The organism is Armatimonadia bacterium (genome assembly GCA_039679385.1).
GTDB lineage: Bacteria > Armatimonadota > Zipacnadia > Zipacnadales > JABUFB01 > JAJFTQ01.
In genome coordinates, this window is record JBDKVB010000067.1 from 57672 (window position 1) to 115342 (window position 57671).

The window sequence follows — 57671 nt, forward strand, 5'->3', positions numbered from 1 at the left end:
ATAGACGCGGGCCTCGCGGCTGAAGGGCTGACTGGGCTCGAGCTGCCCGGGTACCTGGCAGATGCCCCAGATGCTCCAGGTGAGCTCGCGCTGGCTGATGTTGCGGAAGGTCTCGTGGATCTGCAGACTTGTGCTGCCAGCGGAGAGGGCCAGTTCGCGAGTGAGCTGCAGGCCGGTGACCGGGTCCTCAGGGCTCGTCATGGTGATGCGGACGGTCGGGCCTGAGGACGTCAGGATCTTGCCGGACCAGCGAGCCGCCTCAAGCTGGCTGCCCAGGGGATCGGGAGGTCCGCCCCATTTGGACTGGGGTGCCGGCCAAGTCTTGTAGCCGCCGAAGTTGTGCCACTTGCGCTCCGCGGCCGTCTTGGGTGGTTCGTAGAGCTTGCCATACTCCGCGGGGTTGGTCCAGATGAAGGGATGCGACCCGAGGCGGTACTCCATCACACGACCGCCGATGTCGGGAACGGCAACGACGGTGACGAGGCCGTTGGTGAGCTGATAGGCCTTCCAGCCCTGGTAGTCGGTCTCGGTGGCCTTGGCCTCAGGAGCCGCAACCGCCTGTGAGGCATCGCCATAGCCGCCGCCGATGGTCGGGCGGGAGTCTGCATCAGGACGCATCTGCTGAACACCTGCCCCGCAACCCAGGAGCGAGAGAAGGGTGAAGGATAGACAGACCAGGCTCAAGCCGTAGCGGAAAGCCATTGCAAGGCGCCTCCGGGTACATCATGGTCATTCCTTGAGATTCTACGACCGGGGGAGTTGCCCGTCAAGCACGGTGCCTGCGTCACCTGCAACCGACCTGTGGGGTACTCGCCAATCGGCGGGATTGTGCTATAATCCGCGCAATGACACCGGGAGCGCAGGATGTGCAACCCTGTGGTGCGCTGGGAGTGCTTGGGGGAACCTTCGACCCCATTCATCTCGGGCACCTGATTCTGGGCGAGCAAGTACGCGAGCAACTCGGGCTCGATCGCGTGCTGTTCGTGCCGAGTGCACGGCCTCCCCATAAGCTGCGGGACCGCCTAGCGGACGCAGAGCATCGTCTGGCAATGGTGGAGTTAGCCGTTGCCTCGAATCCGCGCTTTGAGGTGTCGCGCAGGGAACTAGATCGGATCGGACCCTCTTATACTATAACGACGATCAAGGAACTGCGTTCCCAGGGTCATGAACAGGTCTACTTCGTGCTGGGAGCCGATGCCGTCCTGGACCTGATGTCCTGGCGCGAGCCCGATGAGTTGCTGCGGGTGTGTCAGGTCGTTGCGGCGGCACGCCCGGGGTTCGATCTGGGACGGATCCCGCGGGCCCTCGGGGCTGAGCGTGCAAGTCGAGTGCGGGTGCTGGACATCCCGCAGATTGACATATCCTCCACGGACCTTCGCCAGCGGGTGGCGGCCGGTCGCAGCCTTCGGTATCTTGTGCCGGACGCCGTTGGAGACTACATCGCCGAAAAGGGACTGTACCGCGCCGGCGCCGACCAGGACAACTGACAGGCCGGCGCGGCTTGGACAGTTGACGGGAAGGCCCGCCCAAACCATGCGACGAGGAACGGGGCTTGTTGACGTCACGTTGTGTCTGTTCGCAGCGGTTCTGGCGGTTGCCGGGACGCTGGGCGTTCGTGACGCCCTGGGAAAGGCGCCCGTGGCAGAGCCGGGGCAGATGCCCTATCTGCTGACCCCACCGAGTATCGCGCCGGGCATTGGCGGTCCGATCAGCGTCCTGCTCATCGGGGCCGATGACCGCAAGGACCGGGGCCGATCCGACACGCTCATTGTGGCCTACGTGAACCCGAAGGTCGGGCGTGCAGCGCTGCTTTCCATCCCCCGTGATACGCGTGTGGAGATCCCGGGGCATACCCGGACCAAGATCAACCACGCCTATCGTTTTGGCGGCGTGCCGCTGGTGCGACAGACGGTGGAGGGACTGCTTGGAGAGTCGCTGCCGCGGTACGCAAAGCTCGACTTCGAGACCTTCAAGCGGGTGGTGGATGTCCTCGGTGGGGTGACCCTCAAGGTCGAGGACGTGGAGGGTCACGGCCGGGGCATGAACTACGACGACAACTGGGACGGCCTGCACATCCACCTGAAGCCAGGGACCCAGAAGCTCAACGGCGAAAAGGCGATGGGGTTCGTCCGCTACCGGCGTGACGGGGACCTTCAGCGTGGAGCACGACAGCGGCAGTTCCTGCGGGCCATGGTCGAGCAGCACGTCAGGGCCAGCAACATGTTCCGTCTGATACGGGCCGCACGTGTGATCACCAGCCGCATGGACACGAACCTGCCGACTGCGGAGGCCGTGCGGCTGGCGGTGACCCTGCGACGCATCTCGCCGGACCGGATCATGACGGCGGCGCTGCCGGTGAAGCCGGCTCCCTCTCACGGCGTGTACTACAGCGAGGTCGAGGAGAGCCAGGCGCAGGCACTGCGGGAGCAGATGAGGCAGTTTGTGGCCGGCCAGACACAGGTTGCCGCCGGTGGAGATGAGCTATCGGCACCCGTGAACCGCGCCAGGGCTGAGCGACCAGAGGCGGAACTCAAGGCCTGTCGCGTGGCGATCTTGAACGGCACTGGAACGCCGGGAATCGGGAAGTCGGCGGGCGAGCAACTGCGGCGTGGGGGCGCTGTGGTCACTTCCACCGGCAACGCTCAGAAGTTCGACTATCTGCGGACCGAGATCCGCTACCATGTAGGGACCCGCCAGGCAGCCGAGGAGGTCAAAGGGCTGCTCGGCACGCCCTTTGCAGCCGTTGAAGAGGACGACAAGTTCGACGCACCCGGAGCGGCGAACATCATGGTGACGCTGGGTAAGGACTTCCGTCCCCATTAGCCGCGACGGCATCTGACTGGACCAAGAGCCGCGAAGAGGCATCACAGGCCCCAAGGAGGGACAATCTGAACCCGGATCCCCTGGAAAAAGCAATGCTGATCGCTCAGGGCATGGAGAAGCGCCGAGCACTCGAGGTGATGGTGCTCGACATGCGCGAACTGATGGCGATCACTGACTATTTCATTCTCTGCCACGGGCGCTCGCATACCCATGTGGAGGCCATCGGCTCGTCCGTGGAGGAGTACATGGAGGAGCACGGCCTTCGCCCCGACCACCGAGAGGGAGGTCGTGGGGCTCGCTGGCTCATTCTGGATTACGGCAGCGCGGTGGCTCACGTGTTCACCGAGGAAGCGCGAGACTTCTACGACCTGGAGCGGCTGTGGGAAGACGCCCCGGTAGTGGAGCATGTCTCGCTTGACAGTGCCGCTGAGATGCCGTCGGAGGAGAGCTGAACTACCGGCCAGATCGCGGGCTGCTCAAGACGGACTGTCGGTAGAAGGGGACCGACGCCGAGGGAACCCTTGACAGGCAGGCGTCGCGACAGGATACTTGGTTGCTCGGCCGTTCACAGGAGCCGCGGGTTTGGCACCGTGCCGGTAAGGGCGCGGTCAGACGAGGGAAGCCATGGATGACGCCGACTGCCTGGACGGAGAGCTTCAGCCCGACGAGATGGGGCGACTGTTCGAGACGGTGCGCCGGGAGCTTTTCCTGGGGCGAACCAGTCTGGCAGCCCAGGCTGCCCAGGAACTGTTAGGCTCTCACCCGGACTCAACCACTGCTCATGAGCTCATGGGCGACGTGCTTGCGGCGCAGGGGAAGCGCTCGCAGGCCAAGGAAGAGTACCGCAAGGCCCTGGACCTGGAGCCCGCGAACGCAGATGCGGAGCGCAAATGGGCGCAGGTGATGCTGATCCTCGGCGAGGCCAACCGGACCCGCGCGCTACTGGAGAGCGGCCGGTATGAGGAGATTCGCGGGGCGGTTCACAAGGATCCGGGCGGCGCGGCGATCCGCTCGATGTTCTTCCCCGGCCTCGGGCAACTGTACAACGGCGAGTATGAGAAGGGGATCGTGACCGTTCTGGTCGGGCTCCCCTTGTTTGGCTTGGCCCTGTGGGGGATCGTCGCCTGCCTTGCCTCGGTGTTCCCCAGCAGCCCTGAGCCCATGACGGGCTTTGACCTTGCGCTGGCCCTCACGGGCATCTTTGGCTACGGCGTCTTGCTGGTCTGGAGCGCCTGGGATGCATGGCAAGGCGGCGGCACGAAGAAGCAGGAGGGACCCCAGGAACCTCCGCGGCCTTAGTCAGGGCACATCTGCCGGGACTATGGAACGCCGGGCCCTCATATCACTCCGGGCGCCAGTGTGGCACGCCTGTCTGTCAGGAAAGACCGTGGGAGTACGAATGCCAGGATACGGCAAGACAGCGCCGCGGCCGGCTTCAGAGTCGGGAACCGCGACGAGCTATGGACTTTCCGAGGTGGAGAGGACAACCTGCGCGGGTTCTGCGCGGGTTGAGGACTGCGCCAACAACCCCTTCGCGAGTTGCTGGGCGCGGTACTATGACCGTCTCCTGACGGCCCCGCTGATCGGCGCGATCCGTCACAGTGAGGAGCGGACGCTTGCCGACCTCATGGCGCAGACGGTTCAGCCCACCGATCACGTGTTGGAGATCGGTCCGGGAACGGGGCACTACACGGTGTCGCTGTGTCAGCAGGCCGCACAGGTAACGGCGGTGGAGCAGTCGGCGGAGATGCTCAGTCTGCTGGACAAGAGGCTGGAGGGTGTGGGGGCGACCAACTGCACGATGATTCGCGACGATTTCCTGCGCGTCGGTTTCGACGAGACCTTCGACGTTGTGGTGCTGATGGGGGTGCTCGACTACGTGACAGAGCCTGCGGAGTTCCTGTCTGAAGCGGCCGCACTGGCCCGTCGTGCGCTGATCTTCACGACCCCGTTCTGTGGGTTCCTCGCCAAGGTACACCGCACGTGCAACCGCCTGCGTGGAGTCGCCATCTCGACGTACACCCCCGGGCGCATCCGTTCGTACCTTCCCGACTTCGACGTGGACATCCAGGAGACAGGCCGCTGCAGTCGTTTGTGGCGGGGCATGACCCTGGCTTGCCAGGCAGTGCGTAGCTGATGGAGCATTTCTACACGACCTTGCTGGTGTGGGCCCAAGCCCATGGGATGAAGGCCGTCTTCGTGTTCATGGCGGTCGAGAACCTCGGCGTGCCCTGGCCGACGGAGGTCGGGTTCGTCGCCGCCCAGGGGCTTATCCGCGCGAAGGCTGTAAGCTACTGGTGGGCGTACGCGGTCATCACCCTGGGCCACCTCTTCGGCGCGGGCGTGTCCTACTACATAGGCCGCGCAGGCGACAGCGCCTTCGCACGGCACTTCACCCACAGCCCTCGCCTGATGCGCGCCCGCGACAAGCTCCAACACTGGTATGAACGCTACGGGCCCTTCACCCTCCTGTTCGGGCGTCTCGTGGGCCAGGTGCGGCCCTGGGCCTCCATCGTCGCGGGAATGGCTCGTGTGCCCCAGCCGACCTTCTGGCTCTGGACCATCATTGGCTCGCTCGTCTACAGCGCCCTTGCCATGTGGATGACCGCCTGGGGCTGGGGACTGTGGGAAAAGTACCCGCAGCTACGGACACCCGGCGTCGCTGGTGTGCTGCTGGTCTTCTACGGTGTGGCGCTGTACGCCGTCACGGTGAAGCTTGTGCAGCGCGCCAAGCGCAAGAAGGCAGCAGCCAAGGCCCTACAGGAGAGCGCCACGGAGGACGAACCCGCGGAGTCAGCCAAGAGCGAGATGGAGTAACCTGCCGCGGCAGTCACTGGCCTGGCTTTCCGTACCAGACCTGCATCATAGGCAAGACGTGCTGATCTGGAGGCAATCGTGAATATCCTGTTCATCGCCATCGACACGCTGAGGGCGGACCGGCTTGGCTGCTATGGTCACAGCCGCCCCACAAGCCCGCACCTGGATCGCTTTGCCCAGCAGGGCGTGGTGTTCGAGGAGTTCATCGCCCCGCACATCCCCACCCATCCGGGCTACACCACGATGTTCACCGGCGTGGATGTGTTCAGTCACCAGGTGGTCACCCAGGGCAGCAAGGTGGAGCTGCCGGAGAGCATCAAGACGCTCCCCCAGATCCTGCAGGAGCGAGGGTACTTCACCGCCTCAGCCTGCAATCTGGGCCGCTGGTTCCACCGGGGCTACGAGGTGAAGGAGAGCTACCGCTGGAGCGCCGATCCAACCCAGTCCTGGCGCAAGGCGGAGGCCGTCAACGAGGCGGCCTTCCGGGTTCTGGATGCCTGCGAGGGTCAGGACAAGCCCTGGTTCGCCTTCCTGCACTACTGGGACCCGCATACCCCGTACCTGCCGCCCGCTCCCTTTGACCGCATGTTCTACCACGACGACCCAACCGATGAGCGTCACACCAGCGCCCTGGAGATGATGACGAACTACCCGGCCTTCCAGTACTACTTCGACACCTGGATGCCCGGCACTCGTGACGTGGAGTTCCCGAAGGCGCAGTACGATGCCGCCATCGCCTACTGCGACGCCTGTCTGGCGAAGCTCTTCGATCGGCTGGAGAGCATGCCCGGGATCGAGGACACACTGATCCTGCTCACCGCCGACCATGGCGAGGAACTCGACGAGCACGAGATGTGGTTCGACCACCACGGCCTGTACGACACCAACCTGCATATTCCGCTGCTGATGGCCTACCCGAACCGGTTCCCGTCCGGGCTGCGTCTCGGCGGTCTTGCCCGCCATCTTGACCTGCCCGTGACGATCCTTGATCTTGCCGGCGAGAGCGATGCGGCCGCGGAGAACGGGATGCAGGGCACGAGCCTGGTGCCGCTGATCGATGCGCGGAGTCATGCCGGGACCTGCGATGAGGTGTACATCACCGAGAATGCCTGGATGAAGAAGCGCGGCTTCCGCACGAAGACCTGGAAGTTCGTCGAGTGCCTGTACGATGAGCTGCACAAGCGGCCGCCCTATGAGCTGTACCACCTCACGACCGATCCCGGTGAGCAGCACAATCTGGCCGAGGAGTGTCCTGAGGTGCTCGAGGGCTTCAAGCAGCGGCTGCGCAAGCACATCGACAAGCGCATGGCGGAGACCGGCAACCCCGATCCGCAGAGCTACCAGGACATCACCCTGACGCAGGTCGGGAGCAACGTCAAGGTGGCTGTGCCGGAGAACCAGATACTCCAGAAGGACTAGGTCCGGCCGCAACATCGGCTTCGTAGTCCCGAGGGCTCGCAGGCGATAGTCTTGCGAGCCCTTCTTCGTTCTGTGGGGCCCTGGTGGAGCAGTGCCTCGGTCGAGGCACCTGGTCAACGAGATTCGTCCCGTTCCCCCCTTGACAAGAGGGCGCGGGACCACTATAGTATTTTAGAAATTACTAAACAGGTGAACGACCGATGGACCCACGGGTCTTCGAGATGCAAGCCAACCTCTGTAAGGTCTTCTCCCACCCGAAGCGGCTGCAGATCCTGTGCCTGCTGAAGGACGGCGAGAAGTCCTTCTCCGAGCTCCAGGAGGCTACGGAGCTGTCGAAGGCCAACCTGTCACAGCACCTGACGATCCTGCGCGAGCGGGATGTACTGCTGGCGCGGCGTGATGGTCAGCAACTCTTCCTCTCGGTGGCCAACCCCAAGATCACCGCTGCCTGCGAGCTGATGCACGAGGTGCTCTGCGAGCAGATCCAGGAGCGCCGACAGGCCACGGGTGTGTAGCCCACGCCCACGGTCCTCTTCTGTTTCCCTGCGTGTTAAGCTGTTGCGCAACTACTATATGAGGTGACGCCCATGGCACACTCCCCCAGCGAGACAAAAGGCGGCTTCAACTACCACGAGTGGATCTGGTTGGTGTTGCTCGTAACGATCGGCGGCGGTTGGTTCTACCCCTGGCTGGGTCTTGCCGTTGCCTTCTGCTTCCTCGGCGCAGTCGTATCCGGGGCCTTCGTGGGGCGCAAGTGGTGCGGGAAGCTCTGTCCCCGTGGCAGCTTCAACGACCACCTGCTGAGCCGCCTGGTGCCGAAGAGGCACATGCCCGGCTGGGCCAAGCACCCGGCGACGCGGATTGGTGTTCTCGTGGTCATGATGACCGTCCTCGCGATCAGGGTCCCGGCGGCCTGGGGTGACTGGAACGCGGTCGGTCGGGTCTTCTGGGTGTTGCTCGTGGTGACGACGGCAGTCGGCATTGCCGTCGGGCTCTTCACGCACCAGCGAGTGTGGTGCCAGGTCTGCCCGGCGGGGACCATGGCAAGCTGGATCGGTAGACTGCGGCGCCCCCGGCTGAAGCTTGACGAGAGCTCCTGCAAGAGCTGCAACGTCTGCGCAAAGGCCTGCCCGATGGCCCTGACCCCGGTTGAGGTTGCTCGTGGTGGCGAGGGAGCTGCCGACTGCCTCAAGTGCAGCGGCTGTGTCGCGAAGTGTCCCGTGGGTGCGCTCACCTTCAAGGAGAGCTGTGCGCTGAATCCGGAAACCGACCAGGAGGCGAAGGTTGCATGAAGACGCTAACTACGCTCACCGGAGCGCTGCTGTTGGTTGCCCTGATACCCGCTGCCAAAGCCACGCCGTGGTACACTCAGGATCCCCGGACCTTGCCGCAAGGCGGCTGGCGGGTTGAGGCGCACGTGCTGTACTCGGAGGTGGACAACTCCCTGGTCGACGGCGACAAGGGCCCGCTGCCAGGCGGAGTGACCGATGCCTCGGCGCTGGTGCTGCACAAACGGTTCCGCTACGGCCTCAGGGACGACTTGACCGTGTTTGTGGATGTGCCCTACGTCTCGAAGCGAGTGCACTTCGCCGACGGCGCAGTGAGGGACAACTCAGGGCTTGGCGATCTCAACCTCCTGGCCAAGTACAAGTACTCGGAGGACAAGAAGGCCGGCGAACGGAAAGCCGTCGCCCTCTTCTACAAGACCCATACAGGTGACTACCGTGGTCTTTCGGGGCTGCTGGCGACGGGAACCGGTCAGGACAACCTTGGGCTGCTGCACCTGTGGGAGTGGGACCGCGCGGATACGAACTGGTACGCGAACCTCGGCTACGTGTGGACCGGCGAGCGCAAGGACAACCACAAGAACGGTGGCGACCTGGTGCTGTTCAACCTCGCGACGGAGCACTCGCTGGGCAAGACGAGCCCCTGGCGACTCGTCGGGGAGCTCAACGGCCAGTATGAAGGCAACGGGAAGCAGGCAGGCGCGCCTGTTGCCGGGAGTGGCCCGACGGTGATCTCGGTCACGCCCGGAGTTCAGTACGCTGAGAAGCGCGGGAAGACGGCCACAACCTGGGAGGCCGGAATCCAGGTTCCGGTGGTGAAGCGCGGCGACTTGCCGGCCCTGCAGGACTACCAGCTCTACCTGGGTACCTACACCGTATTCTAGCGCACCGCCGGCACCTCCCAGCGCAGACCTTTGCAGGCGCCCCGGAACCCTCGTGGCTTCCGGGGCGTTACGTTTGTTGGCATGCACAGCACCTCGCTGCGGAAACCCAAGGCACAGCGACGACGCCCGGGGTCAGTCTCCCCGGTGCGTCTCCTTGTTCTGTTCCTGTGGCTGGTCGCCGTACTGGGCCCGCTTGGGCTATCGCCCGGCATCGGCCACAACCACTCAGAACAGACTGCCGAGGACAGCCACTGCATCGCCTGCATGGCGCTGCGCTCGGGCTTCGAACCGACTGCGCCCTGCACCGTACCAGTCGTCACGGTCCTATGCCGCCCCCTGGCCGCACCGGCGACTGTAGCAACTCCGACCCGAGACACCTTCGGTCCGCGTCTCACTCGCGGCCCTCCCTGCGTCACCTCCTCCAGCATCTAGCCGTAACCAGGCCCGTGGTTTCCCACGGAGCCGCCCATATGCACGTGCACTCATCCCACTGGAGGTGACGTTCTGTGCTGCATCAGAACCGTCGGAACCGTCGTGCCTTCACCCTTATCGAACTCCTGGTAGTCATTGCCATCATCGCCATCCTCGCGGCCATCCTGTTTCCCGTCTTCGCACGGGCCCGCGAGAAGGCTCGTCAGACAAGCTGCCTGAGCAACCTGAAGCAGATTGGTCTAGCGCTGATGATGTACTGCCAGGACAACGACGAGACGTACCTGCGGGTCGCCCGGGTACGGTATGACCAGAGCGGAAGCTGGGACACCGAGGTGTTCGCACCGTGGCGGCAGCCGCTCGAGCCCTACATGAAGAACAAGCAGGTGTTCTACTGCCCGTCGAAGTCCAACCGGAGCACGTACACTGCCAACGATGACACTGACTACGTGCTCAACGGCTACTTTGCCTGCGCCACACCGATGACGTACTTCCCGAGCCCTTCGGAGACGATCTGCTTCGGCGAGAGAAGCAACAACCCGGTTGACGCCGGAGACCTGGACTTCTGCAAGTACATCACCTACAGCCCCTGGGAGGCGGACTGCTTCTGGCCGCACCTGTGTACTGACCGGCACAACGAAGGAGCCAACTACGCCTTCGCCGACGGCCACGCAAAGTGGATGAAGAGGGAGCAGACGCTGTCGCCCAGAAACATGCACGAGCCGGGGTCCTAGTTGCGACCGGCAAGGAACCAGTGAATCGGAAGGGGGCAGCCCAGAAGGGCTGCCCCCTTTTCGTTGTGTTGCTGCGGCGGAGCTTGCGGCGTAGACCAACCTACTTCTTGGGCAGTGTGTAGCTGTACAGGTGGGAGCTGTTGCCGAAGTAGATTCGACCGTCCAGATAGTCGCCGCCGATCGTGACGGGGACCGGAGACTCTGCGAGCATAGTGATCTGGAAGGAGCCGGGCTCGATCCTCGCGATGCCCTTGATGAACAGCAGGTAGATCGACCCATCCGGGGCCTTGACGAAGGCGCGGGTGCCCTGCTGGGACAGCGTCGGGCCGAACTTGGCGCTGACGTCCTCATCGTACACCACGCTGCGCTTGGCCGGATCGAAGACGAAGAAACGGCGCTGGTCGGCGATCCCGTAGACGAGACCGTCAGGCGCCATAGTCATGTCGATGTAGTTGCGTGCACCCGGGAAGACCGGGGCATGCCAGTCGAGCTTCTTGGTGGCCATGTCCAGGATGTAGAGCTCAGCCTGCGAGGCCTTGACCTCGCCGCCGGTTCCGGCCGCAATGGTGGTACCGCCCAGGAGCTTGCCGTCGGGCAGCGCAACGAGGCTCATTGTCGAGAGTTCCGGGATGATGTCGGTGTGCTCGAGCAGCACGCGGGTCTTGGTCTCGCGATCCCAAAACAGCAGTCCGCCGCCGGTGTACCCGTACTGCGGTGTGCCGCCCATGATGATTGTCTTGCCGTCGGGATGAGCCAGCAGCGCATGCGGACGGTGGATGGTCGGGGTGCAGTCGGTCAGGAACTGCGGGTTGCAGCCGTCCTTGCCCTTGACCGTCGGCACCCAGGGCTTGGTCGGGTCCCACTCGAGCAGGAAGCCGCCGCCATAGCCGCCGATGAAGAACCTGTCGCCCTGCATGACCACGGTGTTGTCCTGGCCGTAGGTGGCCTGGTTCATCCACGCGTCGGTTTTCGGGTTGTAGCTGAAGGTGCGCATCGGGAAGGCGGTGCCACCACTGATGGTGCCGTCCGGCGCGGCTGCGACGCCCATGATGTGGGCGCCTTCGCTGGTGTAGTCGAAGGGCACGCTGTTGGTCTTCTTCGTCTTGGCATCCTCGACGGTGAGCATGCGGTTCACAAGGTCGCAGTTCACCAGCTTGCTGCCATCGGGGAAGTTGCGGTAGAAGAGGCCCTGGCTGTCGGTGATGATGGGCTTGGGCGTGATCTTCGCAGGCTTCTCGATGCGGGTGCCCACGCCCTTGTAGAGCTCGTACCATCCATCCGCAGCGCCCGGGAGAGCTGCACCATATACCTTGCCGTTGACGTCACGGCACACGTAGGCATTGCCCCGCTTGCGCTCGGCTTCGGGCAGGATCGGCGTGCCCTTCCCGGTGCTGGGATCGAAGGCGATGATCTGGCTGGCGGTGTTCCCGAGGCCGAAGTAGACGTACCCCTGGTCATCGGCGGCTACGAAGCGCTGGTACTGGGCCCAGTTCTGCTTGTAGACGAGGCCATAGTCCTTGAACTCGCGCGTCTCGGGATTGAAGGAGACAACACCGCTGTTGGGGTACGTGACGGACCAGATGGTGCCCTTGTCATCCTCGGTCATGCCCATGGCCATCTGCGGCGTGGTCTTGGAGAAGAAGGTGAACTCGCGCTTGACTGGATCGAACTCGCTAAAGTAGCTGTTGAAGTGGGTGTAGTACTTGTTCTTGCTCGACAGAAGGGAGGAGTAGGGGCAGTCGCCGCCCGGCGGGAAGGGGACCTTGAATTCCTCGCTCTTGCCCGTCTGGGCATCGATCATAAGCAGGGCGTAACCACCACGGAAGTCGAACAGCCAGACGAGCACCACGTTGCGGCCTTCGCCGTCGACGGTTGACACGGTTCCACGGTGGTTGCTGATAGGCGTCGCGACACCGTGATGCAGGAAGCCGTTGCCAAGGTCTTCGGTGACTGCGAGAGCGGCCTGAGTGAGGGCGAGCAGAAGCGGCACACTGACGATGAGCAACAGTCGGTTGGCACTTGCGTCCATGAGCGTCCTCCGTGCGCATAGCAGCAGATCGCCGTCGGCCCTGGGCCTTCGGCGTGCAGAGCGGATGAACGCTTCTTCCCCGCCCGAGGGATGTTGACCTGCCGCCCGTGCCGGGTTGCTCGGCCCGGCGCGGTAACTGTCACAGGACCCGGGAAGGGCATGGGGGCTTCAGCGGGGAAGTGGATCACATATGGAGGTGCAACATGATGATAGCTCTACTGATAGCGGCGTGCGGTCTCGCCGCCGCCGACACACCGCAATTGTTGTTCACCAAGTCAGAACTCCCTGCCATCCAAGCCCAGACGCGGGAGCCCAACTGCGCGAAGGTCTGGGCTGAGATACTGACACGGGCCAACGCCATCACAGACAAGTCCTTGCCGGACTACGTGTCCCCAGACAAGGTCGATGCACCGCCGAAAGGCGAGGTGCGTGTTGAGATCCTCGGGCATCTGCTCGGTCGCCCGCTGACCCAGTGGTTCGAGACTCTCGGCTTCGCCTACCAAATCACGGGGGACGAGCGATACGGTCGACACGGGGCTGCTCTGCTTGTTGAGGCCGCCCGACGGCTGCCGGTGACCGATCCGCGCATCGACAAGGGTTTCGCCGGCGCCAAGGGTGACATCATGCGGGCCTTCGCCCTCGGTTACGACTGGTTGGGCGAGATGATGACCCCCGAGGAGCGCAGGATCGTTGAGAACACCTGCGCCGGGTACGTTCGCCGAATTCTCGCTGATGCCGAGAACCCACGGTCCTGGTGGGTGCCGCACCACAACTTCATGGGCGTTGCCGTCGGGGCTGCCGGACTGCTTTCCCTCGACCTGCAGCAGGCTTTTCCCGAGGAGGCACCGGGGTGGCTCCAGAAGTGCACCGCAATCACCAGTCGCTGGTTCGATGAAGGCTTCGACGAACAGGGAGCCTACTACGAAGGCACGGGCTACGGGCTCTATGGTCTCTCGAACGGCACACTGTTCTGCGCAGCCCTGAAGCACTGTGGCGGCCCGGACCTGCTCAACCATCCGCGGATTCGGCGCGTCCCGGAGTTCTACGCCCAGTCCCTGCTCCCGGGCGAGAACATCTTCGAGGCTCGCAATGATGCCAACTACGACGCCATCGGCGATCCGGCTATGCGCTACATCGCCGGAGACCTGGACAATGGCCTCGCGCAGTGGCTGTGGGAGACCTGCGGGAGCTCAGGCTCGCCGGTGCGCATCATCTTCGAGAAGGGGCCTGCTCCGGCGCCGGTATCGCCTGTTGCCGCCAAGCTGCCTTTGGCTGAGCACTTCGTCGGCCGAGGTCTGTGCGTCTTCCGCACCGGCTGGTCCAAGGACGATGTGATGTACAGCATCGAAGCAGGCCCCTACTACCGGACCACCCACAACCAGGGCGACAAGGGGCACTTCGGGTTCTATGGTCTGGGTCACCGCTGGGCGATCGACTCGGGCTACGGGAACAATCAGATTCCCGACGGCAGGGCCCAGACTGCAGCGCACAACTGCGTCATGATCGACGGCAAGGGTCAGGCGCTTTCGGGTGCCGGTGCCGGGACCAACGGCACGATTGACGCCTTCGAGGACAACGCGACGGCCGGGTATGCTCTCGCCAACTGCACGGAGGCCTACAACCGCAACGTCGGAGGGCAACCGGGCGCTGGAGCGAGGCGCGCCCTGCGGCACTCACTGTTTGTGCGGCCCTATGACGGTGCGCCGGCCTACGTCCTGGTCCTCGACGATATCCAGAAGGACGACGCCGACCATGACTACACCTGGATGATGCACACTGCACCGCAGAACATCGTGGCGCTGCAGCCCTGGGGTGCCGTGGTTGCCCAGGAGCCCGACGCCAACCAGTATGTCTGGACGCCGGTTGAGGCGACGGAGCGCGGGGAATGCAACTGGGACGTGAACGTGGCCGAGACCGGCGAGTACGTGATCTGGGCGAAGGTCCGGGCAACCGGTCCCGACCTCTCCAAGACCGACTCCTTCCTGATCCAGATCGACAACGGCCGGATCACCCAGTGGCACACCGGTGCGACCAGCGCCTGGAAGTGGGGTAAGGTGGCCTCCGGCGTCGAGGGTTCGCCGGTGAGCTTCAACCTTCCGGCCGGTCGTCACACGGTGAAGTTCATGACCCGTGAGTCGGGCGCGCAGTTGAGCCGGGTGCTCGTGACCAGGGACGGCGCTGCTCAGCCGCCCTTCACAGCCGAGACCAAGGGTATCTGGCTGGAGACGACCGAGGCAACAGTGAAGGCGCCGATGGAAGTGGTGAGGACGGAGCCGCAGCCGAAGTCGAGCATGAGACTGTACCTGCACGCCTCAGCGCCGATCAGCTTCACCACCGACGCCTATGAAGACCACCTGCGGATCAAGGGCCTCGTGAAGACCGTTGCTCCGGCCTTTGCGGCCCTGCTCGTGGCTCTTCCGCCGCAGATGGCTGCCCCAGAGGTCAGCTTCGCGGACGCCGCCGGCGCTTCGACGCTGACGGTCCGCTGGCCGACTCACACCGACCGCATCCAGTGGCCGCGCCAGGGCACGGAAGTAGGACGCCCGGTGCTCAGCCGCTAGGCAGGTACCAGAGTAGACAAGAACCAGACAGGGCCGCCGGGATCCTCCCAGCGGCCCTGTGTTTTGCTCCGCGACGATCGGCCTCAGTTCTCGGCGTGCTTCCAGGCCCGCACATACTCCACGCTGAAGGTGGAGGGCAGATTCTCGTCCTTCGGCAGGCCGAACCAGTCGGGCATGGTCTCGCTGTCGAAGTTGAGCGTCAGCGGCTGGTGCCAGTGCGTGTTGGGTCCCTTGCGGATCAGGACCCCGTCGATGAAGTACTTGATCTCCTTCTCGTCCCACTCCAACCCGTAGACGTGAAAGCCGGAGTCGAGGTCGAAGGGCGCAATCCACACCCCGCCCACACTCCAGTGCTTGTTCTCCAGCGGCGTGCGGAAGACGTGCACGTTCATGTTGACCTTCCGCTCGTAGCCCGGTGACCGCGCGCCGATCTCAAACACGTCGATCTCCGTCCACCACTCGGGAGTGCCGTCGTAGAACCAGAAGGAACTCGACCCCGCCGAACTCATGGGCCGGGCCTTCACCTCGAAGTAGCCATACTTCACGGTTGTCTTGCTCTTGACCGCGGCGCTGGTGTAGGTGTGATAGCCCTGGTCTTTCGGCATCTCGGGGACTTCCTGCTTGCGCATCGCCAGGTGAAGCTGCCCCTGCGAGACGGTGACATTGTCAGGCCAGAAGAAAGCCGGTTGGCGTCCCTTCCAGCCCGGGTTGTTGGGGTACCACTTCGTCGCGTCCAAGGTGTCGCCGGCGAACTCGTCGGTCATGGGATCGTAGCGAACCCACTTGCCCGCGTTGACCTGATCGGAGAGCGGGTAGGCGTCGGTTGAGGGCTTCACTGCGAGGGCGGCCAGGTCGGGCTTCAGGTCAATCCAGGTGGACTTGAGCACGTCCTTCGAGGGCATGGGCAACACCTCCTGAGCATGGGCGGTTACCGATAGCGCGCATCCCAGCAACATCACGGCAAGGGCAGTCTGACGCCACATGGGCGGTTCCTCCTGCGCAAGCCTGCTACGAGGTCTGTCACTGTGTGTGCAGGATACGCGGGCACTCAGACACCGTCAAGCCCTCAGGCCGACCAGCTCTGGAGGGCTAGAGCAAGGCAAGGGGGAATAGCATACAGTGTTGGCGGTGTGGCACGAGGTGCGGATCCAGCAAGCGTCACTCAGAACGGGACAGGATAGGCTATGTGCGATTCACAGGGATTGATGATCTTCGCAGTGCTGCTGTGCTTGTCGATGGCTGTTGTCGCCCAGGGCGCGTCGATGACCGTCGAGGCCAGCGCCCAGGCAGTGAAGCGTGGAGACCCACTCACCGTGACCTGCAAGGTTGCCGATCGCGTGGAGGGTGACCGCGTAGAGCACTACATGATCTGGACGCAAGGACAGCCGGTGCCCAATCCGCTGCGCGTTGAGGGGCCGAACTGCATCGTCGTCGACGGGAACCGCACCGGGGTTTTCGACCTCGATGTGAGCCTGTGGCAAGATGCGACCTACGTGCTCCACCTGCGTGCCTACTACTACGCCTCCAAGGACGCCGTTCTCCAGCGCACCGACGGCACAGTGACGGTGAAGGTCGCTGGAGGGACGCCGGCGCCTCAGCTTCAGGTGAAGGTAGAGAGTGAGCAGGTGACGGCGGGACAGCCGCTGACGCTCTCGCTGGAACTGCTGAACGGCGAGCGGTACGGCGAGCTCGTGGAAACGACCCTCGTCAACCGCGGCCAGCAACTCACCGACGCTCAGCAGATACCCCTCGACCAGACTGAGGTGGTGGTCGATACCTGGAAGGGGCCGGGGACGCACTCGATCGATACCACCGGCTGGCGAGGACAGGTGCTGCGGTGCCTGGCGATCCAGGCACGCTATCGGGTGGCCGGGCAGGAGCAGACGACTACCTGGACGGGAGCGGTGCCCAGGATCACGGTCATCGCCCCGGTCGCTGCGACCGATCCACGCCTCATGACGTCCTACCGGGGCAGTCGTCCGATCCACCTGATCACGAACGATGCCTACATGAACGCTTTCCCCTACCCCACCTGTCAGTCGTGGCGCAACAACGGTCGCGAGGTGTTCTTCGAATCCGATCGTCCGCGACCCGACGGCACGGTGGTCAAGGGCGAGCGGCAACTGATGATGGCGGACGTCGAGACGGGCAAGCTCACGCATCTGGCGACCCTGGGCGTGGAGGACACCTCGATCTATGGCGAGTTCCACACCGGTGGCTCCAGCCAGTACCACTCGGACTATGCCCCCGGCGCCGATCTGCTGGTCTACTACGACATGAGCAGCCACCACCTGTACACGCTGCGGCCCGGTGGAGCCCCCGTTGAGGTATTCCACGAGACTCAGGGCTACATCGGCGACCCACCGGCGATCTCTCGAGACGCCACCGAGATTCTGTACTACGTCATCTTCCCGGGGCCGAAGCAAAACCGCTACTTCGCCGGGATGACGAGCGCGATCTTCACCTTGCGCATCGACCCGGCAACCGGCAAGGCGGTCGGCGAACCGCACATGGTGTACGCCTATCCCTGGCGCAAGGCACCCTTCACTGACGCGCCACGGACAGCCAACAACTGGATCGGCCTCGACCACGTGCAGTTCTGCCCGACCGACACGAACCGCATCATGTACGCCCACGAGGGAGGCTACTCCCGCAACGGAGAGCCTGAGAACACGCGGGTGTGGCACATCAAGGCCGATGGGAGTGACAACCGGTCGCTCGCGCCGGCCGAGGAGAAGGGCACCTACTACACGCACGAGGTCTACGGCCCGCTGGGGCAGCATGTCTATGCTGTCTGGGGCGGCTCGGTGGCCCGATTTGAGGTGGACAGCGGACGCTTCGAAGCGGTCTACAAGATGGAGCGCCCCCTTGTGGCGGGGCACATTGGCGTGTCACCAGACGAGAAGTGGGTTGCCGCAGACATGCACGCCGGTTTCGGCCTCGACAACGACGGCAACCCGATCGGTGGCCTGTTCCTGGTTGAGACTGCCACGGGGAAGGCCACCTTCCTGGCGGCGTTCCCGGCCGGGCCAGGGCATCCGCGGCACATCCATCCGAACTTCAGCCCGGACGGCACACGCGTGGGCTTCACGATGTCGGACGGACGCGGTGGATCGCAGCTTGCGTATGTGGAGGTCGCCGACCTGGTGAGGCCGTGAGGCCGTTGACTTAGGCTAAGGCCCTGTGGTAGGCTTGCTAAGTGATAGGACCAGCCACAGTTGGCTGACCTAAGGATTATCCTCCGGGAGGGGAACACCCTTGAGAGTGATCACCACCTGCTGTCTTGTCGTGCTTGCTGCCATGTCCGTCGCCTGGGCCGGAAGCGGCCCAATGCCGTCCGTGACCATTGATGCAGCGATGCGAGGCAACACCTTCGTAGCCGACCCGGATGTCTCCGGCGCCTGGATCTACAACCCGGCCGCACTGGCGTCGCTCGCAGGCCTCCAGTCCAGCGATTCGGCCGGCCAGTGGAAGCACACCGCGTCGGCGACCTTCGAGGTCAAGGGCGATTCGGACCTCTTTGCAGTGAACTGGGGCGGCGTGAAGGCGGGCAAGGACTTCGGTCTCGGCGCAGGCTACGCGAAGGCCTGGGATGCGAAAGCCTATGGTGTCGGCCTTGGTAAGGCGTGGGCGGACAAGGGTATCTCCTGGGGTATCAGTTGGCAGCATATCGAGATGGACGAGTACGTTTTGCCGGACGCCGTTGACAGCGACTCCCAGAACCTGTTCGATCTGGGCATGCTGGGGCGTCTTCCGAGCGTCAAGGTGGCCGGGATCAGCAACGTACGGTACGGCGTTGTGCTGCGTGACCTGACCGACCAGTTCGAGCGCACCTGGGATCTCGGCGTCGCCTTCGATACCCCGGTGGGGATCGCTGTTGCGGTCGACATGGCTGACCTCACCAACGAAGTCGACCGTCGCTTCCGCTTCGGTGGGACGATGCGCCTCGGCGTGACCAAGGCCTGGCAGGTCGGCCTGGGGTTCGACGAAGGCGACCCGACTGCCGGTTTCGTGTATGATGGCGGCACACTGTGGCAGGGCGGCTCCTGGCGCTTCGGTGCAGCCTGGCAGAGCGCCGATCAGGGCGACGACAGCATCCTTGTGGGGGCCTACGCGAAGTGGGGTCTCTAGTCTTGCAGGACGTGAGCTTGTGAGGTACGGCCTCGGGGGCCTGGTCGCTCCCGAGGCCATGTTCGTTTGTTTGGGTTGGTGCGACTGCGGCCGGGGCAGCTCCGCCAGATCACCGTGGATGAGAGAACACAGATGAGTGCACAGCGCCAGACAGGCGGCCCAGCAGGGCTTGAAGGCGGGGCCCTTGCAAGCAGCATTGCCGTCGGCGTTTGTGCGCTGGTGGGGCTGGTGTTCATGGCCATCCTTGGCTGCAGCACGACCGTCAGCACCGCGCCGGCGCAGCAACTCACACGCCAGGGCCCGGTCCCCAGCCTCAACCTCCAGGTCAAGACGGCTCCCGTCAAGGCGGTAGCGGAGCCCTTGCCAACACCTCCACCCAAGGTCGACCCCCTGTGGGAGAACGCCAAGCGCGAAGCACTCGAGCGCATCATCCCCTTCTACGTCCACAACAAGCCGGAGCTGATGCGCGGCCTCGAGCGCTACCAGATCGAGAGAGGGCTTCCCTGGTGCCGTGAGGTCGCGCTGACCTTCGATGACGGGCCACACCCGGAGTCCACACCGAAGCTGCTTGAGGTCCTGCGCAAGTACAACGCGAAGGCCACCTTCTTCGTGGTCGGCAGCATGGCCCGCAAGCACCCTGAGCTGGTCGCGGCCGAGGTTGCCGAAGGGCATGCGGTCGGCAACCACACCTACAACCATCGCAACATGACGTCGATCTCGCCCGAGGAAGCCGCGATTGAGCTGAGGGCCTGCGGCGACGTGCTCCGTGATATCACCGGGGCTCCGACGCGCCTCTTCCGTCCCCCGGGTGGGCGCTACAGCCGCGAGACAGTGGCCCTGGCTCGAGCCGAAGGGTACACGACTGTCTTCTGGACCGTGAACACCGCTGACTACACCGAGCCCAGCGAAACGCGGGTCGCGCAGCGTGTCCTGTGGGGTGCCAGCAATGGCGCGGTCTTTCTCCTGCACGACGGCTACCAGGAGACCATCGATGCCCTGCCCAGGATCCTGCAGAACCTCCAGTCGCGGGGCTACCGGTTCGTGACGGTGAACGACTTCATCGGCGACCGCCTGACCAAAATGTAGCCGGCCGCGGAAGACGCCTCCTGTCCCGGGTTCCCGTCCTCTGACACGAGCCTTCGTGACGCTTCTGACGTGGTGAAGGTCGTCTCCCTGGGCCTCGGTAGCGGGACTGGTCGCATCACCTGGCAGCAGCTCCACCGGCGTGACCTCTGCATGCCCTGATACGCAAAAGGGGCCAGGAGATCCTATCTCCTGGCCCCTTCGTGTTCTCGACTGGTTTCCTTCAGGGCGCGGGAAGCGGCCCCTTGCCCTGCGTCTGTGGCTGCCTCTTCCCCACGCTGCCGGTTGCCCAGTGTTGTCAGTCGGTTACTTCAGGCCCATCAGCGCCAGGGCGGAGTCAACGTACTGCTCGGCTTGATCGAACCGGTTCGCCGCATAGGCTGCCCGGCAGGCCGAGAGCAGGCCCTGGACGGGCTTGGCCGCAGTCGGGTCTTCCTTCTCCAGCGCGGTGTAGGGCTCGCGAGCCTTCTCAAGCTTCTCGCGGATGCGGTTCTTCTGCGGCACCTTGGCATAGGAGGGGTCGCCTTCCTTGACCTTCGGAAGGTCGACGGCCGCAGGCCCAGTACCAACAAAGGAACCCGTCTTGGGCGCTTCTGCCGCAGGAGCAGCAGCGGGCTCGGTGGTGGCCGGAGCGGCAGCGGGCTCCGCAGTGGGAGCAGCGACCGGTGCGATCGGCTCGGCAGCGGGCTGTACGGTCTCGACCGGGGTCTCTACCGGAACAGCCGGTGCAGTCGGGGCTGCGGCTGCGGGAGCGCCGGCAACAGTCGGTACCCGCCCCGTGATGAAGGGCGTCAGGTCACTGATCAGGCTGCCGGCGAGTTCGTCGCGCTTGGCAGTGAACTCCTCTTCAGACAGCACGCGCACTGTATTGAAGGCCTCGCGCACCAGGAGCAGCGGGGCACCGATGGCAACTGGAGCTACTGCCGGAGTCTCAACCGTCGCCGTGGCGGCCGGGAAGGTGGCAGTCTCGACCGGAGTCACGGGAGCGACGGGAGAGGGCATGCCCGCTACCTGGGCCGACGGAGCCGGTGTGATTGTCGGCTTCGGACCCGATCCTGCAGGCTTCGGTGCAGGCGCGACCGGTGCGGTGACCTTGGGGCCGAAGGCCGAGGCCGGGAGCTTCGAGCACGGGGTCGCCTTGGGCAGTGCGGTTGTCAGGTTCCGAGCCCATACCGCCGCGAGGCTCTTGGCCGGAACGTTGTTCGCCTTGGCTTCCGCCGGGTAGACGGCGGCCACCTTCACGGGGCCGACGTATACCGTCCACAGCCCCTTGGTCTCCTTGAGGGTGACCTTGGGGTGGAGGGTGTCCTGGGTGGAGATGACCTCGGTGATGGCCTTGTCGATCGACTTAGCCCGCTCGGCGAGGTTTGCGAAATCGCCCTTGTCGCGGATCGTGATGACTTTGCTACCGGCCAGGTAGATGGTCTCCACCTGCGCCTGCGCGACACTGACGGCCGAGACCGTCACGGCCGCGACCGCAAGCAGTACTGCGAAGAAGCTGCGTCCCTTCTGCATGTCGGATCCTCCTCCGGCGTGCCCTGTACGGGGATCGTGCGGGATTGCTGGTGAGTATATGGCACATCCCGACCATCGTCAAGCAAGGGACGACGGGCCAGGCGGTCGGGTCTGCACCCCTCGAATCCCTTGGACGAAAGGACCCGCGCGAACGTTTCACCTGCGGGAGGGATAAGCTCGCGGGCAGGGAAATGGCGTGTGGTCTGGCAATCTCAGCGAGGTGATCGCTCGTGTCTGAAGTTGTATGCCTCGGCATTCTGGTCGCAGACGTGTGGGGCAAGCCGGTCAATGACTGGCCCGAACGTGGACGGCTGTCCCTTATCACAGAAATGGGGATGGGTGTGGGCGGTTGCGCGGCAAACACCGGTCTCTCCCTGGTCAAGCTCGGGGGCGACGTGGCCATCATGGGCAAGGTGGGCGGCGACGGCTTCGGGGAGTTCGTCGTCAATACCCTCAGCGCACAGGGCGCTGATATCAGCGGCGTTTTGCGCGACCCCGCTGTCGGCACCTCCTCGACCATGATCATGATCGACGATGCCGGCGAGCGCACTTTTCTACACTACATTGGCGCCAGCGCCTGCGTCCGGCCCGATGAGCTGGATATGGACCTGATCTGCAAGGCACGCGTCTTCCACCTTGGCGGCGCCCTGGTCATGCCGGGCTTCGATGGCGAGCCAATGGCCTCTGTGCTCCAGAAGGCCCAGGCCGCCGGCGTGACGACCTCTCTCGACACGGTCTGGGACGCCAAGGGTCGTTGGATGGAACTGCTGGCACCGGTTCTGCCCTACACCGACCTGTTCCTGCCCAGCCTCAGCGAGGCCGTCGAGATCACCGGGCAGACCGAGCCCCGTGACGTGGCCGGTGTGCTGATGGACCACGGGGTGAAGGTCGTCGGGCTGAAGATGGGTGAGCGCGGCTCCTACGTGCGAACCGCTGACGCAGAGCTAACCGTACCGGCTTTCTCGATCGATGTCGTCGATGGTACAGGTTCAGGCGATGCCTATGTGGCGGGCTTCCTGCGTGGCTACCTGCTGGGCTGGGACCTCGAGCGGACGACGCGCTTTGCCAATGCCGTCGGCGCGCTGTGCACCACAGGCGTCGGGACGACCTCCGGCGTCCGGGACTTCGCGGGCACGATCCAGTTCCTGGCCGAGCAGGATGGGGAGAGCTGGCGAGAGCTGCTCTAGGCCCCGGCGCGATGTAAACGCCCGGGGTCAGGGGAACTTCCGGCCGACCTCGGGCGTCTCTAGCAATAGACGCGCGGAGGGCAGCCACGACCAGAAGGTCGTGACCAAACGCGGCGGCACCTGCTCTGCATATCGCTGAGGAGGTGTTTTGTTGTGCCTAAGTACTTGCCCTTCCTGTTCGTCTGGATGGCACTACTCACCCTTGGAGCCTGGGCGTCACTCAGCCCCGCCTCCGACACCACTGCCGTGACGCCCTCGGAGCCCGCTGAGCCGGCTCCCTCTTCCTCCCTGTCACAGGGCTCCGCGTCGGCTCCGCAGGTCGATGCCGAGAAGGCCAAAACCCTCGACGACGAACTCGCTGAACCCGCGGTCACCATCGACGAGGAGGCGCTTGCCGCAGAACTCGAGCAAGAGCGTGCCCAGTCCCTGTCTGAGAAAAGGCAGGAGTACGGGATCACGCAGCCCGAGGAGGAGGCCAGCGACCTTGGGCTGCGCCGCCGCTATGATGCGGAGGGCCGCTGCTGGCGCTTCGAACAGCGGGATGACCAGGGCCACTGGTCTCCCCTCTGGCCCGAGGCCGAAGCGGAGTCACAGGGCCTGAAGCCGGCCCTGCCCAGAGGTGTGCCCAGTGCGAGATGGCGGGACACGCCGGGGCTCGGAATCTACCCGTGGCGATCACTACAGGGGCGTGGTCTGGGGCGGTTCCGCGCGCCGGGTGTGAGGATCCTGCCACGCTTGCGCCCGTGGCGCGACTTCGAGTATCATGGACCTTGGCCATGGGAGCGCGAGGAGAAGTCACCCGATACGAGCCACCGCAGCATCGGGGTGCCCTCGTCGCCTCTGCTGGAGCCTCCTGCTTCCAGCGTCCGGTCCGCTCCCGACATGCAGGCGTAGCCAACCCGGGACTTGGGCGTTCCGGACCCATTGATAGTCGACCCCTGGGATGTCCTCCTCTCATGCAGAGGGGGCGGGGCTGGCTGTGTGCTGCCACAAGACGTCGACTTGCGGCCGAGATGCCCCGGTCGCTTGCCAGTTGGATAATCACGTTATATAATTGACCACATCACCTATCCCGCGGAGGATACCCCGATGACACTCAAGGAGAAAGTCACAGCCGCCCTGGAGGACGTGCGACCGGCGCTGGAGGCCCATGGCGGCAACGTAACGCTGATCGATGTTACCGATGACGGTATCGTGCAAGTGAAGCTCGAGGGCGCCTGCAAGGGCTGCCCGATGTCTCAGATGACCTTGACCATGGGCATCGAACGCCACCTCAAGGAACAGGTCCCCGAGGTCAAGCAGGTACAGAACGTCCAGTAAGGTGCCCGCCTCCAGAAGGGGGACAGGGCCTGAACATGACGCCGAGCCACGCGCTGGCCTGGCAGCGAGGTGATAGTCGTGAAGTTTTTTCTGGACACCGCCAACCTCGACGAGATCAGGGAGGCCCTGGCTTGGGGTCTCGTTGATGGCGTGACCACCAACCCCTCTCTGGTAGCCAAGGAGGGCAAGGAGTTTGAGCCGCTGGTAAAGGAGATCGCGTCCATCGTCGATGGCCCGGTCAGTGCCGAGGTCGTCTCAGTGACGGCGCCCGAGATGATCGAGGAGGCCCACAAGCTCGTCACCTGGGCACCCAACATTGTCGTGAAGGTCCCGCTGATCCCGGAGGGCATCAAAGCGGTAAAGGTCCTGTCCTCCGAGGGCATCAAGACGAACGTGACGCTGTGTTTCTCCCCGAACCAGGCTCTTCTCGCAGCCAAGGCCGGCGCCAGCTACATCTCCCCCTTCGTCGGACGGCTCGACGATAGCGGCTGGGATGGTCTCGAACTCGTCGAGCAGATCCTGACAATCTACGACAACTACGGCTACGACACCGAGGTCATCGTTGCCAGCGTGCGCAGCCCGCTGACAGTCGCCAGGGCGGCCGCCCTGGGAGCGGACATCGCGACGATCCCCTTCAAGGTCATGCAGCAACTGTTCAAGCACACGCTCACCGACACGGGTCTCGCCTCCTTCCTGGCAGACTGGAAGAAGTACCAGGAAGCCAAGTAGCGTATCACCTGGTTGCACCCGGGGCGGTCACTCACAAGTGGCCGCCCCTTTCGTTTGTCCTGCCGGTGGACCGGCTGAGGCTGGTTCGCAGGAGGTCTGCGTCGCGGTGCGAGGAAACCACCCAGGTCGCTTCGTTACCGACCCCAGTCAGACCGGGAGGCCTCCATGTTCGCGCCGAAGATCGCCTGTCAGACTCTCCCCTACTCCGAGTTTCCCTTCGAGCGTGCGGTGCAAGGCATCGCCGCCGCTGGATACCCCTACTTCTCCTTCGGAGTGACTCACCAGGGCCAGGAGACTCCGTCGCCTCTGGACCCTGATGCCACCGTGCTGGGGTACGCGCAGCAAGTGCGCAATGCCGGGATGGAGCCGGTCATGATGTTCAGGCCCCGTGCAGAGCTGACTGGCGACGGCGGCATCGACCAGTTCAAGCGCCGGCTCGATCAGGCGAAGCTGATCGGTGTGGAGCAGGTGCTTGCCTGGGGGCCCTGGGGCTACAAGAGCTGGCCGGAGGAGCGATTCTCAGACGAGGAACTGGAGGCGCTTGCCGCACCATGGTATGAGGCGATGGCCCTTGCTGCGAAGCACGCAGAGGAGGTCGGCGTTACCATCGTGTTCAAGCCCCACACCGGGGTCACGGCGACCGCCGCTCTCTGCCGGAGAACCGTGGAGCGCATCGGTTCGCCCGCCGTGGCCGTCTGCTACGACGGCGGGAATGTGAGCTTCTACGAAGGCATCGACCCCGCCGAGGACCTCAAGGCCTGTGCCGACGTGACGCGTGCCCTGTGCGTGAAGGACCACGTGGGGCCTCGTGCGAACGCGCTGTTCCCCTGTCCCGGCGATGGCGAGGTTGACCACGAGTCGATGCTGCGCACGCTGGCTGCCTACGACTTCGCTGGACCGGTGGCCGTCGAGCGCTTCGAGGGGCACCACAAGAAGGCCGACATGTCCGCTGAACTGGTGGACAAGCTGGCAGCGAAGGCGTACCAGCATCTGCGGACCGTTGTTGAGCGGGTCTCGGCGGAGCTCTAGCGAGGAAACTCAGCGCGTTCTCGCCTGTCCTAGGTAGTAGGCAAGGAGAGGTTGAGACGCGCGATGATGTCGCTTGGACGCAATTCACACAATCACAAAGGCTTCACCTACGCCCTCGTGGTGTGGGTGCTGATGGGTTCGCTGTGCGGGGTCGCAGCCGATCCCGGAAGGGAACCCGGACCGGCGACCGTGGCCGTCGTGACGGCGACGGGGTTCCTCGGCCCGGACAGCTTCCTGACGCCACAGAGCATCTACCCTCTGGGCAAGCAAGACTACCGAACGGTCGCCCGGATGCTAGACCGGGCAGCCATGCTCGCCACCTCGACGACAAGAATCAGCGACGCCTGGGCGAGCCTGGTATCGTCTTCAGACCGGGTAGGCATCCTGATCGATGTTCAGCAGCCACCAGTCTCGCTGACGCTTCTGGACGCTGTGCTTGACCGCGTGACGGAGGCCGGCGTTCGGCCCAGTAACATCATCGTATGGGCTGAGGACGAGCGCTCGCTTTTCAGCGCGGGCCTGGCGCTCTGCACGGATACCGATGGTGTGCGAATCCTGGGAGCGGAGTCTGAGGGGTTCAGGGACGGCCTCAGTCGCATCGTCCTGAACTACTGCGACGTGTTGATCAACGTGAGCCGTCTGCGGCCTGACCGCCGGATTGGGATGTGGGGTGCGACGGCAAATCAGACCGCGTGCGTGCCGCAGGTCGACCGTCTGCGGCTGTTGGCGAAGCAGCAGGAACTCCCTTCGGCGGCAGCACGCCCCTCTTGTCGCACCAAGTTCCGGCTGCATCTGGTCGATGCACTCCAGCCGTCCTATGAGCCCGGGGCGCAGAAGATGCCGCCCTACTGGAACTGCGGCACTCTCCTGGCCTCCGCCGACTGTGTTGCGGTGGACGTGACCGGCAGGCAACTGCTCGAGGCCAAGCGCGGACAGGTGCATGGCGTCCCCTGGCCGCTGGATCCTGAACCCGTGTACCTCAAGTCGGCCTGCGAAGGCTACCGCCTCGGCCAGTGGAACCCACAGCTCATCAGCACCATCGAGTCCTCGGTCACCAACTGACGGCAGCGACGGACCTTCGGCTACAAGCGAACGCGGCAGGAACGCCTGGGATCACCCAGAACGCGCCTGCCGCGTCTTGTTCGTCTTGTGAGTAGTGAGCGGAGCTACAGGGCTGCACAGATGGCGTCGGCCATCTGGCTGGTCCCCACTGCCGTCGGGTCGTCACGGTCGGCCTTCATGTCGTAGGTGACGGTCTTGCCCTCCTTGATGACGGCCGCGACGGCCGCCTCAAGTCGGTCTGCTGCTTCGGCCTCGCCCAGGTGGCGCAGCATCAGCACACCGGAAAGAACGGTTGCCGTCGGGTTGACCTTGTTTTGGCCCTTGTACTTCGGGGCGCTCCCGTGGGTGGGCTCGAAGACCGCGCAACCCTCGCCGAGGTTCGCTCCGGGCGCCACTCCCAGGCCGCCGACCAGACCGCAGGCCAGGTCGCTGAGGATGTCACCGTAGAGGTTCGGAAGCACCAGCACGTCGTACAGTTCGGGCTTCTGCACAAGCTGCATGCACATGTTGTCGACGATGCGGTCCTCGAACTCGATGCCGCTGTCGCTGTACTCCTCTTCCGCGATGCGCCGGGCGGTCTTGAGGAACAGGCCGTCACTGAACTTCATGATGTTGGCCTTGTGCACCGCGGTGACCTTGCGGCGGCCGTTCTTGATCGCGTACTCGAAGGCGAACCGGACGATGCGCTCCGTACCGAAGACGGAGATGGGCTTGATGCTGATCCCGGCGTCCTGGCGGATCTCATAGCCTGAGATCTCTCGGATGCCGTCGATGAGCTTGAGGCACTCGAGGGTACCCATCTCGAACTCGATGCCGGCATATAGGTCCTCTGTGTTTTCGCGCACGATCACCAGGTCGGCTTCGGGATAGCGCGACCGGACGCCTTCGTAGTACTTGCAGGGCCGCAGGCAGGCATAGAGGTCGAGTTCGCGGCGGAGTGCAACGTTGACGCTGCGGAAACCCTTGCCCACGGGCGTCGAGATCGGGCCCTTGATGGCGAGCTTATTGCGCCGGATGGATTCGAGCACTTCCGGAGGCAGGGGCGTCCCCTTCTCCTCCATGACATCGACGCCGGCCTGGACCTCTTCCCACTCGATGTCGACGCCGGTGGCCTCGACGCACTGCTTCATTGCGTAGGCAACTTCGGGCCCGGTACCGTCACCGGGGATGAACGTGACCTTGTGCATTGATACCGCTCCTGTCGAAGGGCAAGCTCGCGCGGGGCCAAGACTCGCCGGGTAATCCCGTGTCAGGCCGCCAGGCGACTGCAAGGCATCGTGGCCTTCAGCCCGGGGACCGCTACATAGTACCAAACAGGCGGTGAAGACGGCAAGGACTCGGGCCAAGGGGTGCCGAAGAGTCTCAGGGAGTTTCCGCCCCAATCCTGGTAGAAGCGAGGCGCAACTGATGACCTACTACGACAATGCCTTCGAAGCCAAGCCCGGTCTCATCAATCGCGGTCAGCAGGACCGCCAGCACCTGCTGCGCGTCGAGACCGAGGACTTCCTGCGAGGGCTTCACGAGGCCTACCCCGAGCGTCAGAGCGAGTACTGGCACCGCGACTACTCGTCGACCGAGGCCTTCCTACAGTCCGTGGAGCCGAACCGCGAGCGTTGGCTTGCCGCCGTCGGGGACTTCGGCACACCCGTCGCGGACATGAACCCGCTCCTCGAGCCCTGGCTCGAGAACGACGACATGATCGGCTGGTGGGTCACCTTTGACCTGTACCCAGGCTTCCGCGGTCGTGCTACACTGGTGCTTCCGAAGAAGGCGCAAGGGCCGCTTCCTCTGGTGATCTGTCAGCATGGCATCGGCAGTTCGCCCGAGAGGGTCTTCGGGTTCCTCGATGACAGCTCGATCTACCACAGCTACGGTCAGGCGGTCGTTCGCGCCGGTTACGCAGTTGTGGCCCCGTGCAATGTCACCGAGGGAGCGCCCAGGGCTCGCTACACGCGCCTGTGCACCATGCTGGGCAAGACCTTGTGGGGTCTGGAGATCGCCCGCACCAAGCGGCTGCTGGACTACTGCGAGACTCGGCCGGAGATCGACACCTCGCGCATCGGCATGTGGGGCATCAGCCTCGGCGGCGCCTACACCATCTTCACCATGCCGCTGGAGCCGCGCATCAAGGCCGGGATCATCTGCGCCTGGTTCAACCACCGGATCAAGAAGATGGTGATCGACGACCCCCGGTACAGTTGCTTCCTGTCCGTCAACGAGGAGCACATCTTCATCCCCGGCTGGCTGCGGGAGTTCACCGACAGCGACCTGATCTCGCTGATCTGCCCGCGAGCGGTGATGTCGCAGACCGGGAAGGCGGACGGGATCTCCTGGTGGCCCTTCGTGCAGGAGGAGTTCGCAGCGTCGCGGGAGCACTACGACCGGCTCGGCTACGGTGACCGCATCGAGCTGGATCTGCATGAAGGAGGCCACGAGATCCACCTGGACGAGGGGCTGCGGTTCCTCGACAAGTGGCTCGTGCAGTCACCCTTCTAGCGCTCTGCGACGTGCCTGAACACACCCAGAACCTGGCTGAGCCTTTGCCGGCCTCATCACAGACAGGAGCTCTTGTCGTGCGGCAACCCAAGCCCGAGCAACTGAACACTTCCGCACCCATCACCCTCATCTACGGGTCCTCCGCCGCGCTGCGGGGAAGGCTGGTCGAGAGCATTATCGACGCCAACCTGCCCGGTGAGGAGCGCGAATGGGGGCTGGAGATCGTTGACGCACAGGAGATTGGGGCAGCCGGTGCCGCGGGTCAGCTTGCCGGCGGCTCGCTCATGGCGCAGACCCGGGTCGTCGTCATCCGCAATGCGGAGAAGCTACCTGCCGCCCAGCAGGGGATCATCGCAAAGGCCCTGCAGAGACTGGCACCGGGAACGACGGTCGTCATCGATGCCGCCTCTTCGGACGACTACCGCAAGAAGGGCGCACCCGTCTCCGCAGACCTGAGGAAGGCCGTCGAGGCCGCCGGGCAGATCTTCGAGGCCACGACGCCCGGCGACCGCGACCTGCCGGGATGGGTCATCGATGAAGTCGCCACCCACGGGAAGAGGATGCCCATGGCGGCAGCGAGAGCCTTCGTGGACACGGTCGGAGCGCAGGTGGATCAGGCTATCAACGAGCTCGACAAGCTGCTGACCTACGTTGGTCCCGAGCAGGAGGAAGTGACTGTTGCCGACGTGCGCGCCGTGGTCACCGGCGAGCGAGAGAGCACGGTCTTCGATCTCGTGGATGCCATCGGTCGGCGTGACGCACGCACGGCGCTCGAGGCTCTGCCCGACCTGCTTCCGGCAAGCGGCGCACAGGGAGCTGCAATGCCCCTACTGGCAATGGTCGCGCGGCAACTGCGGCTTGTCTGGCAGGCCAAGGCACTTCAGAACGCCGGGCTGAGCCTGGAGGACGCCAAGCGCCTGCCTGCCGACTGGTCTGACAAGCTCCCGGGGGAGCACAACTTTTTCGACTCCACGCGCGGCCGCAACTTCCTGACCCGCAAGTATGCTGAGCAGGCTCGCAACTTCAGCGACGTGCAACTCGTTCGCGCTTTCGCGAAGGTCTACGAGACCGACCTGGCACTCAAAGGCCAAACCCGCGAGCGGATGGATGACCGGCTGGCCCTCGAGATGCTCATCGTGGACCTGTGCCGTCTCTGACAGCCCTGGAAACCGAAGCCATGACCGCGACCTACTTCGCCCCTCTTCTGTACGTGCTCCTCAGCGCCGCCGCGCTGCTTCTCGGCCGGGCGGTGCTGTGCCTGCTCCGCCTGGACATGGCGGATGCCCCGCGGCGCGCCCTGTTCCAGTTGGCCCTTGGCTACCTGATCGTGGCCTACGTCGTCGCCGCGATCGGGCTAGCCGGGAAGCTCTCCGTGGTGAACGTCATCGGGCTTCTTGTGGCAGGCGCCATCGTTGGGTTGCCCTTCGGACGGCGCCTCACACGCGACCTTGGCCAGGCTCTGCGGCGGCTCTGGGTAGCGCTGTCCGGGCGCTCGGGAGCAGCGCCCCTCGTCGGCCTGGCCGCCACAGTGGGACTGGTGTTCAGCGCCGCCATCTACGGGAGCGGCCTGGCGTCAGCCGCCGCTCTCCTCGTGGCCGGGATCTGTCTTCTGGCCCTGGCAGCGCTCATCGTGCACCGTCCCGGGGCCGGGCTGGCCTGGTTGCTGCTGGCGTGGTGCCTGGTCACCTTCCTGGCTGCCCTCGCGCCACCCACAGACAGCGACTGGGACGGCCTGGCCGAGCACCTTGCCCAGGCCAAGGTCTACGCCACCGAGGGCCGCTACGAGCCCCTGTGGTATGACCACCACTCGCAGTTCCCGGCGCTGGTGCAGATGCTGTTCACGGTGGGGATGCTGCTCCAGGGCCCTGCGCTGGCCAAGCTCTTTCACTGGGGCTTTGCGATGCTCAGCCTGGGTGCGGTCTACGTGATCGGCGACCGCTTCTGCCGGCGAGGCAGCGGCAAGTGGTCCGCTATGGTGCTGGCCACAACGCCCATCATGGGCTGGCTCGCGCAGGTAGGCTACGTGGACCTAGGCACGACGGCCTACGGACTGCTGGCGGTCCTCGCCTTCCTGGACTGGCGGCAGACCGGCGGACGACGCAAGGCTGCCCTGAGCGGCGTCATGTGTGGCGCGATGATGGCGACGAAGATGCAGGGGATCCCCTTGTTCGGGCTGCTGGTCTTCGCGGCGCTACTGATCTGGCGGCGTCGCAGGGCTGCGCGTCCCTGGGCCCTCTCGACTGTGGTCGCTCTCGGGCTTACCGGGGCGGTCATCGCCTCCCCGTGGTACCTCAAGACCTGGTACCTGACGGGCAATCCCGTCTACCCCTTCGCCTATGGGGTCTTCGGCGGCAAGGACTGGGGACCCCAGGAGGCGGCCAGCTACGACTACGACCAGAAGCAGTTCGGAGTTGACCACCTTCCGCCGCCCGAGGAGTACTGGAAGCTACCCAGGCTGAAGAGGCTGTTCACCGGACCGCGCTCGCCCAAGAACCTGCTCCTGGCGCCCGTGAACCTCACAGTGAACCCCGTCCCCTTTGCGGCGCAGTGGCGGAATGGTCCGGCAGCTTTGGTGCCGACGCTGCTGATGAGCTGGGTCGGCCCGGCGTACCTGATCGGGCTTGTGGCCCTTGTGGTGATCTGGCTCGCGAGACGGCGCGGACACCCAAGCGAAGCGCCGGGGCGTCCGTTCTCCCCGGTGCCGACAGCAGTCGCCCTACTTCTGTGGCTGTTCCTGCCCCTCTGGCTCTGGTGGCTGATGTCAATGCAACTCGACCGGTACTTGCTCCCATCGCTGGCGATCCTGGCGCCGGTGGTCGGCTGGGTCTGCTGCCAGGGTGAGGGAACGTGGTTGCGAGGGCTCCCGGCACTGTGGGCTGCCGTCGCACTGGGGCTGGTCACCTGCGTTGCCGTGCCTTGCTTGCTGTATACGTCGGGGATGGTCGACCGGGAGCAGTACCTGTCCTCGCTGTGCGAGGTCTATGAGCCGAGTGTCCAGCTCAACCACCTGGTGCCGGCCGGCGGCAAGGTGATCCTCTACGGTGAGCCGCGTGGTTTCTACCTGGACTGCGCGTACATGTGGGGCGACCCGGGGCACCACCGGCTCATCCCCTACGAGTGTCTCACCACGCCCCAGGCACTCGTAACCCACCTGCGGGGCATGGGCTTCACTCACGCGCTCCTCAACCAGATGCAGGCCGGATCGCTGTCCCCCGGTACCCCACCACCTGTGGGGCTACTCGCCAAAGCAGCCCAGGAGGGCCTTATCCGGGTCATCGCACGGCGGCACCAGTACGTGATCTTGGACCTTGCACCCTGACGAGGCGGTCGTCTCCGGCCACGCCACGCAGCAGGAAGCCCGGCGCCTCCTGAGGAGACGCCGGGCCTTTGCCTACCGTTACCGGCGATTCGCCATGGACGGAGGTGCTACAGCGACATGCTCTTGGCGCAGATCCCGGCCAGTGCGTTCAGATCGCCGACCAGGGCCTTGATGTCACCCTCGGCGCCGCAGCAGTGGAGGATGATGACGCCGAAGTTGGCGCAGTTATCCTTGGAGGTATCGTGGAGCCCCAGACGCGCCCCTATGATGCAACCGTACTTGGTGAGCACCTCCTGCACCTTAGCCGCGTTCTCCACACGGCCGTCCAGCTTGAAGGCGACAATCGATCCGCAGGACTCATTCATCGTTGACCCTCCTTATGGTCTGTCTGTCGACATGCGCAACCTGATATTCGCCGATCGCACGCGGAATCCTGCCACCGCAGCGAGGGCCGGGGCAGCCGAAGCTACCCCTGGTACTTCTCCTTGCCAAGTATCGCGGCCGGAAGCCACACTCGATGAAGGATGGTTAGCCCCGAGCCATACCACCTGTGGTCGTCGAGGCGCTCCACACCCGCGACGCACTCCCCTGAGTACTGGATCACGCGCCCTCGCTCGTACCGGAGAGCAGGAGACAGAGGCACATAGGGCGTGGACACGTATCTGACCGCCTCGTATCCGGACACGGTCCGCAGATCGCAGGCCATGAACTCCGCGACCTCGGCTGAGATTCTCTGCGGCAAGCCGACGCAGAAGTGATCGCCATGCTCGCCGGCCCAGATCGTGAAACACCGGTCGCGCAGTCTCTTGCGCGGCGACTCCGACAACGTCCTCAGCGACCTGAGGACTGCCGTGAGGACCGGACGCATCGGGAAGAGAGGGCACTCCCTCTCAAGGGCGTCCAGAGAGTATTGCCAGCAAACCAGGTCCTGCTCTTCTGCAATGAAGTCTGTGTGCCCTAGCCAGTTCTCGCTGCGGTCAACCATCCTCCGGTTCCCCCCGTTTGACGCGTCTGCTGGCAGATGCGGGCCTCCCTGAGGGCCGCCGCTCGACTTCCGTGACGCAGGGCTACTGCCCCAGCTCCGGCACATCGCGTATGATATGCGGCGTCACGAAAAGCCTCGGGTGAGAGTAGGTGCGGGAGTCGCGCCCACTGAGCAATCCCCCGAAGCGCGTACTGTACTCCTGGCGACTGCGCTCGAAGCCGCCAATCTGGATTGTCTGGCCATCGGGCACGGTGACGACGGTCTGCGTGGAGACCGTGTCTGTGATCGGCAGGGACACTCCGTTGGGCGCAATCAGCGTGCCGGCGGCCTCGATGAAGGTCGGGCGCAGGACCATGGTGACGCTGTCGTCGCCGTTGATCCGCGGCTGCACGAAGAGCTCGCTACCGATGAAGACGGCATCGGTCTCGTAGGTCACCGACCGGTTGCCGTAGTAGTCATAGCTGACCTGCGTGTTGGTGTAGGGCAGCATCCGGCCCACACTCAGCACAGCAGGGATGTTGTTGGTTGTCGTCACGCTGGCCGCAGTCAGGGTCTGGCCCTGGCTCGTCTCACGGTTCCAGCCACCGACGACCCTCGTGTTCCCCCGACGGTATGCGCCCTGCAAACCACTGGCCGGGGCAGCCCCGACCCGGGCGATGAGCAGGTTCCCCACCTGGGTGGCGAAGTCGACACCCCACTCATCGGTCACGCTGGTGGGGCTGTCCAGCAAGGTGGCCTCGATGCTCACCATCCGCGGCTTCACATCGAGCATCGCCAGAACCTCGCGGAGTTGGTCGATGCCGGCCGCAGTTCCACTCACCAGCAGGGCGTTCTGCGCCTCGATTGCGACGATGCTGTCGACGCCTCGCGGTCGTAAGGCCGCGAGGTTGCCCTGATTGCTGATCTGCTCGCGTGGAGCGACTGCCAGGGTCGAGGCGTAGTACCAGTTCGGGCTGACGCCATCCAGATTCCTGGGGAGGGCCCGCGCTACACGTGCCCCAAAGCCGTCGACCCAGCGCTGACGACAGGCATGTAGCTCCTCAGCCGGTGGCGGCTGCTCGTTGTTGAGCAGGGCCGCCGTCAGGGAGGCATCAGCCCAGCGTAGCGTGATCAGCGTCGGGTTGTTCTGGGCCAGTGCGGGGAGCGACGCGACGACCACCACACAGGCAAGGGCAAAAGCACGCATCACGGTCTCCGCCTCTCACCCCGGCTCGCAGACACAGAGCCGGGCAACTACCCTCCGTAGTGCGGTATGACACCACCACTGCCCCAAGGTTCCCGGGAGCTACCCTCGCGCCGGCAGTCAGAGACCGGCGCGAGTGCCGGTCCTACTTCCCCTTGCCGTGGCGAGCTTCAAGCGCGTCGGCATGGTGCGCCCGTCCCGTGGCGCGAAGGCGCTCGCTGTAGCGCTCGAGTTGCCCGCGAGTGTGCAACGGGCCTCCCTCCGAGATGACCTGGAACAGGGGGTCGATGCCGCTCTTCGACGTGAGCATCATCTGGCCCTGCCACTCCGCCAGACGCGCCAGGCCCTGGCTCACGACCTCAGGTCGCTCGGCGGCGAGGTTCCTCGTCTCGTGCGGGTCCTCCAGGGCGTTGAAGAGCATGATCGGCGGGAAGTTCTTCAGGCCGTCGTGGTAGGTGTTGATGAGGCACCAGTTGTCCCAGAGGACGGTGCGCTGACAGCTCCAGGCAGCTTGCTCGACCACAAGGTAATCGCGACCGGTCTCCTGGTTGGCGCGGAAGGCCGAGGCGAAGCTGCTAACATCCCAGCAGGCCGGGACCTCTCCCCCAAGGACCTCGACCATCGTTGCAGCCCAGTCGCCCTGATAGTGGAAGCCGGTATCGACGCGCGGCTGCGTGATGCCCGGCCAGCGAACAAGCAGGGGGACACGCGAGGTGATCAGGTCTGCGGTCTGATGGTCACCGTAGACGTTCAGCTCGCCCTGGTTCTCGCCATGATCCGAGCTAACCATGATGACCAGATCGTCGAGCACTCCAGCCTCCTCCAGGGCGTCCAGCAGCATGCCAAGGTGGCTGTCCATGTAGCGGATGCCGCAGTCGTAGCCGTCGATCCACCTCTTCCAGGCCTCCATGCTGTCAATCCGGCACACGTGTCGCGGCCACTTGTTCGGCGAATCGTCGAAGTGGGTCACCTCGTGGGCGGAGTGAGGCCCGTAGCTGTCCCAGTTCGCCTGGCGAATCTCCTCGGTGTGCCACTCCGGAGCCGGCGAATCGGCGAAGGGGTTGCCGAAACCCTCGGGCGCCCGGTAGGGAGTATGTGCATCCCAGTAGTTCACGTGCAGGAACCAGTCATCGCGCTGCGCGGCGTTGTTGCGGATCCAGTTGAGGGCATAGGGCGTGACTTCCTCGGCACTCTCCAGCCCACCCTTGCCGGGATTGAAGATCTCGCGGTAGCCGACCGTGGTCTGGAAGGCACTGTGTCGCTCCGAGAAGGAGCTCACCCAGACCGGGTACATCCCCTGGCGACGCAGGCAGGGAATCCAGCCCGTGCGATCGAGGCGCTGGCGGAAGGCCCGGGAGGGTCCCTCGGCCACCGGGTCGGCATTGATGCCGCCGTGGTTGATGACGTTGTTGTGGATCCCGAACTGGCCGGTAAACAGCGCGCTTCGTGAGGGCAGGCAGGGCGCATTGGGCACGTAGCAGCGGTCGAAGCGCACTCCCTCCGACGCGATGCGGTCCAGATTGGGTGATGTGTCCCGATGATATCCGTAACATCCCAAGTGGTCAGGACGCAGAGTGTCCAGGTCCAGGTACAGGATGCGCATGCTCTCACCTCATAGTCAGGATGCGGTGCACCCAGGTGCTTGTACTTGGCAAGATCGCGGCTAGCCTATGCAGGAAGCCTCGTCAGCGTCCGAAGACGTCGCGGATCGCCTCGAGGTAGCCCATGCCGAAGTGCGTGTCAGGCTCCAGGTAACTACCTTCCGTCCACTCATTCCAGGCATTGATGTTCAATATCCGTGGCGCCGGTCTGCCCGTCAGCCGGTCCTTCACCTTCTGCAGAGCCGTCCGGAAGGCCTCCGGAGTGTTGCCCTCCAGCGACGGCGTGAAGGGGTACCCCACCAACTCAAAGGCATCAGACTGCACGGTACGTGGGCTCGAATCCCACCCCATCGTGACATTGGGGTAGTAGGGCAGCGCGCACTCGGCCTCAGCCTGGAGCCAGTAGGCGAGGTAACCATCGCACACCCGCGTATAAGGTGTGAGCGGGAACTGGTCCATGCCCACGTGGTGAATCCACACGTAGGAGGTGAAGCTGTCGAAACCGAGCTCCTGGATCAGCTCAAGGCCGTTCACAGGGGTCTGCTCGCCTGGGAGAACCGGCCTCCCCCACACCACGGCATTCAGGTGCAAGTCCGGGAAGCCCGCTGCTTTCGTCATGGCGCGGAAGTCCGCCAGCGCCTCCCGCGTCTGAGCCACTCCGCCGAAGCTTGCCAGAAGCTTGCTCAGCTCGTAGATTGAGAAGTAGGGTGCGCCCTGGACCGTGAAGTGCGCGGGATGGCTGAAGTACCGGTCGATGACGTGCCGGCAGATGGTCTCGAAGGTCTGCCGGGTGACCGTTCCCGGGTACAGCAGTCGCCGCGGATCGCGCAGTTTCGCCGGATGGATGTCCAGCCAGTCGTGGTTGGCCCACATGCAACAGAACTTCACGCGCTCGTTGTTGGCCGCCCGCAGGTACCCTTCCTCGAGGCAGCGGTTCAGGTACGGGCCGTCGTCATACCAGTACCAGTCGAAGATCCAGTAGTCGAGGCCGTGGTCGGCGGCGGCATCGATCTTGGCCTCCATGACGCGGGGATCAGCCTCGTCGCCATATCCCCACAGCGGCGAGCGCGGTTGGCGATGGCCCTCAAAGCGCGGTCGAGCAGTCTTGACCAGCTCCCATTCGGTCCAGCCGTGGCCATGGACCTGCTCGTTGCGTGGATCGACGTGGTAGTTCGGGAAGTAGTAGGCGCCAACCTGATAGTCGCCGGGCATCGCAAAGTCCTCTTTCGTTGCGGGTCGCCGCAAGAGGGAAGGCTGCGGCGGCAAAGGCCAGACCTTCCTTCCCCAAAACAGCCTGGGGCACCTCTCTAGCTTCTGGACATCGTGGCCACTTTGCAGGAGTTGGGCGCAGGACGCGTCACCTTCTGCATCGAACTACCCGCATGTTCACACCCTATGCCGCGGCTGGAGGGAAGGTAATGCTTCGGCCTCTTGTCGCTGCCGTTGCCCTGGTCCTTGCCACAGGTTGCCTGGCCGCCTCCGACTTCGTGATCGTCGGGAACGGGTTTCCCGACGCCCTGATCCTGCTTCCACCTGGAACGCCGACTTGCCTTCAGTACGCTGCCCGCGATCTGATCCAGGACTGCTACGAGGCGACTGGCCGGCGCCTGCGTGTTGTCTCCTCGGTCTCCGGTGAGGCGCGAGCGGTGATCTGCCCCCTGGTGGTCGATCAGAGTGACCTCCTGACCCGACTGGAGCGCAAGGGGCTGCTCACGTGTGCCCCACTGCGCGGCAAGTGGGAGACCTACCTGCTGCAGCCTCTCCCCCATCCCTTGCCAGGAACTGGCTCGATGCTTGTCGTTGCCGGGAGTGATCCCCGCGGCGCCATGTATGGACTGTACGAGCTCTCTGAACGAGCCTTCGCCACCGACCCCATGAAGCTCTGGACCGGGCATCGCCCGACTCCTCGCAGCCGAGCCGTATTCACAGGGACACTGCTGGAGGGCCCGCCGACCTTCAAGTACCGGGGCTTCTTCATCAACGACGAAGACTTCCTCCGCGGCTGGCTCAAGACCAACACGGACTACCGCGTCCTCGAACACGCCGCGTACGAGCAGATCCTTGAGACGATCTGCCGCTGCAAGGGGAACCTGCTCGCACCGGCGATGCAGGCCGACTACATGTCAGCGGAGACGCGGAAGCTGGTGAGCGACAGGGGTCTCGTCTACACGGCCTCCCACCTGGAGACGCTGCTGAGCAACCCGCAGAACTACTGGCGGCGCTACTGTGCCGAGCACTGGGGCGGCTACGTGGACTACTCCTACGGCACTCAGCGTGCCCGGATGGAGCAGTTCTGGCGCGACTCGGTGCGGTACCATCGACCTTACGAGAGCATCTGGCCGCTGGCCCTGCGTGGACTGGGTGACACTCCCTTCTGGACTAACGACCCCTTCGCGCCAAAGGACTCAGCGGCTCGGGCAGAGCTGACTTCCCGCGCCGTGACCGACCAACTGCAACTGCTCAAGAGCGAACTCGGACCGGAGGCAAAGCCCCTGACCTCCTGGACGATGTATAACGAGGTTCTCGACCTCTACCGGACGGGCAAGCTCAAGGTCCCTGACGAGGTCATGCTGATCTGGCCGGATGACAACCACGGGCACCTGCGAAGCCTCCCCGGGCCTCAGGAGCGCCAGCGTTCCGGGGGCAACGGCGTGTACTACCACCTGACCTTCTGCGACAACCAGTGGGTGCAGTGGATTCCGCTCGAGATGATCCGCGACGAGTTCAAGGCCGTGGTGGACTCCGGCGCGACCGACTACGTGCTGCACAACGTGGGCGACCTGCGGGAGGTACCCCTGAGCGTTGCTGCGGCAATGGACCTGGCCTGGGATGCCACACCGTGGCTTGCTGATCGCCAGACGCCGGGGCGTTACCTGCGCCAGTGGACGGCCTACCACTTCGGGGGCGACGCAGCCCGACAGGCAGCGCACCTGTACCGGCGCTTCTACGAGCTCGAGCGGCAGGCCTTCTCGCAGCCGACGCTCACCCGCGCCTGGCAGCAACTAGACGCACTCGTGCAGCTCGCGGAGGCGACCGGCGTACCTGCGGCGTTGGGAGGCTTCGGGCCGGGCAGCGCGTCCTCGGGCTCGTCGGCTCTCTACGCACGTCTCGAGCAGCTACGACCGCGCTGGGACGCGCTGTACAGGCGGGCCCTGGCTCTTGGGGACCAGGTGAGCGATGACGGTCGGCAGTTCTACCACGACGACCTGCTGCTGCAAGTCCAGACTTCGCGACTTGTCAATGCCTGCTCGCTTGCCCTCAGGGACGCCCAGCAGGCTCTCAGCGAGGGTTCCCCGACACGAAGCGCTGCGCTTCTTGAGAGGGCCGCGGGATGCATGGACACGATCGCTCGTGAACGCGAGGAGGCGCGTCACGGCAAGTGGCAGACCTGGTATGCCCACGAGTTCGCCAGCGATTGGGGCCTGCGTCCAGCCTGGCGTGCACAGCGGCTGCGGCAGATCGCGGAGCTTGTTCGGAACGCCGCCCAGACGGCCGCCGGGGCACAGGTCCTGCGACTGAACCCGAGTGTCTTCGATGTGATGGGCCCGGTGGGAACGCACTGCGACTGCACGGCGACCCTCGCGACAGCTCCCGGCGCCCAGGACAGCGCCGTCCTGTACGTGATGGCCTACGACACCGACTCGCCGGAGGAGGCGGCGGTGACCGTCAACGGCGTGCAGCACCCACTTGGCGAGACAGGGGACTCGAAGACACAACTGATGGCCCTGACGATTCCCTCCTCGGAGCTGCGGGCGGGCGAGAACGTGTTCTCCTTCGTGTTCAGGGACAGCCTGGGTGGCTCCACGCGAGGTTTCTCAGTCTATGGCGCGGCGCTGGCACTCCAACCGGTCGCAACCGTTCTGGAGGTCGAGGCCGAGCGTCCGACGCGGCTGATCAGCCCAATGGTCCTTGAGAAGCGGGAGGATGCCTCCGGCGGAGCCTGCCTGCTGATTCCCCAGGGGGTCGGTGGTGAAGGTGGCGAAGGTGGTCCAGGCGCGGCCGAGTACAGATTCGAGGTCGAGAGGGCAGGCGGATACTTGGTCTGGGTGCGTGCGTGGTGGGAGGATGGTGCGGCGAACTCCTTCCTCGCGAGCATCGACGGGGAAGGTAAGTGGACTCTGGGCAACACCAACGATTTCAAACATTGGGTCTGGGTGGCCTCGGGACCCAGGAGGCTGACGGCCGGACGGCACCTGCTCCGGCTGAGCAACCGTGAGGATGGTGCACGGGCAGACCGCGTGGTGATCACAACCTCACGAACGCCGCCGGCGCCCTGAGGCTGGAGTTGAGCCGGGCTGACCGAACCAGAACTGACCGGGCGGGACCCCGTAACCCTTGCTGGTCGGGTGTCCCGCCCGAACTGTGACTGCTCGTGGCCGGGCCTTTCAGCGCCCGGTCAGGAAGGTGCTACTCCGGCTTTGCGTTCGGGTCCGTCGTGACGAAGAGGCGGTCGATCGCAGCCCCATCCTCGCGACAGGTGAGCTCGAAGTACACATCACCCGCGGGGAGCTTGACGCTCATCGGGGGCTTCTGGCCCTCCCAGGCCATCGGCACCCACTCCCACTGCGTGTGGGTATTGAGCGGCCAGTACTCGATGCCCGTGAGGTCTCCCGCGTCGCGCTGGTAGGCACGGAAGAAGAAGGAGTCATCGTCGGGAGTCGGAGACAGCACGCGACCCCACACGTAGTACTTGCCTTCGACCGGGGTCTGGAACCGCCACGTCACAGAGCCCACACCCACAGGGCCGATCTCGCCCGGCTTGCCGGGCGTCCACACGAACTTGCCTCCCGAAGATAGGGGATCCTCAGCGACGACGAACTTGGGATCCACAAAGCCGGCCTCGGCCTCGACATAGGCGCCACCAGTCTGCGGAATCACCGTGGCAGGCAGCGTGGGGAGCGGAGGCAGTGGCGGCCGGACGGGGTCCATGATCTCGCCACCGATGTCCTTGCCGTCGAGAGCCAGGATCGACTTCGTGGGCTTTGGATCGCAAACCGTCGCTCGTGCCCAGGGGGCTTCGGAGGCTACGGCAACCGGTCCGTCGACGCCCTGCACCCGGAAGGAGGCCTTCCCTGCATCGGCCTGCACCTCCGCTGAGGCCGAAGCGAACTGCTTGCGCCAGGTGTCGAAGGCCGCGTCGTCCTGCAGGCCACTGCCGATGCGGACCCACAGGGCCACTGCCGGAGTCTGTGCGGGTAGCGGAACCTGTTCGCCCGAGTAGTGCGTGACCGTCAGGCGGGCACACCCGTAGCCGTTCCCATCGTACACGAGGTTCGTCGGTGCGTCAGCGCCCTGCACGCCTCGCGCCCACAGCACACGGATGCCCATTGCGGTCGTGCCCCTGCGCATGACTACCGCCGTCCCGGTCGGCACGGGGTAGCTCACGGCGTCCTTGCCGTCGAGGGCGACCTTCTGATCGCCGATCCAGAATCCGTCGGACTTGCGTGGCATGACGAAGTGGGAGGCCAGAACCTTGGTCGCGGCCGGAATATCCTTGTCCCTGTAGATCGCCATTCCCACGGCGTCTACGGTGCGCTGGTTGCCGGTCCAGAAGGGCTGCAGGTGGAAGGTCTTCTTGTGAACGTCACCGGCAGCGATCACGGTCTTGCCGTAGGGGTCTTCGCGTCCGTCGGGGATGAAGTAGCAGCGCGGATCGTTACGGTCGCCGGCGACATCGACGGTCAGCGGCATGTCCATCCAGCCGCCGTAGGGTGATCCCAGGACGCTGAGGCTGATATCCGACATCATGTACTGAATCCGGAAGTTGTCGCGCGACGGTCCCCAGGTCTGCTCAACCAACCGCGGGAAGCGCGTCTGATTCAGCACGCGGAGCGCGTCCGGCGGCTGCCAGTAGCCGTAGCCCTTGTACAAAGTCTGGTTCGGCCGCGGGGCAACCCAACCGGCGCCCAGGATGCGGTTCTCAAGGCCGCCGAGACCGCGCGCGTAGTCGTAGGTGCGGCTCTGTGCTCCGCCGAGTTTGTTCGCGGCGGGGAACCAGTTGCAGGCCACGTCGGTCCACAGAAGGGTCAGCATGGCACGCGCTTGCTCGCGCTCAGTGTCACGCTTGCAGAAGGCCTCCAGGATCGACAGGTCCAGGAGGTCGACCTCATAGTAGGTGGGGCTGCAGAACTCGTGGGTGCCATAGCGGCAGGTGTAAGCCACTGCCGCCTTCAGGCGTACGTAGCCTTCCTCGGCCACCTTCGGCAGGTCCAGGTTCTCGCCCAGCAGGATCAGGTTGCAGGCGTTCATGAAGACGATGTTGGTGTAGTTGACCGCGACGTTGTGCCGCAGCGATCCCTCGATCGCATAGTCCAGAGTCTCGCGGAACACCTTCATTGCAGGCTGGGGGACCCAGTCACGGTGCTTGATCCAGATCAGGACGGCGGTCTGCATGCAGAAGTCGACGGAATTGTAGTCACCCACGAACCCGTCGGACCAGTTCCACCAGAAGTTGCCGTAGCTGCGGCTGTCGGGGTCACGGTCCTGCATCTTGGCACCGACTTCGAACAGCGTCTGCAGCCGCTCGGGATGCACCCGGGCTTCGCAGTAGTTGAGGGCTGCGGAGTACAGGTCCCGCGAGGTGATCGGCGGCGGAACGGCGATGGCGCGGGTATAGATGCGATCAGCCCAGGCGACCGCTCCGGCGAGACCAGGATCCATCGTCTGCTCCTGACAGAGGGCGCTGGTGCAGAACGACAGGAGGATGGCCAGTGCTGCAAGGGTCAGTGCGGCGGGTCTCGACATGTTGCTCTCCCTTCGTGTCATACCACGGTCCGTCGTACCGCAGGAGCCGTGAATCCCCGCGGCGAAGTGGGGCATGTCGAGTGGGATTCGGCAGCGCCATCGGGAACACAGCCCCAACTCGAGAGGTTGTCCTCTCTGTACGCAGTCGTGTCCCTGCGGCATACCCCTATCTGCTATTCGTCCTGCGTCGGCCAGGACCTTCGTCATGTGTCCGAGCGGAGGACCGACGGGAAAGGAAGAGGCTATGGCCTCTGAACCTCTGCCGCACCTAACGGAACTCGTTCCCAGGGAGACCCTGGAGCGTCAGCTCCAATTGTTCGAGGCCTTGACGGGCATACCCATGGTGATGGTCGACGCCACCGGCGTGCCGATTACCGCGCTCACTGATCCCCTGCGCTTCTGCGGAACGCTCGTGAGGGACCCGGAGGGCCGCACGGTCTGTCTCCGACGCAAGAAGTGGGACGTCGCGGAGGAGCAACTCGAAAGGGAGCTCCTCGGTCAGCATGGGGGCGAGAAGCCTGTCGCCCACCGTTGTCTTGGAGGGTTTCGCGACACGGCGGTGCCCATCCTCGTGGAGGGACAGGTGGTTGGCTATGCGGTGTTTGCACGCTCGCTGACCGACCCGCCGGATCTGCAGGCCTTCCGCGGAATGGCCGCTGCAGCCGGGATGGACCCCGAGATCGGCGAGCAGGTGGCCCGCAAGGCCCTCGTGATGCCTTCGGAACGTATCCGCGACGTGGCCGAGTACGTTGCCCTCATAAGTGGCCTCGTCGCCGCTGCAGCTCACACAGAGCTGAAGGCACGCAAGGTTCTCGAGTTGGAGGGACTGCGCGACGACCTGACGCACATGATCGTCCACGACCTGCGCACTCCGCTCACCTCGGTCATCGGCGGCCTGCAGACTATCCTCGACACCGAGTTCGATGAGGACATCACCCACGAGTTTGTGCCCCTGGCCCTGTCCTCCTCCAACACGCTGCTGGAGATGGTCAACATGCTGCTGGACATCAGCAAGTTTGAGGGCGGCGAGATGACCCTCAACCGCGTGCCCGTGGACTTCGGCGAGGTTGCCCAGGTGGCGCTGGAGCAGGTGGAGGGCCTTGCCCGAACGAGGAACCAGGAACTCCTCTCGGACCTCGACCCTAACTGCGGCGAGGTGTCGGCTGACCGGGAGTTGCTCCGTCGCGTGGCGGTGAACCTCCTGGGCAACGCGATCAAGTTCACCCAGGACGGCGGCACGATCCGGCTTGGCTCGCAGTGTGACCAGGGAGGTTTGACCTTCTCCGTCGCCGACAACGGACCCGGGATCCCCCCTGAGTTCCACCAGCGCATCTTCGAGAAGTTCGGTCAGGTCGAGTCGCGCAAGGCCGGGCGCAAGAACTCCACGGGCCTCGGCCTCACCTTCTGCAAGATGGTAGCCGAAGCCCATGGGGGTCGCGTCTGGCTTGAGAGCGAGGTCGGCAAGGGGACCACGTTCTTCGTCTGGATCCCACGGGCCGGGAGCGCCTCTGGTTAGCGGCGCTCCCAGCTCTGCCGAGTCAACTCAAGACCCTTTGCTCTGTTACTCCGCGGTGGCGAGGATCCCCACCTGCGGGGTCACGGTCTCAGTGAGTGGCTGATCCATCGTCACGCCAGGCCCCTGTAGCTTGAGGTGCCCGCCGAGTCCTCCCTGCGTGTTGAAGGTCACTTCCCAGGTCTTGTCGCCGCTCTTGAGGCACACACCGACCCGGTCGCCGTCACGCACCAACTCCGTCGCGTCCATCTGCGCGAGGCCCTGATCGCCGACCTGGATCACATGGAGGAACACGTCCTCCTGTCGCGCGGCTCCCGGACTGACCTCCATCCGCCACTGCCCCATCATCGCCAGTTGCTCCGGCTTCAGCTTCCCCTTCTCGATGTCCCAGTTGCGTCCGGCCGACCAGAACTCCTTGCCCGGTCCTCCGACCGGAGTGAGTACCGCGTCCTCGGGCAGCAGAGTCCGGCAGAACATGCGCCCCTGGAGGTGGTCGGCGTGCCATGTCTTGCCGTCCACTACCGGCTCGTAGGCGGTGTGAAGCAGCCAGTCCTTGCGGTAGCTCGGGTCGGTGGCGTTGACGCGGTCGAAGATCACGAAGTGGTTCGGCATCAGGAACACAAGCTGGCGGGTGACCAGGCTGACCTTCTCGCCGAGGTCCGGTTGTCCCGTGCGCTTGACGATACCGTGCTGGTAACTGGGGGTCGCATCCCCGGCGACATAGACGAAGCGGTCGTTCGTCTCGAAAGCCTTGACCGCCGAGCCTAGCTGGTGGTACTGGCCGCCGTCATTGACCTGCACCGCCGGACCCGTTCCCCAGTAGTTCGCCGGTGGCTCGCCGGGCTGATGCACCAGGACGCAGTTGTGGGCCACGGTCTGCGCGAAGTAGCACTTGAGGTGCTGGCCGTTGATCTCCTCGTCGTACCGGGTCCCACTGTCGAGGGCCAGGTGACCACCGTGGTAGATCACGAAGTTGAGCGCATCGAAGTGGCGGTGCTGGTCGAGGATGCCGCCACAGGTGAAGAGACAGTAGGTGTCCTCGGGGCCCGTGCCCGAGCGCATGTAGAGCTGCCCCAGGGTCTCGAAGTTGCGGGCCTGCGGGAGTCGCTCGGGATGGAAGGGCTCCGGCGAGCTCTCCAGGTTCGTCAGCAGGAAGGGGTAGATGAACCAGGTGTTGGCGTAGTTCTTGTTCGGCACGATCTCCTGCAGGTAGCGGCCCAGCGCCGACGCCTCCGGAGCCACCTTACCATACAGATGCCGCACGTTGGCCATGTGCGTGTAGACCTGACCAATCGGCAGGAGGTTGTCGGTGTGGGGCGTGTCCCCGTAGCCGAACTCCAGTGGAGCCTTCCCTGTCTCGATCCAGGTCCATAGGATGTAGTTGGCGAGCCACGCGCTGTGAGGCCAGTTCGGCGCGATGTTCTCGCCCGTCGTGCTGAGCCAGGTGTAGAAGAAGTTCTGCTCCGACCAGGGGTAAGCGGCGAAAGCATAGCCCACGGTCGGCGAGGCCGATCCGCCGTCATCGCCGCAGGACTTTGCCCGGTGAGCCAGCATCTTCATGTTCTCGTTGTAGCCCTTCACCAGCCACTGCTTGACCAGCTGCTCCTCGATGCCCGCTCCGAGCGCCGCACAGCCGACGTACCACTGGCAGTTCGTTACGCCGTAGTAGCCGGTGTTGTAGCCGCTCTGGTTCTCGCGGTAGATGGCCGGTCGGGTGGTGTAGACCTTGTTGAGCACCTGCACCATCCGGGTCATCATCTCCCGCCGCTCGGCCTCCGGCAGCTCCTTGTAGAGCCAGTCCCAGGCCAAGACCCAGTGCACGCGCGAGGTCGAGTACCAGTTCACGGTCTTGCGTTCCTCATAGCACTTCTCGTAGAAGGCCAGGCTGAGCTGCATGGCCCACTTCGCCAGGTCCAGGTACTGCTTGTCATCGGTGACCCGGTAGACGAAGGCCGCCTGCGCTGCCTCCGGGCCGAGATCCCTGGGGTCTTGCGCGGGCGTCTTGACCTTCTGCTGGAGCAGGTTGTCGGTCCGCTTCTTGACGTAGTCATACCAGGGCTTCTCAGCCCCGAGCGCCCGGGCCTTGACGGTCGGCCAAGTATCGCTGTTGAAGAACAGGCGCGGATGGTCGGTGCGGATCTTGCTCGCCCAGTCGGGCAGCTCCTGTGCGCTGCACACGACGCTCAGCGTCAGCACAAGACAGACCGACAGGCACACCCAGGACAGCTCCTGCATCGTCAACTCCTCCTTACTCGTGCGGCTATCAAGGCTCGCGGGGCCGACCCCGAAGGCACTTCCCGGCTCGTGCTCTCGTCGTCCCCAGGACGGGACTGCCCACACACTAAGCAGGTCTGTTCGCCGGCGATGATGAACCCACCTACCCGACGAGCTCATCACGGGCAGCCAAGAGGCTGCCGCCCCCGGCAGGAGACCCCCATGATTCTGATAGCCAGCATGGCTGAACCGGATGGGTACCGCAGCTCAGGTGGCGGTTGGAGCTGCAAGACGCGCTTCGAGGAGATCACCGGACACCCGGCCCTCCTGATGCACTACAGTAAGGTGAACCCGGAGTTCGTCGAGCGCTACGGGTTCAAGGCGATGTTCATCACCGGCTTCGGCTACGGGTGGGGCAAGGTGCCGCCCGAGGCCACCTACGGGATCAGCGACGTGCTGCACAACTGCTCGCTCCCGGTTCTGGGCGCCTGTGGCGGTCACCAGCTCATCGGCTGGCTCTTCAACCACAACGTCCGCAAGCTCAAGTCCTTCTGCGATGAGCCCATCCGTAAGCTGCGTCCCGGCGAAGCCGACTACAACCCCGGCTACCATCCGGGCTACTACACGGAGACGGGAATGCAGACCGTGCAGATACTCCAGCGCGACCCGATCTTCGCGGGCCTGCGGAAGAAGCTGGTGGTCACAGAGGCGCACTACTGCGAAGTCAAGCGAGTGCCACCGGGCTTCGTACACCTGGCGCGCAACGAGAACTGCGAGATCCAGTGCATCCGACACGCGGAACGGCCCCTGTATGGCGCGCAGTTCCATGCCGAGAACTGGACCGACTGCTATGCCGACGGCAAGACCTTCATCACGAACTTCTTCCGCATCGCCGGGCTCCTGGACTGACCGGCTGCGGAAGGTCACCAGACCCTTGGGGCGGAATATGCTTTCAGTCTGACGAGACCAGTACGACGAGAACCTAGTCTGAGAGGTGACGGACATGATCAGGCCCATGGAGATCGGCGTCTTCGTCCATTCGACCGGAATCGAAGACCCCTTTGAGTCCATCAAGACCATCGGGGAGTGGGGGTTCCGCTGCACCCATCTTGGCGTTGTCGCGCCCGACTTCCACACCGCTGAGAACGTAGACAAGATCAAGTCCGCCGTCGCCGAGTACGGCGTCGAGCCCGTCGGCTGGTTCGTCGGCTTCCCCGGCGAGAGCTATGCGAGCATGGCAGACGTGGGCCGGACCGTGGGCTTCGCCTTCCCCGAGAAGCTTGCGGAGCGTATGGATATCATGCGCATGTCCATCGACTTCGCCAGCAAGTGCAAAGTCCCCGGCGTGCTGGTGCACATGGGCTTCCTGCCCAACGACGAGAACAGCCCGATCTACGCCCAGATGATGGGTGCCATGGAAGAGTGCGCGGACCTGTGCCTGAAGAACAAGATGTACCTGGGGCTCGAGACCGGACAGGAGCAGGCCGACCACCTGGCCCACTTCCTGACCAAGCTCGGCCGCTGGAACGTCTTCGTGAACTTCGACCCGGCCAACCTCATTCTCTACGGTAAGGACAAGCCGGTCGAGGCCTTCCGTAAGATCGGCAATCACGTCATCTCCTGCCATGCCAAGGACGGCGTGTGGCCGACGCAAGAGGGGCAACTGGGCAACGAGGTGCCGGTCGGACAGGGCCAGGTCACCTTCCCCGATTTCGTCCAGGCACTCAAAGACATGCGCTTCAAGGGCCCGATCGTCATCGAGCGCGAAGCCGGCGATACGCGGAAGCAGGACATATTTGCAGCCCGCGAACTGCTCGAGAAGCTCATCTACGGGTAGCCCTCGCGACCTCTAGACGCAGACAGCCTTCCATGCCCGGCCGCCGGTTGTCCCTCGGTGGCCGGGCTTTCTGTGTCTGGTCCGTCGCCAACAGGCGCACATCAAGGGTGCTGTGGGTTTTGGGACAGAGGCGCAAGAGGTCAGTCTCAAGGGCCTGAGGAGAGGGCGGTCTGGGGAGGTACTCGCAGGCACGAAAAGAGGCGTCCCAGAGCGGACGCGTGATTCCACGCTCTGGGACGCCTAATCGCACCAGTTTGGTGCTGTAGCTGCCCTACTCTTCGCGGGCCTTGAGCCGCTTGACGGCTGCCTTGGCAGCCTGGAGCCGCTTCGCATCGAGGCCGAGCTTCATGGTCCGCTCGAACTGGCCGATGGCGAGAGCGGTGTCCTGCTTCGAAGCGAGGATCCAGGAGGCCGTCCAGTTGGCGTCGACGCTCTGGGGCCGTGCCGCGAGGACCTGGCTCACGAGCTTGAGCGCTTCGTCGAGGTTGCCGCTTGCCTTGGCTGCCTGCGCCTTGGCCAGCGTGCCCTTAACCTCGTCGTCCGTCATCTTCGGGGCCTGCTCCTGCGGAGCAGGAGCTGCTGCCGCGGTTGCACCCGGAGCCGGAGCAGCGGCGCCACCAGGTCCAGCGGGAGCACCGGCCGGAGCACCGGGGCCACCAGGAGCACCAGACGGGGCGCCTGCTTCTGCGCCACCGGGGGCACCAGACGGCGCTCCTGCCTCTGGGCCACCAGGAGCGCCGGACGGGGCGCCTGCTTCTGCGCCACCAGGACCCGCGGGAGCACCGGCTTCGGCCGGAGCGCCGGCCTCAGTCGGAGCGCCGGCCTCAGGGCCACCGGCTGCGTTCTCCCCCTCGCCACCCTTCTTGCCACATCCCGCGAGCGCGGAGCAGACGACAATGAGTGCCAACAACGAAATCACGACTAGGATCTTGCGAGAGCTCACAAGTGACCCTCCCTGTGGTCAGTGCAGTCCTGTGATGGATACTGCGTTGTGCCCGTGTGGAGACCAGCTAACGCCCACGGACCGGCGTTGCGCGCATTTCCGCATCGCAACCACTTCACCTTCCCCACCCTCACGGCTCCAGATCAATCCCCAACCCCTCGGCCATCAACTCGGCAACGTGTGACACAGGCTTGCTCGGCCCGAACTTGCGCGACCCATAGCGCAACTGGAGCACGCAGGAAGGGCACGCCGACGCTACACCTTCAGCGCCCGTGTCTGCCACTCGCCCCATTTTGCGCTGCAGAATCTGCAAGGAAAGCTCTGGATGCGCCAGGTTGTAGGACCCCGCACCACCACAGCACCAGTCGGCTTCGGTAAGCTCGCAGACCTCCAGCCCGGCCACGTCGCGCAGCAGTTTCCGCGGTTGTTCCCGGATTTCCTGCCCGCGTCCAAGATGGCAAGGGTCGTGGTAGGTCACAGTTCCACGCGTCTTCCCTGCCGACGGCAAAGATAGCTCCGGCAGCAACTCCATGAGGTCCTTCACGCGACCCGCAAGCTCCTGAGCCTGCGCGGCGCACTCCTCGCCCTCCAGCAACTGCGGCCACTTCTTCAGAAAGGCGCTGCAGCTTCCACATTCCGTGACCACGAGGTCGCAGGACAGGTCGCCGAGGATCTTGAGGTTGCGCCGTGCCAGGTTTCGGGCGGCCTCGAGATCACCGTAGGAATAGGGCGGCAAGCCGCAGCACACGTTCGGCGCGACTACCACCTCGCACCCCGCGTGCCACAGCAGCTTCAGCGCCGCCTCGCCCTGGCGCGGGAGCTGGTAGTTCGTCCCGCAGCCAAGGAAGACCAGGACCTTCGGAGCGCCCTCAGGGGCCTCGGTACGTCGTGGCCAGACCCAGACGCCGACACCGCTGTCGGTCTGTCGCTGGAATCCCATCCCGGGAAGCCGATCGCGCAGGAAGCGCCGGGGCATGGTCTCAACCAGCCCGTTAGCGCCCTCCAGAGTCGCGTGGATCCAGCGCAGAAGCCCCAGCCGGTGCGCGATCTCACCCAGGCCTGAGCGCTTGCCCAAAGACAGCATCCGCATGAGCGCTGTCAGCCGACGCGGGTACCCCAGGAGTTCGTCGAAGATGAGCTTTTGCGCTACCGGGCGTCCCTTCGCCTCGACCAGGGCCTGCCGCGCTCGAACCATGATCTCGTTGGTCTGGACCTTGCCGAAGCAGGCCTGGGTGCACGCTCCGCACAGCAAACACTCTGAGATGGGCGTCAGCCGGTCGCCCTCCGCCGGGACACCGTCACCCAGAGTGCGCACCAGCTCGTTGCGCCCACGGGCCACACTGCGCTCGCTGCGAGTGACGCGGTACGTGGGGCATGTCGCCATGCAGTACCCGCACCGGTTGCAGCGCAGTAGTTCGGTCTCCACGAAGCGTTGTTCGCTGGCTCCCATATTCCTCAAGGACGCCGGTGCAGGCAGGCGTCGCGCTTTCGATGGTATCAAAGTCAGGGCAGGGACGGTAGAACGCCCTCGGGGTCGTAAGTGTCCTTGATCCGGCGGCACAAGGCTGCATAGGGGCCCTGCGGGAGCGGGTTCATGGCGCCTTCGCGCAAAGGAGGCAGCCAGTGGAAGGCCCCGCCACGACAGGAAGCCAATCCTTCGAGCTTGGCCGTCAGGGCCTCCAGGTCGGCCTCCTCCGGCATCGCCCGGCCAAAGCCCACGACTCCGGTTCCGAGTCCGGCGCGTACCAGTGTGCCCGCTTCCGAGACCCGCTGCAACTCGCCCGCGACGTCCATCACGTCGGCGATTGTGCAGGTGCACTGCCCGCGGACCCCGGACAGGTCGGTCACGGCCTTCCAGAAGGCTTGATGGGCGCCGTCCTCCAGGCGAGCGGCGACCGTCAACCCCTCTTCGGCGGCCCACTCGGTCATCGTCGCCGTCATCTCCTCCACCTCTTCGACCAGCCCCTCAAGGGCGACGGCGGGAACCCAGCCCTCCTGCACGGACGCCGATGTACCAGAGGCTTCGGCCGCCCTTCGGAACAGGCCTGCAGACAGGGCTTCGAAGGCCGAGGGGATCAGGTGACTGGCCAGGACCCTGGCTCCCAGCTTCCTGACTGCCGCCGTCCCATCGCCTGTCGATGGCGCCAGGCACAGGGTCAGCACATGCTCCGGCAAGGGTCGCGTGCGGAAGGTGACCTCGACGATGCAGCCCAAGGAGCCGTGCGACCCGATCATCAGCTTGTCCAGTGCATAGCCTGAGACGTTCTTGACGCAGCGACCGCCGACCTGCGCCACCTCTCCTGCGGGCAAGGCAAAGCGCATCCCCAGCACCAGGTCGCGGCAAGTCCCGTGCAGCAGGCGGTACGGTCCGCTCGCGTCCGTGGCAACCACTCCGCCGACTGTCGCCTTATCGCTGTGAGGCGGCCAGAGCGGGACGACCTGCCCGTGCTCCCGAACCGCGGCCTGGAGGTCGGACCAACTCAGGCCGGCCTCGACGCTGACCGTCATGTTCTCGGCGTTCACGTCGAGGACCCGGTTCATAGCCGTGGTGCAGACCACCGGGGTGTCCGCCGTGTCGCCCAGTTTCGACCCGTTGCCCCGCAGCAGGACCCGTGTGTGCTCTCGCGACGCCACTGACAGGAGCTTCGCCGCCGCCTCGGCGTCGTAAGGGTAACTCGCGCCGCCCTCAGTCCGTGCCAGACGCGGAGCAACAGCCGCAAACCCACCCTCAGGCAGCAGTGGCGGTTCAGGCGTCTGGAGCTCGTCGCGTTCCGGCAAGACCTTCGCGGGATTCAGCAAGCCCTTTGGGTCGAAGGCGTCCTTGAGGCCCCAGAACCCGCGCAGACTGGCCTCAGGGAACATCAAGCTCATGTACTTGCGCTTGCAGCAGCCGATGCCATGCTCACCGGTCAGGACGCCCCCGGCCTGCACAGCAAGGCGAGTGATCTCCTCATCCATGGCCTGCGCCCGGGTTACTTCGTCGGGGTCTGCCGGATCGAACATCACCTGCGGATGGAGGTTCCCGTCACCGGCATGGAAGACATTGCCGACCCGAAGATTGTACTTGGCCCCCAAGTCCATGATGGCCGACAGGACCCGCGGCAGCTCGGTTCGCGGAACGGCCACGTCGGAGCACAACCGACCCGGGGTGATGTTGGCGACTGCGCCGAAAGCTCCCTTGCGTCCGCGCCAGAGGCGAGCCCTGGCGCCTGGATCCGTAGCCCACTCGAAGTTCCGGGCACCGTGCGCCGTGCAGACTTCTTCGATGCGCTGTACCTGGCGGTCCATCCCCGCCCGCAGACCGTCGATCTCGATGATGAGAACGGCCTGGGCCTCCTCGGGGTACCCGGCATCGAAGGCCATCTGGACCGCGTGCATCATGGGCTGGTCCATCATCTCCAGGGTTGCGGGAAGCAGCCCTGCGCCGATGATCCCCGACACGGCCCGGCTGGCGTCCTCCAGGCTATCGAAGACCGCCAGCATGGTTGTGATGGCCTCGGGGAGCGGCTGGAGGCGACAGGTGATCTCGGTGACGATCCCGAAGGTGCCCTCGCTGCCCATGATGACGCCGAGAAGGTCATAGCCCGAAGGGTCGAGGGCCTTGCCACCGGCCTGCAGCACCTCACCGTCGGCCAGCACCATCTGCACGCCGGTGATGTGGTTCGCGGTTACGCCATACTTGAGGCAATGGGGGCCACCGGAGTTCTCGCCGACATTGCCGCCGAGAGTGCACACCGATTGACTGGAGGGGTCCGGGGCAAAGAGGAAGCCTCGCGGCTCCAGGCTATTGACCAAGTCGAGGTTGATGAGGCCCGGCTGAACGACCGCGCGTTGGTTCGGCAGGTCGACCTCAAGCAGCCGGTCCATGCGTGTGAGGGCGACAACGATCCCGCCTTGGGTCGGCACGGGACCGCCGGAGAGACTGGTGCCGCTGCCACGGGCCGTGACCGGAAGGCCCTCTTCACGGGCCAGCCGCACCACACCGGCGACCTCCTCGGTGCTGCCGGGCAGGACCACCACGTCGGGGCGGCCCGTCAGGAGGGTCGCATCGTAGCTATACAGCGACAGGTCGAGGTCCCGCTCCAGTACGTAGTCGGCGCCCACCAGGGAACGCAATTCGGACAGTAGCGAGTTTTTCACCGGCACTCTCATAGCTCACCGCACAGAAGGTGACGCCTGGATCGGACCCATCGACCATACCCCGTGGCGAGAACGGCGCACGAACCCGCTCGAAGCTGCCTCAAGCGCCGTAGCCCTGAACTGCGAGGGCCTCCTGCAGCGCCGTCAGGAAGAGCGCCACGTTCTGGCGCAAGGAGGTGTAGCCCATCAGGCCGACTCGCCAGACCTTGCCCTTGAGTTCGCCGAGCCCGGCTCCGATCTCCAGGCTATACTCGCGGAGGAGATACTGCCGGACGGCTGCCTCGTCAATGCCCTCGGGGACCTTCACCGCGTTGAGTGACCACAGGGAGTACTGCTCCTCGGGCCACAGGCCGAGACCCATCTTCGCCAGCCCGGCCACCAGGAGATCATGGTTGGCCTTGTGACGTGCCCAGCGCGCCTCCAGCCCTTCCTCCAGGATCAGTTTGAGCCCCTCGCGGAGGCTGTAGATCATGTTCACAGGAGCCGTGTGGTGATAGGTGCGGTCCTGGCCCCAGTACTTGCTGACCATGGTCATGTCCAGGTACCAGTTGGCGACCTTGGTCTTGCGGCCCAGAATACACTCCATCGCCCGCGGCGAGAAAGACACCGGAGCCAATCCCGGCGGCACTCCAAGGCACTTCTGGGTGCCGGAGTAGCAGGCGTCGATCCGCCACTCGTCGACACGCACCGGGTGTCCGCCCAGCGAAGTCACTGTGTCAACGAGGAAGAAGGCGCCGGCGTCGTGCACGATCCGTGAGACTTCCTCGAGCGGCTGCAGGACGCCCGTGGAGGTCTCGGCATGGACGATGCCGACCACCTTCGGGTGCTCGCGCTCCACGGCCTCAGCGATGGCCTGGACGGGGATTGCCTCGCCCCAGGGAGCCTCGACCGTCGAGACCTGCGCACCATACCGGCCTGCCACGTCGGCCATGCGCTGTCCGAAGACGCCGTTGATGCACACCAGGACGCGGTCGCCGGGCTCAACGAGATTGCACACGCAGGCTTCCATACCGGCGCTGCCGGTTCCCGATACCGGGATGGTCAGCTCGTTCTTGGTGAGCATGACCTCGCGCTGCATCGCCTTGGTCTCTTCCATGAGGGCGACGAAGTCGGGGTCCAGGTGGCCGATGCAGGGCAGAGCCATTGCCTGCAGGATCCGTGGGTGAACGTTGCTCGGGCCAGGGCCCATGAGCAGGCGCGGGGTCGGTGAAAGTTGCTGGTATGCCATTGGCGCAGACCTCCAGACACGGTGCTCGCCCTTGGGACGAGACCGTGGATGCATGCCAGGTTCGGGATAGGTACTCAGGACTGGGTCTTCATGGCAAAGAAGATGAGCAGGCCGAACACGACACCGGTGCCGGCCCCCAACCGCTGAGCCATCTCAGGGTCAGCCACCGAGAACTGCTCTCCCAGCGTCCAGCCCACGGCACCCAGAGCGATGATCACAGCCAGCGCGAGGAAGCCCTTCAAGTGTCCACCGCCTCTGTCAGAGGGTACTGGCGTCTGTTCCCGGGTCGGCGGCGGTCTACCCCACTCCGGTCTCGGTAGCCGTTGCCTGCCCGGCGTCGTCGACCCGCTTCTTCAGCGCCTCGGCTCGATCCTTGAGGTGCTGCACTTCCACGCTGATCGCAGCCAGTCGCACCAGCGGCGTGCCGGAGGAGTCAGACATCTGGGCGTCGAGGTAACCCCACTCCTTCTGGATTTCCTCGAGCTCGCCCTTCAGGCTGTCCTTCGCCGCAGACGTCGGCAGCGCAGCCCAGGACTTCCAGGCCAGCGCGATCACACTCATGGTGTCATCCAGCGGGTCGCTGACGTCCGGAAGGTCGATCGGGTAGCCGACGGTGCGCCAGGTCGAGACGCCCTTGGCGTCCGTCACGGAGAGCATCAGCGTAGCGGGTCCACAGCGCCTCACCTTGTAGGGCACATAGACCTGCTCGCGGCCATGATTGGGGATGTCCTTCTTGACGGTGCCGAAGTAGTGACTGCGGCGGTCACGCCCGAGCACTACCACGTTCACTTTGGCCGCCGCGGGTTGATCGCTTGTGTTGTACACGGTAGCCATCGCCAGGTTGTCGCCTTGCAGCCGGTTGCCAAGATCGTCGACCTGGGCAGTCAAGCCGGGAGTGCCGAAGACCATCTCGCCGAAAGCCTGGGGCTCGTGGAAGCCTCGCTCGTGTCGGCACCAGGTGCTCAACTCGGCCACACGCACGGCGTTGCGGCACACCGTCAGGTTCCACTTTTCCCCCGCAATCGGCGGCACGCCCTTGTCGAAGGGAAGCTCGATCTCAACCGACCAGCCGGTGGCGGTTACGGCAGCCACGGCGTTCCACTCGAAGTTCTCGGCCACGTCGTGGTCATACTCATCCAGCTTGGTGCCCAGGGGGTTGATGGCCAGGTGGGCGTAGTGCTGCCGGCTGCCCTCGGTATCGATGAAGACCTCGAGGCAGTCGTCCTCGGTCACCTTGCCGTCCCGTTTCGTGACGTTGGCAACCAGTGCCGAGGGGTTATCGTCGTCCATCTGGGCCCCGAGGTAGAGAGCCTGCTCCGTGTGCATCACGTAGACGTGGGTTGGGAAGCGCGGCATCGCCTTCGCACCGAGCAGCACGAAGTCGGACAACCGTCCGGCCCCTGCCCACTCCGTCGCATCAAGGCGTCCATCAAGCTGCGGCGCCTGGGATACCCGCGGGCAGAAGGCCACGGGCAGCTTGACCGCAGTAGTGGTGTCGGTCGCTGCGAGGGCCATGGTGCAACACAGTAGGAGCGCCGGTTTCAACAGGCGAAGAGTGGTCACAGGGGATCCCCCTCCGGGAGGTTCAACTGAGGCCTGGAGCCAACCCACACGCGCCGAAGGACCAGCGCATCACCGCCCCGGACTACCAGGCAGATTCGACGCCAAACGCGGCGATTATAGCACGTTTGCCGAGCATGAGAAAGCACCCGGCAGGAGTTGGGCGGACACGTGATGAAGGTTGGAGGCGATGGCTTCGTGCGCCGTACCGACTCGCTTCAGCCTGCCAGGTCGGCGGTTCGCACCCTTACAGTAACCCCCGAGGAGGCTACCATGTTCCGCAGAGCCTGGCTCCTGCTGACTGTCATCGTACTGGTATCACTGATGAGCGGCTGTCCGCGGACGACTACGGAGACCCCGCAACCCGCGCAGAACAGCGCTGAGGTCATCCAGGGCACTGCTTCCCCTGCCGGGGAGTCCCCTGAAGTCCAGAACGCTGAGCCGGCTCCTGCCGACGTGGTGACAGATCAGCCGGCCGGTGGCTCCACGAACGAAAAGCCGGCCACGAAGGCCTCCTCCGTCACTGACTGGAAAACCTACACCGGCGCCTGGTTCAAGGTGCGGTACCCGGCGAGCTTCGAGGTCGTGGCTCGCGAGGAGAGCTCGACTTCCAGCGAAGGGAACGACGGCGTGTCCTTCGTCTCGCCTGACGGGTCGATCGAGTTCTACGTGTTCTCGCCCCAGTGGTCGGGAGAGTCACAGTGGATTCACGCAAAGGAGGGCGAGGCCAAGACCGAGAGCAGCACAGAGGCCGAAGGCTCGCAGACGACGACCTGGGTCACCCTTGCCGGACCCGACGGCGCCTATGAGCGATCCTACGCCGATACCTTCGACTCCACTCTCAACACACGGCATATCTTCGGCTTCCGC

The 57671-nt window shown here is 64.7% G+C and carries 49 protein-coding genes (2 of these 49 cut by a window edge); 30 read left to right on the plus strand and 19 right to left on the minus strand.

Annotation, left to right across the window (positions count from 1 at the left end):
* On the minus strand, nt 1-702 hold the start of the coding sequence (locus ABFE16_06730) for a DUF4380 domain-containing protein (protein MEN6344985.1). It extends 708 nt beyond the left edge of the window; only the first 702 of its 1410 coding nucleotides appear in the window; its start codon is at nt 700-702; the stop codon falls past the left edge of the window.
* Between the two features lie 164 nt (nt 703-866).
* Between ABFE16_06730 and nadD the strand changes: the two genes are divergently transcribed.
* The 12 genes from nadD (at nt 867) to ABFE16_06790 (ending at nt 10392) form a co-directional block, all read left to right on the plus strand.
* A complete protein-coding gene (nadD, locus tag ABFE16_06735; GenBank protein ID MEN6344986.1) occupies nt 867-1487 on the plus strand; it encodes a nicotinate-nucleotide adenylyltransferase in 621 nt (206 codons plus the stop codon).
* A gap of 46 nt (nt 1488-1533) precedes the next feature.
* Nucleotides 1534-2823 carry an LCP family protein gene (locus ABFE16_06740; GenBank protein ID MEN6344987.1) on the plus strand — a complete coding sequence of 430 codons (1290 nt, stop codon included), beginning with the start codon at nt 1534-1536 and terminating at the stop codon, nt 2821-2823.
* A gap of 92 nt (nt 2824-2915) precedes the next feature.
* A complete protein-coding gene (gene rsfS / locus ABFE16_06745) occupies nt 2916-3275 on the plus strand; it encodes a ribosome silencing factor (protein ID MEN6344988.1) in 360 nt (119 codons plus the stop codon).
* A gap of 172 nt (nt 3276-3447) precedes the next feature.
* Nucleotides 3448-4122, plus strand: coding sequence for a hypothetical protein (locus ABFE16_06750; protein MEN6344989.1), 675 nt, complete (start codon nt 3448-3450; stop codon nt 4120-4122).
* Between the two features lie 175 nt (nt 4123-4297).
* The gene (locus ABFE16_06755; GenBank protein ID MEN6344990.1) at nt 4298-4960 is read left to right on the plus strand and encodes a methyltransferase domain-containing protein; all 663 of its coding nucleotides are present in this window, start codon (nt 4298-4300) and stop codon (nt 4958-4960) included.
* Nucleotides 4960-5640 (plus strand): DedA family protein, encoded by a 681-nt coding sequence (locus tag ABFE16_06760; GenBank protein ID MEN6344991.1) that lies wholly within the window; start codon nt 4960-4962, stop codon nt 5638-5640. The genes ABFE16_06755 and ABFE16_06760 overlap by 1 nt, the downstream gene beginning before the upstream one ends.
* 78 nt (nt 5641-5718) lie before the next feature.
* On the plus strand, nt 5719-7059 hold the full coding sequence (locus ABFE16_06765) for a sulfatase (protein ID MEN6344992.1): 1341 nt from the start codon (nt 5719-5721) through the stop codon (nt 7057-7059).
* Between the two features lie 200 nt (nt 7060-7259).
* The gene (locus ABFE16_06770; GenBank protein MEN6344993.1) at nt 7260-7574 is read left to right on the plus strand and encodes a metalloregulator ArsR/SmtB family transcription factor; all 315 of its coding nucleotides are present in this window, start codon (nt 7260-7262) and stop codon (nt 7572-7574) included.
* A 72-nt stretch (nt 7575-7646) separates the two neighbouring features.
* A complete protein-coding gene (locus ABFE16_06775) occupies nt 7647-8351 on the plus strand; it encodes a 4Fe-4S binding protein (protein ID MEN6344994.1) in 705 nt (234 codons plus the stop codon).
* Nucleotides 8348-9229 (plus strand): transporter, encoded by an 882-nt coding sequence (locus ABFE16_06780; GenBank protein MEN6344995.1) that lies wholly within the window; start codon nt 8348-8350, stop codon nt 9227-9229. Before ABFE16_06775 ends, ABFE16_06780 begins: the two co-directional genes overlap by 4 nt.
* 144 nt (nt 9230-9373) lie before the next feature.
* Nucleotides 9374-9661: a hypothetical protein gene (locus tag ABFE16_06785; GenBank protein MEN6344996.1), complete on the plus strand. Its 288-nt coding sequence runs from the start codon at nt 9374-9376 to the stop codon at nt 9659-9661.
* 74 nt (nt 9662-9735) lie between these two features.
* Entirely contained in the window at nt 9736-10392 is a 657-nt protein-coding gene (locus ABFE16_06790) for a DUF1559 domain-containing protein (GenBank protein ID MEN6344997.1), read from the plus strand.
* A gap of 100 nt (nt 10393-10492) precedes the next feature.
* Here ABFE16_06790 and ABFE16_06795 read toward each other — a convergent pair whose 3' ends face one another.
* Nucleotides 10493-12421: a hypothetical protein gene (locus ABFE16_06795; protein ID MEN6344998.1), complete on the minus strand. Its 1929-nt coding sequence runs from the start codon at nt 12419-12421 to the stop codon at nt 10493-10495.
* Between the two features lie 203 nt (nt 12422-12624).
* On the opposite strand from ABFE16_06795, the gene ABFE16_06800 reads away from it, so the two are divergent.
* Nucleotides 12625-14982, plus strand: coding sequence for a heparinase II/III family protein (locus ABFE16_06800; protein MEN6344999.1), 2358 nt, complete (start codon nt 12625-12627; stop codon nt 14980-14982).
* Nucleotides 14983-15065: 83 nt separating this feature from the next.
* Here ABFE16_06800 and ABFE16_06805 read toward each other — a convergent pair whose 3' ends face one another.
* Nucleotides 15066-15965: a family 16 glycosylhydrolase gene (locus tag ABFE16_06805; GenBank protein ID MEN6345000.1), complete on the minus strand. Its 900-nt coding sequence runs from the start codon at nt 15963-15965 to the stop codon at nt 15066-15068.
* 201 nt (nt 15966-16166) lie between these two features.
* Between ABFE16_06805 and ABFE16_06810 the strand changes: the two genes are divergently transcribed.
* The 3 genes from ABFE16_06810 to ABFE16_06820 all read left to right on the plus strand — a co-directional run bounded on the left by ABFE16_06810 (nt 16167) and on the right by ABFE16_06820 (nt 20199).
* A complete protein-coding gene (locus ABFE16_06810; GenBank protein MEN6345001.1) occupies nt 16167-18140 on the plus strand; it encodes a hypothetical protein in 1974 nt (657 codons plus the stop codon).
* Between the two features lie 100 nt (nt 18141-18240).
* On the plus strand, nt 18241-19113 hold the full coding sequence (locus ABFE16_06815; GenBank protein MEN6345002.1) for a hypothetical protein: 873 nt from the start codon (nt 18241-18243) through the stop codon (nt 19111-19113).
* Between the two features lie 132 nt (nt 19114-19245).
* Nucleotides 19246-20199 (plus strand): polysaccharide deacetylase family protein, encoded by a 954-nt coding sequence (locus ABFE16_06820; GenBank protein MEN6345003.1) that lies wholly within the window; start codon nt 19246-19248, stop codon nt 20197-20199.
* A 303-nt stretch (nt 20200-20502) separates the two neighbouring features.
* On the opposite strand, the gene ABFE16_06825 is transcribed toward ABFE16_06820, so the two are convergent.
* A complete protein-coding gene (locus tag ABFE16_06825) occupies nt 20503-21711 on the minus strand; it encodes a hypothetical protein (GenBank protein MEN6345004.1) in 1209 nt (402 codons plus the stop codon).
* A gap of 230 nt (nt 21712-21941) precedes the next feature.
* Between ABFE16_06825 and ABFE16_06830 the strand changes: the two genes are divergently transcribed.
* The 6 genes from ABFE16_06830 (at nt 21942) to ABFE16_06855 (ending at nt 27038) form a co-directional block, all read left to right on the plus strand.
* Nucleotides 21942-22898 (plus strand): sugar kinase, encoded by a 957-nt coding sequence (locus tag ABFE16_06830; protein MEN6345005.1) that lies wholly within the window; start codon nt 21942-21944, stop codon nt 22896-22898.
* 153 nt (nt 22899-23051) lie between these two features.
* A complete protein-coding gene (locus ABFE16_06835) occupies nt 23052-23792 on the plus strand; it encodes a hypothetical protein (GenBank protein ID MEN6345006.1) in 741 nt (246 codons plus the stop codon).
* A gap of 195 nt (nt 23793-23987) precedes the next feature.
* Nucleotides 23988-24218, plus strand: coding sequence for a NifU family protein (locus ABFE16_06840; GenBank protein ID MEN6345007.1), 231 nt, complete (start codon nt 23988-23990; stop codon nt 24216-24218).
* 78 nt (nt 24219-24296) lie between these two features.
* Nucleotides 24297-24947 (plus strand): fructose-6-phosphate aldolase, encoded by a 651-nt coding sequence (gene fsa, locus ABFE16_06845; protein ID MEN6345008.1) that lies wholly within the window; start codon nt 24297-24299, stop codon nt 24945-24947.
* 165 nt (nt 24948-25112) lie between these two features.
* Nucleotides 25113-25976 carry a sugar phosphate isomerase/epimerase gene (locus ABFE16_06850; GenBank protein MEN6345009.1) on the plus strand — a complete coding sequence of 288 codons (864 nt, stop codon included), beginning with the start codon at nt 25113-25115 and terminating at the stop codon, nt 25974-25976.
* Between the two features lie 63 nt (nt 25977-26039).
* On the plus strand, nt 26040-27038 hold the full coding sequence (locus tag ABFE16_06855; protein MEN6345010.1) for a DUF362 domain-containing protein: 999 nt from the start codon (nt 26040-26042) through the stop codon (nt 27036-27038).
* 104 nt (nt 27039-27142) lie between these two features.
* Here the strand turns inward: ABFE16_06855 and ABFE16_06860 are convergent, their stop codons facing one another.
* On the minus strand, nt 27143-28225 hold the full coding sequence (locus ABFE16_06860) for an isocitrate/isopropylmalate dehydrogenase family protein (GenBank protein MEN6345011.1): 1083 nt from the start codon (nt 28223-28225) through the stop codon (nt 27143-27145).
* 220 nt (nt 28226-28445) lie between these two features.
* Between ABFE16_06860 and ABFE16_06865 the strand changes: the two genes are divergently transcribed.
* From ABFE16_06865 to ABFE16_06875, 3 genes are all read left to right on the plus strand, one after another.
* Nucleotides 28446-29534 carry an acetylxylan esterase gene (locus ABFE16_06865; protein ID MEN6345012.1) on the plus strand — a complete coding sequence of 363 codons (1089 nt, stop codon included), beginning with the start codon at nt 28446-28448 and terminating at the stop codon, nt 29532-29534.
* Between the two features lie 77 nt (nt 29535-29611).
* Nucleotides 29612-30691 carry a DNA polymerase III subunit delta gene (gene holA / locus ABFE16_06870; protein ID MEN6345013.1) on the plus strand — a complete coding sequence of 360 codons (1080 nt, stop codon included), beginning with the start codon at nt 29612-29614 and terminating at the stop codon, nt 30689-30691.
* A 20-nt stretch (nt 30692-30711) separates the two neighbouring features.
* On the plus strand, nt 30712-32853 hold the full coding sequence (locus tag ABFE16_06875) for a hypothetical protein (GenBank protein MEN6345014.1): 2142 nt from the start codon (nt 30712-30714) through the stop codon (nt 32851-32853).
* 107 nt (nt 32854-32960) lie between these two features.
* Here ABFE16_06875 and ABFE16_06880 read toward each other — a convergent pair whose 3' ends face one another.
* From ABFE16_06880 to ABFE16_06900, 5 genes are all read right to left on the minus strand, one after another.
* On the minus strand, nt 32961-33218 hold the full coding sequence (locus ABFE16_06880) for a hypothetical protein (GenBank protein MEN6345015.1): 258 nt from the start codon (nt 33216-33218) through the stop codon (nt 32961-32963).
* Between the two features lie 101 nt (nt 33219-33319).
* Nucleotides 33320-33838: a hypothetical protein gene (locus tag ABFE16_06885; GenBank protein ID MEN6345016.1), complete on the minus strand. Its 519-nt coding sequence runs from the start codon at nt 33836-33838 to the stop codon at nt 33320-33322.
* A gap of 82 nt (nt 33839-33920) precedes the next feature.
* Nucleotides 33921-35024: a secretin N-terminal domain-containing protein gene (locus ABFE16_06890; GenBank protein MEN6345017.1), complete on the minus strand. Its 1104-nt coding sequence runs from the start codon at nt 35022-35024 to the stop codon at nt 33921-33923.
* A gap of 142 nt (nt 35025-35166) precedes the next feature.
* Nucleotides 35167-36624: a sulfatase gene (locus ABFE16_06895; GenBank protein MEN6345018.1), complete on the minus strand. Its 1458-nt coding sequence runs from the start codon at nt 36622-36624 to the stop codon at nt 35167-35169.
* A gap of 82 nt (nt 36625-36706) precedes the next feature.
* Entirely contained in the window at nt 36707-37834 is a 1128-nt protein-coding gene (locus ABFE16_06900; GenBank protein ID MEN6345019.1) for a glycoside hydrolase family 99-like domain-containing protein, read from the minus strand.
* A 206-nt stretch (nt 37835-38040) separates the two neighbouring features.
* Between ABFE16_06900 and ABFE16_06905 the strand changes: the two genes are divergently transcribed.
* Nucleotides 38041-40899: a glycosyl hydrolase 115 family protein gene (locus tag ABFE16_06905; GenBank protein ID MEN6345020.1), complete on the plus strand. Its 2859-nt coding sequence runs from the start codon at nt 38041-38043 to the stop codon at nt 40897-40899.
* Between the two features lie 130 nt (nt 40900-41029).
* Here the strand turns inward: ABFE16_06905 and ABFE16_06910 are convergent, their stop codons facing one another.
* A complete protein-coding gene (locus ABFE16_06910) occupies nt 41030-43366 on the minus strand; it encodes a hypothetical protein (GenBank protein ID MEN6345021.1) in 2337 nt (778 codons plus the stop codon).
* A gap of 244 nt (nt 43367-43610) precedes the next feature.
* Between ABFE16_06910 and ABFE16_06915 the strand changes: the two genes are divergently transcribed.
* Nucleotides 43611-44882: an ATP-binding protein gene (locus ABFE16_06915; GenBank protein ID MEN6345022.1), complete on the plus strand. Its 1272-nt coding sequence runs from the start codon at nt 43611-43613 to the stop codon at nt 44880-44882.
* A gap of 45 nt (nt 44883-44927) precedes the next feature.
* Here ABFE16_06915 and ABFE16_06920 read toward each other — a convergent pair whose 3' ends face one another.
* On the minus strand, nt 44928-47114 hold the full coding sequence (locus ABFE16_06920; GenBank protein ID MEN6345023.1) for a heparinase II/III family protein: 2187 nt from the start codon (nt 47112-47114) through the stop codon (nt 44928-44930).
* A gap of 201 nt (nt 47115-47315) precedes the next feature.
* Between ABFE16_06920 and ABFE16_06925 the strand changes: the two genes are divergently transcribed.
* On the plus strand, nt 47316-48002 hold the full coding sequence (locus ABFE16_06925; GenBank protein MEN6345024.1) for a hypothetical protein: 687 nt from the start codon (nt 47316-47318) through the stop codon (nt 48000-48002).
* A gap of 94 nt (nt 48003-48096) precedes the next feature.
* Nucleotides 48097-48930 carry a sugar phosphate isomerase/epimerase family protein gene (locus ABFE16_06930; GenBank protein MEN6345025.1) on the plus strand — a complete coding sequence of 278 codons (834 nt, stop codon included), beginning with the start codon at nt 48097-48099 and terminating at the stop codon, nt 48928-48930.
* 271 nt (nt 48931-49201) lie between these two features.
* Here ABFE16_06930 and ABFE16_06935 read toward each other — a convergent pair whose 3' ends face one another.
* The 7 genes from ABFE16_06935 to ABFE16_06965 all read right to left on the minus strand — a co-directional run bounded on the left by ABFE16_06935 (nt 49202) and on the right by ABFE16_06965 (nt 56804).
* On the minus strand, nt 49202-49477 hold the full coding sequence (locus ABFE16_06935) for a hypothetical protein (protein MEN6345026.1): 276 nt from the start codon (nt 49475-49477) through the stop codon (nt 49202-49204).
* The gene (locus ABFE16_06940) at nt 49474-49764 is read right to left on the minus strand and encodes a hypothetical protein (GenBank protein ID MEN6345027.1); all 291 of its coding nucleotides are present in this window, start codon (nt 49762-49764) and stop codon (nt 49474-49476) included. Before ABFE16_06940 ends, ABFE16_06935 begins: the two co-directional genes overlap by 4 nt.
* Nucleotides 49765-50003: 239 nt before the next feature.
* A complete protein-coding gene (locus tag ABFE16_06945; protein MEN6345028.1) occupies nt 50004-51323 on the minus strand; it encodes a (Fe-S)-binding protein in 1320 nt (439 codons plus the stop codon).
* Between the two features lie 53 nt (nt 51324-51376).
* Nucleotides 51377-54013, minus strand: a complete 2637-nt coding sequence (locus ABFE16_06950; protein MEN6345029.1) for an FAD-linked oxidase C-terminal domain-containing protein — start codon at nt 54011-54013, stop codon at nt 51377-51379.
* 100 nt (nt 54014-54113) lie between these two features.
* Nucleotides 54114-55241, minus strand: coding sequence for an alanine--glyoxylate aminotransferase family protein (locus ABFE16_06955; GenBank protein MEN6345030.1), 1128 nt, complete (start codon nt 55239-55241; stop codon nt 54114-54116).
* A 74-nt stretch (nt 55242-55315) separates the two neighbouring features.
* Nucleotides 55316-55483, minus strand: a complete 168-nt coding sequence (locus ABFE16_06960) for a hypothetical protein (protein ID MEN6345031.1) — start codon at nt 55481-55483, stop codon at nt 55316-55318.
* Between the two features lie 55 nt (nt 55484-55538).
* Nucleotides 55539-56804: a sugar-binding protein gene (locus tag ABFE16_06965; GenBank protein MEN6345032.1), complete on the minus strand. Its 1266-nt coding sequence runs from the start codon at nt 56802-56804 to the stop codon at nt 55539-55541.
* 270 nt (nt 56805-57074) lie between these two features.
* On the opposite strand from ABFE16_06965, the gene ABFE16_06970 reads away from it, so the two are divergent.
* Nucleotides 57075-57671, plus strand: partial view of a hypothetical protein gene (locus ABFE16_06970; protein ID MEN6345033.1) — the 5' portion only. 81 nt of this gene lie beyond the right edge of the window; only the first 597 of its 678 coding nucleotides appear in the window; the start codon lies at nt 57075-57077; its stop codon lies off the right edge, out of view.

What these genes read in the sequence shown, in the direction of transcription:
- ABFE16_06740 (MEN6344987.1), top strand. Translation starts at nt 1,534, where the DNA reads ATGCGACGAGGAACGGGGCTTGTTGACGTCACGTTGTGTCTGTTCGCA.
- rsfS (MEN6344988.1), top strand. Translation starts at nt 2,916, where the DNA reads ATGCTGATCGCTCAGGGCATGGAGAAGCGCCGAGCACTCGAGGTGATG.
- ABFE16_06750 (MEN6344989.1), top strand. Translation starts at nt 3,448, where the DNA reads ATGGATGACGCCGACTGCCTGGACGGAGAGCTTCAGCCCGACGAGATG.
- ABFE16_06760 (MEN6344991.1), top strand. Translation starts at nt 4,960, where the DNA reads ATGGAGCATTTCTACACGACCTTGCTGGTGTGGGCCCAAGCCCATGGG.
- ABFE16_06770 (MEN6344993.1), top strand. Translation starts at nt 7,260, where the DNA reads ATGGACCCACGGGTCTTCGAGATGCAAGCCAACCTCTGTAAGGTCTTC.
- ABFE16_06775 (MEN6344994.1), top strand. Translation starts at nt 7,647, where the DNA reads ATGGCACACTCCCCCAGCGAGACAAAAGGCGGCTTCAACTACCACGAG.
- ABFE16_06780 (MEN6344995.1), top strand. Translation starts at nt 8,348, where the DNA reads ATGAAGACGCTAACTACGCTCACCGGAGCGCTGCTGTTGGTTGCCCTG.
- ABFE16_06795 (MEN6344998.1), bottom strand. Translation starts at nt 12,421, where the DNA reads ATGGACGCAAGTGCCAACCGACTGTTGCTCATCGTCAGTGTGCCGCTT.
- ABFE16_06800 (MEN6344999.1), top strand. Translation starts at nt 12,625, where the DNA reads ATGATGATAGCTCTACTGATAGCGGCGTGCGGTCTCGCCGCCGCCGAC.
- ABFE16_06805 (MEN6345000.1), bottom strand. Translation starts at nt 15,965, where the DNA reads ATGTGGCGTCAGACTGCCCTTGCCGTGATGTTGCTGGGATGCGCGCTA.
- ABFE16_06810 (MEN6345001.1), top strand. Translation starts at nt 16,167, where the DNA reads ATGTGCGATTCACAGGGATTGATGATCTTCGCAGTGCTGCTGTGCTTG.
- ABFE16_06820 (MEN6345003.1), top strand. Translation starts at nt 19,246, where the DNA reads ATGAGTGCACAGCGCCAGACAGGCGGCCCAGCAGGGCTTGAAGGCGGG.
- ABFE16_06825 (MEN6345004.1), bottom strand. Translation starts at nt 21,711, where the DNA reads ATGCAGAAGGGACGCAGCTTCTTCGCAGTACTGCTTGCGGTCGCGGCC.
- ABFE16_06840 (MEN6345007.1), top strand. Translation starts at nt 23,988, where the DNA reads ATGACACTCAAGGAGAAAGTCACAGCCGCCCTGGAGGACGTGCGACCG.
- ABFE16_06850 (MEN6345009.1), top strand. Translation starts at nt 25,113, where the DNA reads ATGTTCGCGCCGAAGATCGCCTGTCAGACTCTCCCCTACTCCGAGTTT.
- ABFE16_06855 (MEN6345010.1), top strand. Translation starts at nt 26,040, where the DNA reads ATGATGTCGCTTGGACGCAATTCACACAATCACAAAGGCTTCACCTAC.
- ABFE16_06860 (MEN6345011.1), bottom strand. Translation starts at nt 28,225, where the DNA reads ATGCACAAGGTCACGTTCATCCCCGGTGACGGTACCGGGCCCGAAGTT.
- ABFE16_06865 (MEN6345012.1), top strand. Translation starts at nt 28,446, where the DNA reads ATGACCTACTACGACAATGCCTTCGAAGCCAAGCCCGGTCTCATCAAT.
- ABFE16_06875 (MEN6345014.1), top strand. Translation starts at nt 30,712, where the DNA reads ATGACCGCGACCTACTTCGCCCCTCTTCTGTACGTGCTCCTCAGCGCC.
- ABFE16_06880 (MEN6345015.1), bottom strand. Translation starts at nt 33,218, where the DNA reads ATGAATGAGTCCTGCGGATCGATTGTCGCCTTCAAGCTGGACGGCCGT.
- ABFE16_06885 (MEN6345016.1), bottom strand. Translation starts at nt 33,838, where the DNA reads ATGGTTGACCGCAGCGAGAACTGGCTAGGGCACACAGACTTCATTGCA.
- ABFE16_06890 (MEN6345017.1), bottom strand. Translation starts at nt 35,024, where the DNA reads ATGCGTGCTTTTGCCCTTGCCTGTGTGGTGGTCGTCGCGTCGCTCCCC.
- ABFE16_06895 (MEN6345018.1), bottom strand. Translation starts at nt 36,624, where the DNA reads ATGCGCATCCTGTACCTGGACCTGGACACTCTGCGTCCTGACCACTTG.
- ABFE16_06900 (MEN6345019.1), bottom strand. Translation starts at nt 37,834, where the DNA reads ATGCCCGGCGACTATCAGGTTGGCGCCTACTACTTCCCGAACTACCAC.
- ABFE16_06905 (MEN6345020.1), top strand. Translation starts at nt 38,041, where the DNA reads ATGCTTCGGCCTCTTGTCGCTGCCGTTGCCCTGGTCCTTGCCACAGGT.
- ABFE16_06910 (MEN6345021.1), bottom strand. Translation starts at nt 43,366, where the DNA reads ATGTCGAGACCCGCCGCACTGACCCTTGCAGCACTGGCCATCCTCCTG.
- ABFE16_06915 (MEN6345022.1), top strand. Translation starts at nt 43,611, where the DNA reads ATGGCCTCTGAACCTCTGCCGCACCTAACGGAACTCGTTCCCAGGGAG.
- ABFE16_06920 (MEN6345023.1), bottom strand. Translation starts at nt 47,114, where the DNA reads ATGCAGGAGCTGTCCTGGGTGTGCCTGTCGGTCTGTCTTGTGCTGACG.
- ABFE16_06925 (MEN6345024.1), top strand. Translation starts at nt 47,316, where the DNA reads ATGATTCTGATAGCCAGCATGGCTGAACCGGATGGGTACCGCAGCTCA.
- ABFE16_06930 (MEN6345025.1), top strand. Translation starts at nt 48,097, where the DNA reads ATGATCAGGCCCATGGAGATCGGCGTCTTCGTCCATTCGACCGGAATC.
- ABFE16_06935 (MEN6345026.1), bottom strand. Translation starts at nt 49,477, where the DNA reads ATGACGGACGACGAGGTTAAGGGCACGCTGGCCAAGGCGCAGGCAGCC.
- ABFE16_06945 (MEN6345028.1), bottom strand. Translation starts at nt 51,323, where the DNA reads ATGGGAGCCAGCGAACAACGCTTCGTGGAGACCGAACTACTGCGCTGC.
- ABFE16_06955 (MEN6345030.1), bottom strand. Translation starts at nt 55,241, where the DNA reads ATGGCATACCAGCAACTTTCACCGACCCCGCGCCTGCTCATGGGCCCT.